Origin of the sequence: Hallerella porci, assembly GCF_003148885.1 — a bacterium.
Taxonomy (GTDB): Bacteria; Fibrobacterota; Fibrobacteria; order Fibrobacterales; family Fibrobacteraceae; genus Hallerella; species Hallerella porci.
In genome coordinates this window covers 288,358-346,028 of record NZ_QGHD01000001.1, presented here as the reverse complement: position 1 = coordinate 346,028, position 57,671 = coordinate 288,358, and the positions used below count along the sequence as shown (strand labels likewise).

The window sequence follows — 57,671 nt, the reverse complement described above, 5'->3', positions numbered from 1 at the left end:
AGCACCGTGCGATACGCATAAAATGTGTCCAATTTTACTTTTTTAGAAAGTTCATTCGCGTACAAAACCGCATCGTAAAAAGTCACATCGACAACAGGCTTATTCGAATCCGCTGCCGAAAATTTTTCGCCCATGAGTTCCGCATATTCGCGCTCTGTAACTTCGTGTTCGCCGACATAAAAATCGTAAGTAAATTTCGCCGTTAAATGCATTGATTCGAGTTGAACCGAATCGCCCGTCGCTTTTAATCGCGCAAGCCCTTCAAACGCATCCGAAATGTCATCGGCATCCGAAGCTTCATTCGCACAAGAAATGAGAAAAAAGAAAATCGAAAGAAGTAAAAAACGCATAAAGAAAATTTAGAAAATTCGCTCTGCAAATTCTTCTTTATTTTGCCGAAATTGTCTTATCCCAAATCGTGTAAGCGTCGTCACGATAAACGTTTTTCCAATCAGATTTTTTTTGCATCGCCGAATCTAAATTTTTCCAGAGAGAAATATAACGAGTCGGCATCAACGCTCGATAAATTTGCAAAGAATCTGCTGCGACAAAAAATGCCTCTGGATTTTTTGCAAAGTTCAAATAATTCGCCATAAACGTGGAATCTTTTAAAATAAATCTTCCGTCGGCAAATGTTTTTTGTGCGGGAATTTTCCACGAAATATAACCGCCCGAACGATCGTCATTGAATAAATTTTGATTCGGTAAAAGCGGATGATTTTGCAAATAAATTACCGCATTCATCGGAACGCGTTCTTGTGAAATCGCTTGGAAATTTTTTCCTTCAAAATAAGCGGGAAGACTGCGCAAAAAACTGCCCGCAGAAAAAGACAAAATTAAAATGGCAAAAATAAAAATGACATTTCCAAATTCCGCTTTTTTCTGCGGAAAAATCTTCAAAAAAATTTTTCGCAAAAGCAAAATGAACGAAGGATTCCAAAGAATAAGAAGAACAAATGGGAAAAAGAAAATTGTCAAATTGCGTTCCGCAAAAACCGCGAGAAATGCTGCGATAAGAAGCCAAGCGATTCGCCAAATTTCCATCGAACATTTTTTTTTCAAAATAAAAAACGCAGCAATTCCCACGAGCAAAAGAAGTGTCGCCATCGAAGCGGTATTTTCATGCAACAAAAGAAGAGTTGAAGGCGCACGATTTTCCGCAATTTCAAGCGCAAAAATTTGCGATGCCGCAGAACCTCCCATCAAACGATCGAGAAGTCCGAACGGATAAGCGAACAAATAATTCCCTTGAAAATGCCACAGCGGAACGGAGAAAAGAATGACTAAAAAACAGGATGAAAAAATTTTCGATTTCTTCGTCATTCGATTCCAACTTAAAAATATCGCCATCGCCGAAAGCCCACAACTCAAAGGGAAAAGTCCTTGCGTCCGAATCCAAATCCATTGTGTAAAAAGTAAAATCGCCGCAGACAAAAAATATTTTTTAGAAATCGGCGGCAAAAGTTGCGGAAGCAAATTCCAAAAAATGCCGAGGAATAAAAGCGAAAGAAAAATCGGGCGACATTCCAACGCATAACGAAAAATAAATGCGCACAAAACAGCGAGCGAAAATTCAAAAAGTCGAATTTTTCTTTTGCACGGAAGCACCCAAAGAAAAGCGACAATTCCCCAAGCAACTGATTTCAAAAGAACTAATCCAAAAGCCCCCGCCACCGAATGAACCGCATAAACAATCCACTGAAAAAAGAGATGCACATTGATCCACGGCGTCCGCGAAGGCGTCCAACAAAACGGATCTTTTTCGGCTAAGCCGTTTTCGAAAAAATCGCGGGCACTCGCCAAATGCCACCAAATATCGGAATCTGTCAGCGGAAAAAACGCAAACGCAGCGACGAAAAAAGCAAATAAAATTTTAAACGGAAAATGCACCGCAGTTCATTCCGCAATTATTTGCGCTCGTCCAATTTGCGCAGAGCAATGCGACGATTATCGCGGATTTTCGGATACGCAGGGAAAAATTCAGCCGCGACTTTATACCAAGCGAGAGCCGCTTGCGGATCCGATTCCAATTTGGCGTTACCTAAATTGAACGCGACAATTCCCAAGAATTGATTGCGATATAATGCTTTTTGCATTGCGGCATCCCAACTGCCCGCGGCATATTTTTTTCGATATTCTTCGTGCGAATAATTAAAGCCTTCGCGATTGGGCTCGAAATTTCTGCCGTTCACCGAAAAATACATATGCCCCGGAATGAGATACGCTTGCGCCTGAATACCGCGCACTTCGGCGAGCATTAGCGCTAACCACGAAACGCCCACGCAGCCTGTATTTTTTTCTTCTAAAATTTTCGTTGGCAAAATGAGTTCGGGAGTTTGCGCGTGATCTGCGCCCGCAAACTTTAATTGCCAATGCTCCCAGAAAAGCGATTTCACTGCAGAAATCGTATCGTGAGAAATCGCAAGAACGCTGTCGTAATAAGCGAGTCCTTCTTTCCACGTTTCATTGGATTCGAAACATTGCGGTTCTAAATTTGCAAAGGTGCAAGCCGCTTCGACGAGAGATTTTTCTTTTTTGCTCGGCGTTAACGCTTGAAACGCAATAATAATCGACATCAAGCAGGCCGAAAAAAGTAAAATCGGTTTAACAAGAGATCTAGAAAACATCCCACTCCAATGGCGATTGCCAGAAGTCGCGTAAAGTCATCATATAGATAACAAGACATTTTGATTGTAACGATTTTTTGTCCTTCACCATTCGGTGACGAACTCCGGGTCCTCCGCCCCAACTTGTCATCACTTGCACATCCAAACCCAACGCAAAAGCGAGAAGCGATCCGGGACCGCCTGATTTTCCATCGACGGATTCAAAGACACCGGTGAACGAATCGCCCATCAAAAGAATCGGACTATTTTTTCCGCCCGAATACGGTTTTGCGTCTCGGTAAATTTTTTTCACTTCTAAAGTTTCGGGAGAAAATGCGGACTGTTCCGCCGTCGGTAATTGCTGAATCAAATCGCCTTCGCGAAGAATTGTCGTATCGCGCATTTCGAGAACGCCAGGAGTTGCGCCGCTTTCTGCATACCACGCATACGAAGCAATTTTTTGCGCGAGTTCTTCGAGGGCGGCAAGTTCTGCAGCGAGAGCCCAATGCGTATCAAATTTTTGGAAGGAATAATGCGCTTCATCATCGCCCGCTTTTGCAGAACGAAGCGCCGGATAAATATCGAGCACATCAATTCCTGCGGCGAGTAATTGGCGAATAAAATCTCGGCCAGCGACATCGACGCAAAGTTCCGGAGAAGTTCCCGCAATTAAACGTTCCGCATAAATCGATTCTTTCGTCGGAACAGGAACAACGAGGAATTGAATTTCTAAAGAATCCAAGAACTGCTTCAATTCAAGCAATCGCGGAAGCGGATTATGAAGCGAATCTTGCGCCGAAAAATCTTTTGCTAAAAGCGAATTCGCATCGCGGCGAAACCAAAGCATTCCGTTTGCGTTCCACGCATTTTGTTCGGGCGGAAGCGAATCCAAAACCGCAGACAATTTCTGCTTAAAGTTTTCGGTTTCTGCATTTTCCGGGCAAACGTCTTCGAGAGATTCTAACGCTTGATTTCTCCACGAAGAATCGAGGTCGCGTTTCCGAATCCATTCTTTTTCGACGCTTTCATTGGCTGCCGATTCTGAAACAGCATTTCGGAATGCGGGCACATCAAAAGCGACCCACATCGGCGTTCCCATCGGATTTCCGCGCATCACCGAAAACGGCGGCGTTCCATTCCAAATTTTTCCAGGAGTATGCACTTCTAAATCGGTATTATAAGTCGGATACAAATACGCAGCGAGAGTTTTCGCCCAATCCAAAGCCGCTTCTAAATTCAAAGTTTCAGCGGTATAAGTTTGATAAATTTGCACTTCTTTTGCAGACGGTTTCTGCTTTAACTCGGCCCAAAACGGAGAAATTCCCGTCCACGGACGCGGTTCAATTTTTAACCACCAACTGCCATTTTCTGCATTTTTCGCCCAGTATAATTTTTCCACTTTCTGAAAATCTGCGAAAACATTTTGCTGATTCCATTTTTCGCTTTCAATTTTTCGGATGATAATCGCGAGAGAATCCCCCGCTCCTTTGGCGTAAAGATATTTGGTAAACGGTTCCCAAGCGAGCGGTTCTAAATTTTTCAAAAATTCCGGTTCGGTTTCCGAAAAATTTTCGAGCATCGAAAACGGATATTCCGAAATTCTCACCGTTAATTTTTTCGCATTTTCGGGCAATTCCATTTTCCCGGCATCGCGAATCGGATTTTTATAATAAGCAGCAAAATCGAGAGCCGATAAAGTCGGAAGCGCTGCGGAATCTTTCACCGCCACATGGCGCACTTCACTAGACGGCGCAACAGAATCGACGGAAAAAGGAATCGTATTCGTATTTGTATTCGACGCGACAATTTGTGGCGTTTCCGCATTTTGTGACTTCGAAACGACCGTTGAAGAGGACTGCGAAGCGCAGCCGATAAAAAGCAGAAAAAGGGCGATAAAGCTAAGAAATTTCACTCTCTAAATTTAGAAAGTTTTGCACTATTTTTTGCAAGATTCCGCGAGAATTTGTTTCTCTTCTTCGGCCCACTTTTCAAAGTCATTACTTAAAAGTTTCGCACGCACTTCTTGCATTAAATGCAAATAAAAATGCAAATTATGAATCGCCGAAAGAGTCCAACCGAGAGGCTCTTTCGTTTTGAAAAGATGGCGCAGATACGCGCGGCTGTAATTTTTGCAACAATAACAATCGCAATCGGGATCGAGCGGCAAATCAAAATCCGAAGCAAAACATTCATTTTTATACCGCAACACGCCGCGACTCGTATAAGCCAAACCATCTTGAGCGTGCTTCGCCGGCAAAATACAATCGCACATATCGACGCCGCGAGAAATGAGCTCGAGCAAATTCCACGGCGTCCCCACTCCCATCACATAACGGGCGCGATTTTTCGGCAAATAATCCGTGCAAAAGTCCGCGATGCGATACATAAGTTCTGCGGGTTCACCGACAGAAAGCCCGCCCATCGCATAGCCGTCGGGCGCAATTTTTATCAATGCTTCAATCGATTTTTTGCGCAGTTCCAAATGCATGCCGCCTTGAACAATCCCGAAAAAATATTGCGGATAACCGAGAATCGGCGGATTTTCATCAAGCCATTTTTTAGCGCGACGCGTCCAATTTAATGTATAACGCAGCGAAGTTTCCGCTTCTTCAAAAGTGCTCGGATACGGCGTACATTCGTCAAAAGCCATGATGATGTCGGCTCCGATTTCGCGTTCAGCAAGCATGACGCTTTCGGGGGTAAAAAGATGCCGCGATCCATCGAGATGACTTTGAAAATGCACGCCTTCGTCGGAAATTTTTCGAAATTGCTTTAAGCTCCAAACTTGAAATCCGCCGCTATCCGTAAGCATCGGACCATTCCAGCCCATAAATTTTTGAACGCCGCCCGCCGAAAATATCTGCTTCGTCCCCGGCCGCAAATAAAGATGATAAGTATTCGCCAAAATAATTTCGGCCGACATTTCCCGCAAATCGCGGACAGAAATTCCTTTCACCGTCGCATTCGTCCCCACCGGCATAAAAACGGGAGTGTGCACATCGCCATGCGCCGTATGAATGCAACCAAGCCGCGCTTTTGACCTTTCCGAAGTTTGAATCAATTCAAAAAACACGAGAGTAAATTAGAAATTAGGGATGAGCTCAAAGATCTCATTTTTTTCCCGTGTAACGCTGCATGGACATCTCAAAAGGGTTTTGAACATCTCGCGCAACGCTGCATGGACACTTCAAAAGGGTTTTGAACATCTCGTGCAACGCTGCAAGAACCCTTCAAAAGGGGTTTGAACATTTCGTGCAACACTGCATGGACACTTCAAATGGGTTTTGATGATTCCGTGCAACACTGCATGGGCACTTCAAAAGGGTTTTGAACATTCCTGCAACACTGCATAGACACTTCAAAAGGATTTTGAGCCATTCGCATCGACTCGATGAGGCTTTTTCATGCGCTGATGACGGAGCACCGCGAAGCGGTGCCATTCCTCATTTAAAACAGGTTGGGCGCTTGCCTTTTGGCTTCTTCCAAAGAAACCGTTGCAACCGTGGCTTTGTTTTGCGAATTATCATGCCGCAGAGATTCTTGCGCCGCATAAAGTTCATTCAAAAAGTCTTTGCGCTTTTTCGGATTCATCCAACGTTCCATTAAACTAGCGCTCGATCCCGCATCGCGAGAATAGATGACAGGGGCATCGGATTCCGGAGCGATTTTAACGGCGGTGTGAATTGCCGAAGCGGCTGCCCCGCCGACCATTAACGGTGTTTTCAATCCTTCGGCTTTGAATGTTTTCGCGACATTGACCATTTCATCGAGACTCGGCGTAATCAGTCCCGAAAGTCCCACCATATCGGGCTTATACTTTCTCACCGCTTCGACGATTTTTTCACACGGAACCATCACGCCTAAATCGATCACTTCGTAATTGTTACAGGCGAGAACAACGCCGACGATATTTTTTCCGATATCGTGCACATCGCCTTTCACCGTCGCCATCACAATTTTTCCGGCGCTTGCGCTTTCGCCTTCTTTTTTGCTCGCTTGAATATACGGCATCAAATGCGCAACAGCGCGCTTCATCACGCGTGCGCTTTTCACCACCTGCGGCAAGAACATTTTTCCTTCGCCAAAAAGAGTTCCGACTTCGTTCATCCCGGCCATCAAAGGACCTTCGATGATTTGCACCGGTTCTGCGATTTGCGTGCGCAATTCTTCGACATCGGCTTCGATAAATTCTTCGATGCCTTTGACCATTGCGTGCTTAATGCGATTTTCAACGGAATCATTACGCCAAGCGAGAATGTCTGCGTTCGCATTTCCGGCGAGTTTACGATTTTTCACCGTTTCTGCATACGCGAGAAGTTTATCGGTCGCGTCTTCGTTGCGATTAAAAATCAAATCTTCGATTAAATGCCGTTCTTCTTCGGGAATATCTTCGTAAACAGGAAGAACGCCCGCGTTGACAATGCCAAAATCCATTCCCGCTTTGCCTGCATGATAAAGGAAGCAAGAATGCATACTTTCGCGGATAGAATTATTTCCTTTAAATGCGAAACTCAAATTGCTCACGCCGCCGACAAGATGGGCTAGCGGTAAATTTTCTTTCACATAGCGACAAGTTTCAATGTAATCCTTCGCATAATCGGCGTGCTCTGCCATGCCCGTTCCGATGGTCAAAATATTCGGGTCAAATAAAATATCTTCGGTCGGGAAATCGAGTTTATCGACGAGCAAACGATACATCCGCGTACACACTTCGCGCTTGCGTTCAAAACTCGTCGCTTGTCCTTTTTCGTCAAAAGCCATGCAGACAACGGCAAAGCCGTGACGGCGAATTTGTTCTGCTCGATAGAGGAATTTTTCTTCGCCCTCTTTTAAGCTAATCGAATTGACAATGCCTTTGCCTTGGACACATTCCATGCCCGCGACCAAAACATTCCAACGCGAGCTGTCAATCATAATCGGGCAACGCGCCACGTTCGGTTCCGACATCAAAAGATTCAAAAAATGAATCATCGTTTTTTCGGAATCGATCATGCCATCGTCCAAGTTGACGTCGATGACTTGTGCGCCGCTTTCCGCTTGCATCACACCGATGTTCACGGCTTCTGTGAAATTTCCTTCGCGGATTAAATTCGCAAATTTCCGCGAGCCCGCGATATTCAAACGTTCGCCGATGTTGACGAAACGGCTGTCCGGAGCGACTTCCAAACTTTCCAAGCCCGAAAGCAGAATGTGACCGGATTTCTTAGGAATTTTCCGCGGCGGTTTTCCTTTTAAGATTTCTGCAAAATGCCGAATGTGATCCGGAGTCGTTCCGCAGCAACCGCCGACGATATTCACCAGGCCTTCTTCGGCGTAGCGCAAAACCCATTCGCCCATCATCTCGGGAGTATCATCGTAACCGCCGAATTGATTCGGAAGTCCAGCATTCGGGTGCACCGAAACGCGGAAGGGTGCGTTTCCCACATCGCGCAAATGCGGAATCATATCTTTTGCACCGAGAGCGCAGTTAAAGCCAATGCTAAAAAGCGGATAACTTGAAAGCGAATTCAAAAATGCCTTCGCCGTTTGCCCCGAAAGAATACGTCCCGACGCATCGGTAATCGTTCCCGAGACCATAATCGGATACATTTCGTGGCGTTCATCGCAGATTTCTTGAATCGCATACAATGCCGCTTTCGCATTTAATGTATCGAAAACCGTTTCGACGAGAAGAATATCGGCACCACCGTCCAAAAGTCCGTTCGCCGAAATTTTATACGAAGCGACGAGTTCGCGGAAAGTGACTGCGCGGACAGCGGGATCGGTCACATCGGGGCTAATGCTCGCCGTCTTCGAAGTCGGTCCAATCGAGCCTGCGACAAAGCGACGCCGCGGTTCTTTTCCCGCTGCTAAATCTTCTTCTCGTTTCACCGCAATGGCGCGCTTCGCGACTTCGGCGCTCGCCTTCGCCATCGCGTAAGCAAAGTCTTCTAATTTATATTCCTTCTGCCCAATCGGAGATGCGCCAAAGGAATTCGTTTCGATAATATCAGCGCCCGCATTTAAATATTCATGATGCACCCATTCTACTTTATCCGGACTCGTGAGCGAAAGCACATCGTTATCGCCCTTCAATTCGATTTCGGAATCGAGAAATTGCTTTCCGCGGAAATCCGCTTCGGTAAGCTTCAACCGTTGAAGCATTGTACCAAAACCGCCGTCCAAAATCAGAATGCGTTCTTCGGATGCGGCGAGCAAGTCTTTATACGAGTTGGAAAGCGGCAAATTCATCGTAGTCTCACAAAAAGAAAGGGTGAATTAAAGTTTATGCATATTTTTAAATATTTGCATAAATTATAATAATTTTTGCGTCCGCTGACAAGGATTTTTCTTCGTATTATTTTTTATGCAACCGAAATCTTTCCGAAAGCATCTAAATAATAGAATGAACGAAAAAGAGATTCTCAAAAGACTCCAAAAAGGAGATGTTAGCGCTCTCAAAGCGGTCTGGGAAATGCACAGTTCCCATGTTTTGAATCTCGCTTTCCGCATTCTTTTGGATAGAGACAGCGCCGAAGATATTTTGATGGATGTCTTCGTGCAAATTCCCGAAGCCATTCATTCCTTTCACGGAAATTCTGCGCTTTCGACTTGGCTTTATATGCTTACAAAAAACGCGTGCCTCATGAAACTACGCAAAGAAAAAGCGCATTTAAGAATTGAAGAAACGCGCCATTTCGAAATCCGCGAAACCGCTTTTGGAAAACGCGAAGAAACCGAAGAAATTCTCACGCAGAATGCTCTTTCTTGCGGACTTTCCATTTTAACTCCCGAACAGCGAAGCCTCCTTTGGCTAAAAGATGCCGAAGGCTTTGACATGAAAACGTTGTGCGAAATTTTTAACGCTCCCGAAGGCACCTTAAAATCCAAGCTTTCGCGAGCGCGCGCCCAAGTCCGCGAATTTTTAAAAAAGGAGAAATCCTATGCAAGAAGAAATTGATTTTTCAAAGCTCACGCGCTTAACGCCGCGGAAAGATTCGTGGGACAAAGTTCTCGCCCGCATTCAAGAAAAGCAAGAAAGTAAACGTTTTCTGCTTTTCCGCAAACTTTCGTCCGCAGCCATCGCCGCAAGCATTTTGCTCGTCGCCGGCGCATGCTTTATCGGTATGGGTTCGTCGAATTCTTCCTTTGAATCAGAATTTCAAACCGAATCTTACTCGTGGTTTTCTTCTTTAGGTTCAGGAGAATCCGTGAGCACATTTGCCACCGCCTTTGACAATTACTATCCCACAGGAGAATAAGAATGAATAAATTCAAAATTTTCTGGTGTTCTGGAATCATTCTTGCCGCTGCCGCAGGATTTTTCGCCGGTTCCGCAGTTTTTCGCCACGAACAGAAAATACAAAAAAATTGGGAAAGCGATGAAATTCATCCCGGCGATGAATTTCGCCATTTCAAAAAACCGACGCATTTCGAATTCAAGCAAAAAATGGACAGTGCGCTCGGCCTTTCGAAAACGCAGCAAATTCAGCTCGATTCCAACGGTCGCACCTGCGATTCCTTGCGCCGCGAGATGAAAAAAAGCATACGCAACGCCGAAATGCGCTTACACGATATTTTAGAAGCCGATTCCGTAAGCGAAGCGGATTTATTATCGGTGCGCGCAGAACTTTTGCTTCTCAACGAAAAAAGATTGGATCAACGCATCGCGGACATTCGCTTTTTCAAGAGCGTTCTCACCCATGAACAAGCGGAAAAATTCAAATCTTTCGGTAAGAAATTTGAAAAAATGAAGAAATTTTCCGATAAAATGCCGCATCCAAACGATGAACCGCCACCATTCCCAAGTGAGCGTCATCACAATGGCGAAGGTCCTCTCCCGCCGCCACCAAATTCAAATTTTCACCATCCGGAAATGGATTGATAAAATTTGAAAATTAAAAGTTCTTTGCAACATTTTTTTTTCAAATACCCCTTTCCTACCGCAAAAAAATTTGTTATATTATAGGTGTAATTGATTTCCTCCATACCCCAAACAGGTGTAGGTCTCTTCGGAGGCCTACACTTGTTTTAAACGGTTTTTTGAAATTTTTCTTTGAAATTTTTCATTTCGCAATTCCCATTTTTCAATTTCTCTTTGCAAAAAAAAAAACACGCTGCGTGAACAGCGTGCCTTTCAAATTTCTTCGTAAAATTCAGCGATCTAGAATGGAATAGAAGAAAACGCTCAATTTATCTGCAATCGTTTTGATGCTGTACTTTTCTAAGAGATCTGCGACTTTCTGCGGGTTATATTCAAAGCGCCCCGCAAGGACATCGTCTAAGACATCCAAATAACCTTGCACATTATCTGCGGGAGTGACCAACGGACAAACGCCTTCAAAAATTTCTTTGAGCGCAGTCGTTCCGGCGCAAACGACAGGAGTTCCGCACGCAATCGCTTCGAGAGGTGGAAGCCCAAAACCTTCGTAGAAAGAAGGCATCACAAACAAATCCGCATGGCGATAAAATTCGCGGAGCATCGGCGCTGCGAGATTGGAAAAGTGAAACACATTTTGCAATTCGCGTTTTTCCACTTGATAATTGATATCGCGAGTCATCTTGCCGATGCGCACAAACGCGATATCGGAACGCTCTTTTGCCATATCCAAAAAGGTGCCGATATTTTTTCGCGGTTCAGGAAGGCTCACATTCAATACGAGCGCACGAAATCCCCGAATCCCTAAATCTGCGCAGAAAGAATCCCGCTTTGCTCGGTAAAGCATCCTATCGGTTTGCAAATGATAATAGAGCGCATTGAGCGGAAGTCCTGTCACCGCATTCGGTCGCCCTGCGATGCCGTAATATTTTTCCGCTTCGCCTTTGGAATAGCGCGAATTGTAAACGAAGCCATCGGCCTTTGCGGTCGGCTTTGCATAAAATTGCGAAATCAATTTGAATTTTAAACTAAACGGATAAAGAGTTTCGGCAAATGTATCGTGAATTAACACAACCGTTTTCGCTTCGGGACAAGCTTTTTTGGCGACAGGAACCAAAAATCCAATTTCGGGACGAATGAAAAAAATAATCGTCGGATTTAATTTTTTGAGCGATTCGGCAAGCGGCGCTTTGAATTTGAAAAATCCCGAATAAAGAGAATTCGCCCAAAGAGATTCGCTTTTAAGGCCGCGTTCTTCGGGAAGAGCGGCGTCATCATTCGGAAAATACTTCGGCGTTTTTAACCAAAGAATACTGACATCAAAATCGGCAAAAAGTGTGCGTTCCAAATCAAGAGCCAATCTTCCGAAACTAGTTCTTGAATTTTTATCGCAGACAATGACAACTTTCTTCTTCGGTATCATACAAGTTAATTTACAATTTTCCGGCGAAAGAAAGTTTGAAAAATTGCTTCATTTATCTTAAAAACACAATGGAAGCATTCGCAATTCCTGCAAACATTCGATTTTGCGTGGATAAAAAAACGGCTAATTTCTATTTTATGCAAAATGAAACCTCGGATTTTTGCCGCGCTCGCAACTTATAACGGAGAACGTTTCCTTCCGGAAATGCTTCGTTCGCTTTGCCAAGTGACGCGTCCGCTCAATAGAATTATCGCTATCGATGATGCGTCTTCGGATGCGACGGTTTCGATTTTAGAAAGCTTTCAAGAGAAACTTCCGCTGCAAATAATTCGCCGTAAAAAAAATGGCGGTCATCGCATCGCCTTTTCCGATGCGTTTCACGAAATTCAGCAAACCGCATCGCCCGAAGATTTCGTTGCCATTCTCGATCAAGATGACATTTGCATTCCCGAAAAATTTTCGCTTTTAGAAAATGCGCTTGAAGAAAATCCTGCGGCGACTCTCGCCTTCGGCGACGCTTGCGTCATCGATGAAAACGGAAAACAAATCGCTTCATCGTGGCGTAAACTCGCGGGCATTTCTTCCCACATTTCTACGATTTCAAGACTTTGCGGAACCAATAATGTCAACGGTTGTTTGTCGCTTTTTCGCGCTTCGCTTCTTCCCAAAATTTTACCGATTCCCGATTGGATTCCCGTTTACGACGAATGGATTTCACTTTGCGCGGCGAAGTCGGGAAATATTTTAGCGATTGAAAATCCCGTTTTAAATTATCGTTTGCACGGGAAAAATTCCATCGGGCTCGGACCGCAAATTGCGATGTCGCAATCGTTAAAAATTAACATTCGCGTTTCCAACGGACTTTTGCAATCGGCAAAACTTTTAACGCTGACTCCCGAAGAAATTGCATTCGTTTCGGAATACAAAAATTTTTTAGAACGCAGTCTTTCGCACTCGTGCAATTTTCATTGGATTCCTTGGCTTTGGAAAAATCAATGCGAACTTTATCCCGGTTGCAGCGCTTCGCGCCGTTTGAAAAAAATTTTCGGCGCTAGTTTAGGATTTCCATTTTGCAAACGTTTCCTCGGAAAAAATTAACGCAGGATTTGAACGATGAAAATTGGAATTGATGTAAAACTTTTGCGGTCCAATTCTGCGGGCATTAAAGTCTATTTGGAAAGTCTGTTAACGGAACTTCAAAAAATAGATACTGAAAACGAATACATTCTTTTTTCGCCATCGCCTGTTTCTTATAAACTTTTTGCTAAAAATTTTTCGTATCGCATTTTACCGACGCGACTTCCCGGAATTCTTTGGCAGCAATATGAATTGCCGCATTTTGTAAAAGCCGAAAACATTCAAGTTTTTTGGGGTCCGGAGCAAACGATTTTTTTGAAAAAATTACGTGGCGTTCGAAAAGTGCTCACCGTCCACGATTTCGTTTACCGTCGATTTCCGAAGACGATGGAACGCAGCGTGCGTTTGATTACCGCGTATTTCGGCACGCGCTCTATTCGAAAGTCCGATGCGATTGTCTGCGTTTCAAATTTTACGGCGCAAGAATTGAAAACGCTTTATCCGTCCATTCAAGCGGAAAAAATCCGAGTGATTTCAAACGGAATTGCGGAAGAAAATACTCGCACTGAATTTTCGAAAAAAGAAGATTTTCTTTTTTTCTCGGGCAGTTTAGAGCCGCGAAAAAATTTGCAAACTCTCTTAACCGCTTTAGAAATTCTCGCGAAAAAAAATATTCGTCCGCAATTAAAAATCGCAGGTCCCGCCGGTTGGAAAAATCAAAAATTTTTAGACCAACTGAAAAATTCGCCCATTCAAAATTCCGTTGAAATTCTCGGTTTTGTAAGCCCGCAGAAATTGTGTGAACTTTATCAAACTTGTCGCGGATTTGTCTTCCCCACTTTATACGAAGGCTTTGGATTGCCCGCATTAGAAGCGCTTCAAAACGGTGCACGCGTTTTAGTTTCGTCGCATTCACCGATGCAAGATTTTTTAGGCCCTCTCGGCATTTATTTTGATCCGCATCGAACCGAAAGTTTAGCAACTGCCATTGAAAATTTTTGGATGCATCCCGAAAAAGCTTCTTACACAAAAGAAGAAAATGAAAAACGCCTGCAAATTTTAAAACAATTTTCGTGGGAAAATTCTGCGCAAAAATTAAAATCTCTTTTTGAAAATCTCGGGGAGAATTCTCGGTGAAAACGCTGATTATTTTAGTCACTTATAACGGGTTTGCGCTGACAAAAAATTGTCTTCAAAAACTTTCTCTTTTGCCCGATGAAAATTGGAAAATCGTCATCGCAGACAATCAAAGCGCAGACGGAACTCCCGAAAAAATTCGAAAAGAATTTCCGCAAGTAACCGTTTACGAACTCGGCGAAAATCGCGGATTTGGTTTTGCAAATAATGAAGCATTTCGCAAAAGTTTTGCAAAAGAAAATTTTGATTTCGTTTGCTTTCTCAATAACGATACCATTCCTTCGCCCGAAACTCTTTTGCGCTTAACAAAAGACTTGGAAGAATCTTCGCAAAAAATAATCGCAGCGCCACTTGTTAAAAATCAAGACGGCTCATTGCAGCGCACCGATTACCGTTTTATTTCGGCTTGGGAATTTTGGACGAACGCTTTTCGGAGCGTCGCTTCTGCCGATGTCGTCTTGCACGGAAAAACAAAGCCGCTCGGAAATTCCGAGTTACTGACCAATGATTGGGTGAATGCAGTCTGCTGGATGATGCCCGCAAAAGCTTTCCAAGAAATCGGCATGTTTGACGAAAAAATTTTCATGTATTACGAAGATCAAGATTTCGCTTTCCGCGCCAAAAAATGCGGCTATATTTTCGTCATCGATCCAAATGCAATTCTCATTCATTTGGGCGGCGGTTCTGCCAAAAGTTCTTTTTCGCGAAGCATTCAACACGATTCTTCGCAGCTTTATTTTTACGGAAAACATTTCGGTTTCCGCGGAAAAATTCTTTCGCATTCTTTCCGCGCTCTCCGCAGTTTTTTACGCATTCTTTTCCAACTTCCCCGCTGTATTTTTTCTAAATCTTCGCGGGAAAATGTTTCTCTGCACTCAAAACTTTTCCTTTTTGCCTTGGGAATTTTCCCGTTCAAAAAATGATGAAACGCATTCTTCTTTCGCTTTTTCTCGGCGCTGAATTTTTGTTTGCGACTCTTCCGGGTCACATCGGATTCGGCGATTCTTCTACATATTTCCGCGTCCGCGGAACTCTCGGCGATTCGCTTTCGGTTTCGCGATTTGACAATACAGAACAAGATGACAAGCATAAAGAAAACAGTTTGTTTGTCGAGCTTTATGTCAACGGAAAAATTATGCAAAATTTGAGTTTCCGCGCGAAAGCTCGTGTCACAAGCGATAAAACTTCGCGGACTTATACCGATCCCGGATACAATCCGTACAACGGAATTCCGTTTAATGTGCAAAGCGATAATTCGAGGACTTGGGATTATTTTACAGCGACGACCGAATATAAAATTGGAAATGTCGGACGCATTATGGGCGGCGTTGATTATCTCGAATGGGGACCTGCCCGCCGCAATAAATTAACTCTTAAAGGCGACTTAACGCATTATCTTCCTTGGATGGATACGACCGATCACATTTCGCTCCCCGCGCCGACGCCTTATCTCGGTTACGAATTTACGATTGGACCGTTAACTTATACGCAATACGCTGGAAAACTTTATCACGATAAACACAAAGACAAATATTTTCATGCGCATCGTTTAAATCTTTCTCTCCCTGCAAACATTGACTTTGGCATTAGCGAAACTTTGATTTACGGTTCTACCGTGGAACGCGCCGGTTCAAATCCGAATGAAGATGCCGACAGTACAAATCGCAGTTTTCAATGGCTTTACGCCGCACCTTTTGTGCCGTATATTTTTGCGCAACATTACACCGGCGATTTAGAAAATACCGGACTCAGTTTTGATGTCAGCGTGAAGACAATTCCGAAGTGGGAATTTTACGCCGAAATGCTTTGGGACGATATGAAAAAAGTGACGACGATGTTCGATGATTCTTGGTGGGGAAATAAATGGGCGGCAAGCGTTGGCATCGCGACCGATAACCGCAAAATCGGTCCCCTTCTCGTTTCGTATAATTCGGAATTTACTTGGATTGAACCGTGGGTTTATACGCATCACAAAGGCGCCGGTTACACTTACACGCATTACGGGCAATATTTCGGTTCAGAACTCGGTCCGAATTCGCGGGAATTTTTCACCGAAGTCAAAGCCGCTTATCAAGCGATTGAAGTTTCTTTCTTCGCATCAAATGTGGCGAAAGATTCTGCATTCGGCAGTAATGTTTACGACATTCACACGCCATACGATCGCACGGACCGCGATTTTCTCGCAAAAGAAACCACGATTCGTTACCGCGAATTCGGCTTCGGCATTAAAATGCAACCGACTGAATGGCTGTGGGCAAATTTTTCGCAGAGTTTTTATACCGGTGATTATGAAGGTTACCGTATGAGCGGAAGCGCCGGAGTCACGTGGTAAAATGAAATTTTGCACCAAAAATGCGAGTTCATTTTCAGCGGATTTCTTTTCAGTTTTCAATTCTAATTATATTGTAATTATCTTATGACTTTTGACGAAATTCAAACTTACGCAGAAACGCTAGCGAAAAAAGCCCGCGTCGCTTCTGCAAAAATTCGCACTCTTTCTGCCGATGTTCGTAATCATGCTTTGCAGCAAGTCGCCAAAGCGCTCCGCGCCTCCGAAGCAGAAATTCTCCAAGCAAATTCCTTGGACATCGAAAATAACAAAGCGACTCTTTCGGCAGCGAAACTAGATCGTTTGACGTTGAACCATGACCGCATTTTAGCGATGGCGAAAGGCGTCGAAGAAATCGCCTCTTTCCCCGATCCGCTGAACCGCGTTTTGGAATCGCGAAAGCTCGAAAACGGCGTTGCCATTTCCCGCGTTTCGGTTCCGCTCGGCTGCGTTTTCTTTATCTACGAAAGTCGCCCGAATGTAACGATCGACGGTGCTGCGCTCTGTTTTAAATCAGGCAATGCAGTCGTTTTACGCGGCGGAAAAGAATCCATTCATTCGTCAAAAATTCTCGCTAAAATTTTCCGCAGTGCAATCGCATCTTGTGGCGTGGACGCTGACGCGGTGCAGTTGGTCGAAGAAACCGATCATGCTGTCGTCACCGCTCTTCTCAAGCAGCGGGATTATTTGGATTTGGTCATTCCTCGCGGCGGAGAAAATTTAATCCGCGCAGTCGTCGAACAAAGTTCTATTCCCGTCATCAAACATTTCAACGGAATCTGCCACGTTTACGTGGACAAATCCGCCGACATTGCGATGGCAACGAAAATTGTGGAGAACGCAAAAACGCAGCGCTGCGGCACTTGCAATACCATGGAAACTTTGCTTCTCGACAAAAATCTTTCGGACGAATCGATTGAAAAAATTCTCGCTCCGCTTCGTCAAAAAAATGTGGAAATGTTCGGCGATAAAGAAACCGCTCTTCGCATTTCGGGCATTCAAGATATCGGCGACGCAAGCAATTATCATCACGAATATCTCGCTTTAAAATGCAGCGTAAAAATTGTGGACGGCGTTCAAGCTGCCTGCGAACACATCGAAAAATATTCCAGCCGACACACCGAAGCGATTGTCGCAAATGATCCACAAGCGCAAACTTATTTTTTGAACAATGTGGATTCGTCAAGCGTTATGGTGAACGCAAGTACGCGTCTTGCCGACGGTGGCGTTTACGGGCTCGGTGCAGAAGTGGGAATTTCTACCGATAAAATTCACGCTCGCGGTCCGATGGGCGTCGAAAGCCTTTGCACTTACAAATGGATTTTGCTCGGCGACGGACAAATCCGAACCTAAAACAATCCGTATGGAGGAAACATGAAAAATCAATGGAATGGCATCTTCGCCATTTTCGCACTCACCTTTGCCCTCTTCACCGCCTGCGATAATAGTTCGTCTGCATGCGAGAACGATTCGGCACACGGCAATTTCATTTCTCAAAATTTTGATTACATCATCAAGCATCCGATTATTGAAATTTCCGATACCGGCGCCGTTAATCGCGCGCAGATTTTTAATTTCTCACCATTTTAACCATTTTTTTCAAAAAGGATTTTTATGAATTTTGAAGAAATTTTAAGCGAAGTAAAATTCGAAGTCAAATTTGGCGACGAAATGCTTGCGCCCGCAATTGTTCAAGACGCCGACAAGCACGATGTTTTAATGCTTGCTTGGATGAATCAAGAAGCGCTTCGCCGCACCGTCGAATGTGGCGAAATGGTTTTCTGGAGCCGGAGCCGCAAAGAATATTGGCACAAAGGCGACACGAGCGGAAACGTGATGACCGTTGTCGAATGGGCAGCAGATTGCGATTCGGACGCTCTCCTTTTTAAAGTGCGCATGCACGGTCCGCAAGTCGCTTGCCACACAGGAGCGCGCAGCTGCTTCTTTAAAAAATGTGAAAAATAAAACCCATAGGAGAAAAAATGAAAAAACAACTTTTACTCATCGCATTCATCGCTTTCGGTTTAATCGCCTGCGATAATTCATCTTCTGCTTCCGATGACAATGGCGGTCGAAAAGCCGGCGATAATTCATTGGAATTAAAAATTCCCATCGTCGCTTGGGGCGAAGAAGACGGCTACCCCTATTACCAAACTTTTGAACCGTTCTGCTACCGCGATGAAGATGACGGGACGATGATCTGGTACGATGATACCTTGACCGCCAGAGGCGAAGACTATAAAGACTACATTTTCCCAAAATATTTCTACTTGATTTACAAAGACACATTATGTACCTCCTTTGAAGGCGGTGATTTAGAAGATTATCATGATTACTCCTATTCTGTAATGACTGGAAATAATGCCACTATTTTTGGGTAATGGAAAATGGAACCATTCCAATATGAAGAAGGAGAACAACGGAGTATTAGTTTAATTGCTGATGTAAAATTCATTTATACTCAAGATACTTTATACCAATATGGAACTCCGTTTGAGGATTTTTCAAGTTTAATCAAAAACCCTTTTCTAATCGATATGACCATCGGTTATTTAGAAAGCGCCATGCTAAAAGGTCAAGTTCCAAATCAATACACCAATCGATATGGATTTGATTCGGAAAATGCCTCTGTGACTTCGGCGAATTCATTTAAATTAAACTTGTTGGCGGATACCGTTTCTGTTTCTATGAATATCACACTTATCTCAACTGAAGAAACCTCTTCTTCAATCAATGTAACTAATGAAAATAAGACCTGCAATTTAACTGTAACAGAAAAATCGCTAACCAAGGAAACTTGCAAGGAACAGGAAGACCTTTATGGCGATTACGATGATGTCTTCAAGATGACAATGAATTACGACGAAGCAACTCCTTGCTTACAAGAAATGCTTGCGAAAACGATTGCAGCTTCCATGCAAGAAAACTCCATACTTTATAAGAAAGCGGCAGAGGAAAGAAAAAGCTTCCATTCGTATTTCCGCCAAATGCTAAAACGCAAACGCTAAAATGATGAAACTTGTAGCCTTATTTTTGTGTGCTTTATGCACTTTGAGTTTTGCAGAAAATCATTTAGAAAATTTAGATGAACTGCATAAACTGGGAAGCACTTACTATGCCTACCCCACTCCAAATGTAAAATACACAAAAGCACCCAAAGGCTACAAGCCTTTTTATATAAGCCATTACGGTCGTCACGGCAGCCGATTTCATTATAGCGCAGACGATTACATTTATTTATACAAGACATTGGCGAAAGCCGATTCTTTAAATCAACTGAGCGAATTAGGAAAATCTTTATTCAAACGCATCAAATCATTTTATGAATATGCAGCGAATCGTGCGGGCGATTTAACGCAACTTGGAGTCAAGCAGCACCAAGAAATTGCAAAACGCATGATTAAAAATTTCCCCGAAATTTTCAAAGATAGCGCACAAATCGAAGCCTATTCGAGCACATCCATTCGCTGCGTTTTAAGTATGGCATCTTTTTTAGAAGAATTGCGCGCACAAAAACCAAAGATTAAAATTCATCAAGAATCAAGCAAATATTTAATGCGTTTTATATGTCCACTCGAATTTTCAAAAATCATTAACGAAACTAACACGCAGTCTTGGCAAAAAGAAAATGAAAAGCTTTACAGCCACGTAAACCCCAGCCGTTTAATCCATTTGATTTTTAAAGATTCCCTTTATGTCCAAGAAAATCTTGATGCGGGAAATTTTTATTCAAAACTTTTTGAAATTACAAATAGCCTGCAAAATGTCCCCGAAATACAAACCGAATTATATGATTTGTGGACATACGATGAACTTTTTGCCAAATGGAAAGCTCAAAATGCTTGGTGGTATAATACTCTTGCAAGTAGCCCGCTTTCAAATGCGAAAGGCTTAGAAAACGCAAAACCTCTTTTACAAGATATTTTAACAAAAGCCGATTTGATTCTCAATGATTCTAAAAAAAATAAAGACCATGTAAAAGTCACTTTGCGATTTGGACACGATACCGTTATTTTGCCCTTTGCAGCTCTTTTGCAATTAGAAAATGCAAATGTGAAAACTTCTGATATGGAAAATTTGCACCTTGTGTGGAAAGACTACGAAATTAGCCCGATGGCAGCCAACTTTCAATTTATTTTTTATCAATCAAATCAAAAAGATTCCCCTATTTTAGTAAAACTTTTGCATAACGAAATCGAGCAAAATTTACCCATCGAATGCGACAAATTAAAGCACAAATTTTGCCCCGAAAAGCCATACGTTTTATACGATGATTTCAAAAATTTTTATTCCAACATTTTAGCAAAGTAAGGCTTTAAATTGAATTCAGATATTTTAAAAAATATCGCAGAATATAAATTCGAACATGTTTTATTAGCGGTTTCAGGCGGACTGGATTCTATCTGCTTAGCACATTACTTTATCACAAATCAAAAAAATTTTGGAATTAAAAAATTAGCCATCGCTCACATTCATCATGGGCTTCGAAAATCAGCAGACCGCGATGCGGAATTTGTCAAAAATTTTGCGGATAAATTTCACGTTCCATTTTTCATCCGTTACTTAGACGGAAAGGCGTTAACCGAAAACGGTTCTGTCGAAGAAAATGCGCGACTCGCCCGCTATCAAGAGTTGCATGAAATTGCAGAACTTTCCAGCGTCCGCGCCGACGCCATTTTTACTGCGCATCACGCAAACGATCAAGCCGAAACCGTTTTAATGCGAATTTTGCGCGGTTCTTCTTGGAAAGGTCTTCGCGGCATTTCCCGCATTCGCGACGATTATGTGATTCGTCCTTTTTTGCAAATTTCCAAATCGGAATTAGAAATTTATGCGAAAAAAAATCATCTCGATTTTGTAACGGATGAAACGAATGCCGACATTTCTTTTGCACGAAATTTTTTGCGAAACGCACTAATTCCTGCGCTAAAACCCGATATGCTTCAGCTTTCTCGGGTAAGTCATCTCGCTTCGAATCTTTACGCGAAAATTCTTCGAGAAGCCGATGCGACGATTTCTCCATTCATTCTTTCAAAAAAACTTTGGCCGTTTTCCGCACGCTTTTCGCCATTTGAAAAAACTCTCGCGATTCATTCTTGCGCTTGGGAAAAACTTTCCCACAAAAGTCCCGCAGGCGCTGCCGAAATTTTCCGCATTTGGTTAACTGCCCGCGGATTTGACTTTCCCGCTTCTCTTTCTTTTTCTTCGAATTTAATTTCGCGCGATGGAAATTTTCTCTTTGAAAAATCCCGCGGCATTTTTTGGTTTTGCCAAAATCCGAAAAAAGAAATCGCACCATTTCCGTTCGGAAGCCGCCCGAAAAAAGACGGCGATATCATTATTCTTAAAAATCGTCCGCCGAGAAAACTCGTCAAATACATGGCAGAACTCGGGATTCCCGAATTTGTCCGCGACGCAATTCCTTGTATTTTAAGCGGTGAAAGCATTGTAAAACTCGGCGAATAAAAGTTTTCGTCGCCCGCAATTTGTATTTTTGCGTTGCATATTTAAAGGATTGAAATGAGTAATAAGTCTAAGACTCCTTCTGCGTTTCACAATCGGAACTTTTTTCTGATTGCAACGATGCTTTTGATGGTTTTGTTCTTTATGCGCCTTTACGATGGCGAAGAAGCTAAAGACTTAACCCGCACAGAATTTTTGGCGATGATGAATGATCCGACAAGCGAGATCAAAAGTCTAAAATTGCAACAAACTCGTGACGGCATTGCGATTGAAGGCTCGCGTGCGATGAACGAAGATGAAATTGCGCAAGAACAAAGTAAACGCAGTTTCCTTTCGCGTTTTGCCCGCAGCAGTTCCACGCCGGCAAATACAGTTCTCTTTACGAGCCACGTTCTTTCGCTCACCAATGAACAAATCGATGGTTGGGAAGAAAGTAAACATTTAAAAATTCGAGTTCTTCACGAAACGACGAGTTGGGTCGATCGCATTTTTGCCTTCCTCCCCGCCATTCTTCTCATCGGATTTTTCTGGTACATGATGGCGCGTCAAACCGGCGGCGGAAAAGGTCCCGGCGGAATGTTCTCCTTTGGCAAAAGCCGTGCGCGTCAGTTGAACGAAAGCGGCAAAACGAAGACGACTTTCAAAGATGTCGCCGGCTGCGATGAAGCGAAAGCGGATTTGGAAGAAATTGTGCAATTCTTGAAAGACCCGAAAAAATACGACGCTCTCGGCGGACGTATTCCGAAGGGCGCTCTTCTCGTCGGTCCTCCGGGCACAGGTAAAACTTTACTTGCCCGCGCTGTTGCAGGCGAAGCCGGTGTGCCGTTCTTCAGCATGTCGGGCTCGGATTTTGTCGAAATGTTTGTCGGCGTGGGCGCTGCCCGCGTACGCGATCTCTTTGAAATGGGAAAGAAAAATGCCCCGTGCATTCTCTTCATCGATGAAATTGATGCGGTCGGTCGTCAACGTGGCGCAGGTCTCGGCGGCGGTCACGATGAACGCGAACAAACTTTGAACCAACTTCTCGTCGAAATGGACGGCTTCTCGGCCAATGCTGGCGTGATCTTAATCGCAGCGACGAACCGCCCCGATGTTTTGGATAAAGCGCTTTTGCGTCCGGGTCGTTTTGACCGTCAAATCACCGTTGGACTTCCTGACTTAGTCGGTCGCGAAGCCATTTTGAAAGTGCATTTGAACAAGCGTAAAATGCCTCTGGCAAGCGATGTCAACATTAAAGATATCGCTAAAGGAACTCCGGGACTCGCCGGCGCAGAACTCGAAAATTTAATCAACGAAGCAGCACTTCTCGCCGCTCGCTTTGGCAACAAAAAAGTGACAAAGCAAGACTTTGAAGAAGCCCGCGATAAGCTTGCGATGGGCGCTGAACACCGCACCCTTCTTATGTCCGACGAAGAAAAGCGTCACACCGCTTTCCACGAAGCGGGTCACGCTCTTATGACTCTTCTTTGTCCGCATTCCGATCCGCTGCATAAGATTACGATTATTCCGCGCGGACGCGCTCTCGGCGTTACGATGTCGCTTCCGGAAAGCGATCGCGTTTCTCTTTCGAAGGAAAGCGCCGAAGAAAACATCATGATTCTTATGTCGGGACGCTTGGCAGAAATGATTTGCTTCAATCATCAAAGCACCGGAGCGTCGAACGATATCGCCCGCGCTACCGAACTCGCCCGCAAAATGGTGACGGAATGGGGCTTCGATGATGAAATCGGTCCTCTTTGCTACAGCCGTAACGATGGCGAAATTTTCCTCGGCCGAGAAATCAGCCGCCCGAAGGAAATGTCCGAAAAGATGGCCGAAGCAATCGACGGAGCGATCAATAGTTTGGTGAAACGCCTCGCCGAAAAAGCGAAGCAGCTTCTTATCGAAAACCGCGAAAAGCTCGACATTTTAGGAAACGCCCTCGTCGAATACGAAGTCTTGGATCGCGATGAAGTGGATCGCGTTCTCGCTGGCGAAAAATTAGAAGACTCGAAAAAGAGCCGCACTTACCGCTTCCAAGAAGAATTGAGCAAGAAGCGCGAACAAGAAAAGAAAGACGAAGAACCGCCTCCTGATCCGGGTCGTCCTGCGCCTATTCCGCCGGAAACGAATCCGCTTCCGACAGACCCCAATGTCAAAGGAGAAAATGCGTAATGGCTTTTGCTGATTATTTGAAGAATTGTCAAGCGAATGCGTGGAATGTCTGCGGAACTGTCATTTCGGGAAATCCTGTTCCCGCGGTGATGGGAATTGTGAACGTTACCCCCGACAGTTTTTTTGACGGCGGCACGCACAATACATTAGACGCAGCGTTTCAACATGCGCAGAAACTTTTGGACGAAGGCGCAACGATTATCGACATCGGCGGTGAAAGTTCCCGTCCGGGAGCCGCTCACGTTTCCGCTGCCGAAGAAATTGACCGCGTCGTTCCCTTGGTGAAAAAGCTCGTCCCGCTTCTTTCGACTCGGAACTTTACAATTTCAATCGACACCGTCAAATCCGAAGTGGCGCGCGAAAGCATGAAGGCCGGCGCCCATATCATCAACGACATCAGCGCTTTGGAATTTGACCCCGCGATGGCAAAGACAATCGCCGAAACACATGCGGCGAGCGTTCTCAATCACATGCGCGGAAACTTTGGCACGATGCAGCAAGATTTCAAACCCTACAGCGATGTGGTGAAAGAAGTCCGCGAAAGCCTTTTGCATTCTGCACAAAAACTCATCGATTTAGGCGTTGACCCGAAGACGATTTGCCTCGATCCGGGAATTGGATTCGGAAAAGATTTGCAAAACAATTTGGATTTAATCGCTAACGTCGAAGCATTCCTCGAAACCGGATTCCCCGTTCTCTATGGAATGTCTCGCAAATCTTATATCGGAAAAACGCCGGGATTAGAAAAAAGCGACCGTTTGATTCCGACTGTCGTCTCGGGAATTTTTACCGCTCTCGCTGGCACGACTGTCATCCGCGTTCACGATGTGAAAGAAGCGGTTGAATCGATGCTTCTTTTGAAGGCTTTCCGCCATGCATCTCTTTAAACTATTCGGCGTTATCGACGTTCGCTTTGCCGACATTCTCGATATCTTTTTGATTTCGATTGTCGCCTATTATGTGTTCTTGCTTTTCCGCGGAACACGTGCGGTGCAAATGTTTGTCGGCGGCGGTCTTTTACTTATCGGATGGTTTCTTGCACAGTGGTGGGAGCTTCACACCGTCGTTTGGTTGTTGAGCAATTTAGCAACCCTCGGCATTATCGCAGTCGTGATTCTTTTTCAGCCCGAAATTCGCGGCGCATTAACGCGCATCGGACAATCCGTTGCGAATATGAATTTGCGGACTCTTTTCTTTCATCAGAGTGGCCTGAATCAAGTTGCCGAAGAAATCGGCACCGCGGTGCAGGATTTAGCGAAGAATCAATTTGGTGCGTTAATCGTTTTAGAAAATCGAGTCGGTCTTCGCAATTATGCGGACACCGGAGAATATTTAAACGCTCGGATTAGTTCTCGCCTTCTCCGCGCCCTTTTCTTCCCGAATTCCGCGCTTCACGATGGAGCCGTGATTTTGAACAGCCGAAGCATTGTCGCCGCCGGATGCATTCTCCCGCTCCCCGCGATTACAACGGAACAAGATACAAGTTACGGCATGCGCCACCGCGCCGCTAAAGCGCTCGCCGCCGAAAGCGATGCCTTAGTCATCGTCGTTTCCGAAGAAACCGGCTACATTTCTATCGCCTACCGCACAACTCTTCGGCGCAAACTCAGCGTCAAAGAAGTTGAAGAAGAAATTAAACGTCATTGGCGCGGACTCTTTGACGAATCCGAATCTCAAAAATAATTCACCTTTTCGAGTTTTTTATGCAACCAAAAATCGATGAACGCAAACAACAAAGAAAACGCAAGTATCATCTGACTCTTCTCATTTTGATGATTCTTCTTTTGGCAGCATTGTTCGTGGTGCAGTGCCAACTTTCGAGTATGAAGGCCGATTTACAAGCTGAACGCGATGCCGCTCTCGATAGCATCGCTGCTTATGAAAAGCACCGCGCCGATAGCTTAAAAAATTACAACGATAGTTTAGCAGTCGCCCTCGCCGCCGATAGCCTCGCCCGCTATAATGATAGCATTGCTGCGTATAATGATAGCGTCGCCAATGCGAATAAAAAAACGGTATCGCCCGAAGAACTCGCCCGCGAAAAAGCTCGCCGCGATAGCATCGAAGCGCGGAACCGCGAAATCCGAGACAGCATCGCCCGCGAAAAGAAAGCGTTAGAAGATAGTCTCAAAGCGCACGCCAAAGCCGTAGCCGATAGCATTGAAGCGTATAATAACCGCGATTCCATTCCGCCGCAAGCGACAATTCTCCCGCCCGAAGGCCGTTACTACGAACCGATTCAACTCAAAGTCAAATGCGATGAATACAAATGCAAAACATTCTATTCTATCGGTGACACGTCAAATATTCAAGAACTCACCGCTGCGGTAAGCTATAATAAAACCGGCGACGTTTATTATTTCGCCGAAGATTCTGCGGGAAACCGCACCGCTTGGCAAAAAGTCCATTACGATATGGCGAGCGATAATGTCTGCGGAACAAATGCCTACCCCGTTCCTGTAAACGGCAAAACTATCTGCGTCGATGCTTACGAATATCCGAATAAACCGGGCGAAATTGTCAAAGATATGGTTTCACACGATCAAGCGGTGCAACTCTGCGAACAAGCGGGAAAACGTCTTTGTTACTTTGACGAATGGTCTGCAGCCTGCAAAGGAAAAGACGGCACCAAATATTCTTACGGCAATTCTTATCGCCAATCGAAATGCAACACGAGTTCCAAAGCCGCCAAACGCGCCGGCCGCAAAGAAGCTTGCCGCAGTTGGTACGGCATGTATGATATGAACGGCAATTTGTGGGAATGGACCGCTACCCCCGCGAGCGCCCCGAACCGATTCCTCGTCGCCGGCGGTGCCTGGGACACGCATAACGAAAGCCAATGCACTAGCACCAAATACAGTTTCTATCCGCAAAATCAATACAACTTCGTTGGATTCCGCTGCTGTAAAAACGCAGATTAAATTAGAAGTGAGGAATTAGGAATGTTAAGGAGGCTTCACTGCGCCATTTCATTCTTAATCCCTAATGAACTCCACGTGCACGTGTTCATTTTTCCCGCCTTGACTTTCCCATAAAACCAAGAAGCGTTTGCCTAGGGACTTTCTAATGTTTTCGACGAGAATAGCCCGCTTATTTTGCGGCACATCGTTGATGCGAAAATCAAGCGCTAAATTCAGATAATGTTTCGAGTAACGCGAATGCGAACCGAAATCGTTTGCACTCGTAACAGTCGGACGATACATATCGCCTAGGAGGCGGTGATATTCATAGACCACAGAAAGCCCCGCCGAATCCATCACGCTTTCTAATTTTCCTGTGTAAACGCCGGGCTTTAAATTCACCCGTTTGATAAACAGCCGATGCACATCTTCGGAATTCCATTCCGCCCACGCAAAAACGCAAAGACAAAACAAAATGATGACTGAAAATCGCATAGCCTTTCAAAAATAGTTTTTTCCAAATCGGATTTTTCTATTTTAAGGGCATTGGAGATTTCTATGAAAAAACTACTCGCCCTCTCAGCTCTTATTTCATTATGCTTCATCGCTTGCAAAGAAACGGAACAAGCAAAACCGGTTTTCACCGGACATTGGCTCGGCGAAGACGATATGGTTTTTGAAGTTTTCCAAACGAATCCGGGCGAAAACAATTACACAATTCGCAATATCAACGGCGATTTGCAAGCTCACATCGAAGGCGACACTCTTCTCACCGGAACGAATTCTCTTGATATGCCGTTTTATATGCGCGTGAAAGGTGACTCGGCATTTTATCAATTCGGCCCAATTATTTCGACTTACTCCCGCATCGATGCCGCAAAATACGAAGAAATTTTCAAGGGTTTGACTCCTGCGATTGTTCCCGATACCATTAAATAATTCCCTCCAAATTTGTTTCTTTTTCATTTTTTCCATTCGGAGAAAATGCAGAAAATTTCCGGAAAATTCCGGAAATTTCTATTTTTAAATTATGATGAAACTCAAAATTGCAAAACATGTGGCAGATTCTGCCGAAGCCCATGCTCTCTTCTTTGTCAAAAAAGCCGTCCAATTTTCTTCTGTTTTAAGCGAAGAAGCCGAGCTTCAAGTCGCAAAAGTTCTTGAAGAAATGAGTAATGGCGTTTCCGAAGATTTGGATATCGTCGAAATTGACGGACACAAAACCATTTTTGTGAACGCAGCCAAAGAATGCGGTCTCAATTCTTTAGATTTGCTCCGCATGGCGGGTTATCGTTTAGGACTTCGCGCAAAACAAAAGCACTATAAAACGGTAAAGCTTTTGCTCGCCGACGCTGCCGATGAACAATTCAAAGCCATTCTTCACGGTCTTTATTACAGCGATTACAGTTTTAAAAAATACAAGAGCAATCCGAAGATCGATTTTTGCGTTACCTTTGAAATTGAAGCCGATGCGCGCACCAAAGATTTTGAAAAAATCGCTGCCGAAGTCGCTGTGGAACAGCATTACATTGGCCTCTGCAAAAATTTGGTCAACACAACGGGAAGCGATTTAAATCCCGAAGCATTTGCCAAGTTAGCGATTCAAGAAGCGCACCGCGTTCCGGGACTTTCAATTACCATTCTCAATCCGCGCATTTTAGCGAAAGACGGATTCAACGGCCTTTTGACCGTCGGTGCGGGCAGCCGTTTTGAACCTTGCATGGTCAAGCTCACTTACAATCCGAAAGATGCGGTAAGCGATAAGCATTTAGCGCTCGTCGGAAAAGGTCTCACTTTTGATACCGGCGGAATTTCTTTAAAACCCGCGAAGGGCATGAAAGAAATGCAGAGCGATATGAGCGGAGCCGCTGCCGTTCTTTCGGCGATTTGTGCCGCTGCCGAATTAAAAATTCCTCTGAAAATTTCGGCGTATCTTTGCTTAGCTGAAAACCGCATCGGTTCGGGCGCAGTCCTTCCGGGCGATATTTTCAAAGCGAAAAACGGAAAGACCGTTATGGTAGACAACACCGATGCCGAAGGCCGCCTCGTTCTTTCGGACGGACTTTGCGCTGCTGTCGAAAATGGCGCAACTCACGTCATCGATTTGGCAACGTTAACGGGAGCGATGGTCCGCGCACTCGGTCCTTACATTACCGGTTACTTTACCAATAGCGATGAACTCGTAGACCTCGTTAAAAACGCTTCTGCTAACGCTTGTGAAAAATTCTGGCAAATGCCTTTGGATTCGGAATACGCTAATGAGCTCAAAGATTACTTTGCGGATCTTTCGAATATCGGAAAAAGCGCAGGCGCAATTCTCGCGGCCCTTTTCCTCAAAGAATTTATTCCAGACGATGTCAAATGGTCGCATTGGGATATTGCTGGAACCGCTTTCACAGAACGTCCGTGGAAATATACGCGCTACGGGGCAACCGGTATCGGCGTCCAAACTCTCCTCGGAATAATGCGGGAAATGAGCGAGGAAAAAGAACCTTCTGAAAAAGACGAAGAAGCGTAAATTTTTTCGCAGAAATTTTCTCTTTTTTCAAACGAGTAAAATGAAAGCCCCGGCTTCGCCGGGGTTTTTGCAGTTTTCTTTGCGAATTTCGCAGTTACTCGCCGAGGCAAGAATCGAGCTTCGCAATAATTTCTTTTTTATCCATGTGTTGTCCGATAAAGACCAAACGAATTTCGCGGTCGCCGTATTTTTCGTCCCACATCGCTTTGACTTCGGGATCTTCTTCGAGAGCGCGTTCTTGTTCGCCTTTATTTAACGAAGCAATCCAACGGCCGAGGCAACGAGCGCTAGCGTCTTTTCCCGCTTGCTCAAAAATGTAAGAGTAAGTGCGGTCATCGTCAAACCAAAGAATTCCCTTTGCTCGAATAATGCTATTCGGATAATTGTCGAGAAATTCTTCCATCTTTTCGCGGTTAAACGGACGACGTGCTTTGTAAACAAATGTGCCGATGCCGTATTCTTCTGATTCGCCCTCTTCCTCTTCTTCGGGATTATTGAGCTGCTGAATCCACATCGCCGACGACGAAACTTTATTAAAGTCAAAAAGCTTCGTATCCAAAATATCTTTGATTTCCACTTTGCCAAAATTCGTTTCAATCATTTTGGCTTCGGGCTGTAAGGCGCGCACAACCGCTTTCACATGCTTCAATTCTTCTGCCGAGATGCTATCGACTTTGTTGAGCACAATCGTGTTGCAGAATTCAATCTGCTGCACCAAAAGACTTGCAATATCTTCTTCGTCCATATTTTCGTCGAGAAGTTTTTCGCCGCCCGAAAATTCTGTTGCAAGGCGCATCACATCGACAACCGAAATAATTCCGTCCAAATGACACGGCAGCGGTTTTCCGTCGCGGCTCTTAAGCTTCGAACCCATAAGCGTAATCGTTTGCGCAATCGGAAGCGGTTCGCAAATTCCGCTCGCTTCGATAAGAATGTAATCGAATTTTCCTTGTTCCAAAATCTGCGCAATTTGTTCGAGCAAATCCGTTTTGAGAGTGCAGCAAATACACCCGTTCGAAAGCGGCACGACAGAATCTTTCTGCTGAATGTTGCCGCCTTTTTCAATAAGAGTTTGGTCGATGTTCACTTCGCCGATATCGTTGACAATCACCGCGACTTTATAACCTTGCTGATTATTCAAGACGTGATTTAAAAGGGTGGTTTTGCCAGCGCCAAGATAGCCTGCGAGAAGTGTAATAGGAACCGATTTCATAAGAATCTCCTTAATTCAATTTTTTACTCAAATTCGTAATCCGAAGCGGTAAAATTTCTGCGGGATTTTTCGTGTCGCATTTTTCTGCTTCGCCGAGAGTTTTTGCAAAAACCTTTTGGAAACTTTCGAGAGAAAGTTCTGGAATTTTTGCTTTTAATAAATGCCGATTTGCCATCGAATCCGTGTAAGCTTCGAGCGGAACCGCGTGATAATTCCCCACTTCTTGTTGCGTCACCGAAGCGTCAAATGTCGCCTGCGCAATTTCAAATTGAGAAATTTCTCCCGTCTGAATTTTTCGCACGCTGAATTTCGCGACGCCGCCGAGATTCGTTTCAATTTGCTGCTGATTCGAAATGAAATTGCCGAGCGACCAATAAACGAGCGCAGAATTTCCCGCTTTCGTCGTGTAAATGCCAAAGGGTTCAATCACATGCGGATGCGCACACACGAGAATATCTGCGCCCGCGTCAATTGCCGTTTCCGCTTGCGCCATCGCTTCTTTCGTCGGAAGTTCGGTATATTCCGTTCCGAAATGCATAAACGCAATCGTCACGTCGCCATGCGCTTCGGCTTTTTCTACTTGCGCTTTCCACGCGCCCGCAGAATCCAAAAGATCGACGAGATACGGACGATTTGCGGGGAGTTTTTGCCCGTTTAATCCATACGTAAAATTCACGAATGCAAAACGGATTCCATTTTTTTCTAAGACAAAAACCGAATCGCGTTCGGCTTCGGTTGCATGAATGCCGAGAGCTGTCGCCGGTTGATTTTTCCAAAATGCAATCGTATAATCGACAGCGCTTGCGCCTCGGTCAATTGTATGATTCGTCGCATGCGTAATCAAATCAAATCCCGCATTCGCTTCGGCGATTCCCACTTCTTCGGGAGAACCGAAACTCGGATACGATGCGTAGCCTTCGCTCCGCGGCACAAAAACGGTTTCTTGATTGACCGCCGCAATATCCGCCGATTGGATTTCTTCTTTCCACGGCGCAAAGACATAATCAAAATTGCATTTTAACGAATCTTCTTTACACGCTTTGAAAAGCGGCGTATGAAAAAGCACATCGCCAATTGCGAAAAAAGAAACGGTCGAAGTATCCGAGAGAATCGGCGCCTTTTCCGCTTCTATTTTGGGGGAAGAATCCGCCGATAAATTTTGCGAAGAATCTTTTGGAGCGGGAATTTCTGCGGGCAAATCTATTGCCGCTTGATTTTTTGGCGTTCCACTGCAGGCGACAAATGCCAACGTGAAAAAGAACGAAGCCAGAGTTAAATTCCAAATCACAAATTGACGTTTTTTCATCAAACAGCAATGTAGAAAATTGAGCACGGCTTCGTCGCTATGCAGAAATTAACTTAACGAAGTTTCTTGGAATTTTAAGCTCGGATAATTTTTCATCGCGAGGCTTAAACGATATTCGTTCGGGAAAAGGCAAACGTTGCGTTCTTCTTTATCGCGCATGCAATCGATGCCGTTTTCGTCGACGAATTTATCGACATCGGCTGCGGGGCCGACAATCCAACGCACGCCGTAAGAAGGAATGCGATCGAGAGAAACGTCTGCGCCATATTCCGAAAGCAAGCGGAATTTGAGCACGTCAAATTGCAATTCCCCGACGACGCCGATGACGGGAACCGCCGACTTAAACGGTTGATAAAGTTGCGTTGCACCTTCTTCAGTAAGTTCTTTCAAACCCTTGGCGAGTTGCTTTGATTTTAACGGATTGAGAAGAGTGACGCGGGCAAAAAATTCGGGCGCAAAATCTGGAATTCCCGAAAAATTCATCTTTTCGCCTTTCGTTAGCGTATCGCCGATATGGAAAAGTCCGGGATCGTTAATGCCCACAATGTCGCCCGCCCAAGCGGTATCGATGACTTCTTTATCTTTGGCGAGGAATGCCGTCGGCGCCGCTAAGCGCACTTCTCTTCCCGAGCGCACGTGGAATACTTTATCGCCGCGTTGAAATTCGCCCGAGCAAATGCGGAGAAACGCCGTTCTATCGCGGTGCTTCGGGTCCATATTCGCTTGAATTTTGAAAACGAATCCGCTAAAATCCGGTTCGTCCGGGCTCACGGTGCGCTTATCGGTTTCGCGCGGCATCGGAGCTGGCGCAAGACTTGCGAAAGCGTTTAAAAGTTGGCGCACGCCGAAATTATTCACCGCACTACCAAAGAATACCGGACACATTTCCCCTTTTAAGAAAAGTTCATGGTCAAATGGATCCATGCCGCCGGTGACGATATCGTATTCTTCGCGGAATTGCTTCACCCAATTTTCGCCGCAAAGTTCGACGAGTTTCGGATCATCCGGACCCGACATCGGGAGAATTTCTTGGTGTCCCGATTTTTCATCGTAAACGTTAAAAGTATTTTCCGCAATCGAATAGACGCCTTTGAAAAGTTTTCCGACGCCAATCGGAAGAGTAAACGGAATCGCTTTGATTTTTAAAACGGATTCAATTTGATCGAGCAAATCGAGAACTGGGCGCCCATCCAAATCCATTTTATTGATGAATGTGATAATCGGCGTGTGCCGCATCCGACAAACTTCCATGAGTTTAATCGTTTGCTTTTCGACGCCGTTCACGCTATCGATTAAAACGAGAGCCGAATCGACGGCGGTTAAAGCGCGGTAAGTGTCTTCGCAGAAATCTTGGTGCCCCGGTGTATCGACGAGGTTAAACCAACAACCTTCAAATGGGAAATTTAACACCGAACTCGAAACCGAAATGCCGCGGTCTTGTTCGATTTTCATCCAGTCGCTCACCGTATAACTGCGATTTGCCTTGGCGCGGACATGGCCTGCTTCGCGGATAACTTTTCCGAACCACAAAAACTTTTCGGTAATCGTTGTTTTACCGGCGTCCGGATGGCTGACTATAGCAAAGGTGCGACGTTTCGCGATTTCTGGATGGGTAGACAAAATAAGCCTCGTTCGTTGACGAGGCCAAATATAGAATAAATTAAATAGGAAACGAAAAAAGGAATTAGCCCGCGTGACGCTCTAAATCGAGAATCATCGATTGCAAAGTTTCTTCGACTGAAGAACGAAAATCGCCCGAGCCTAAGCTGCAACTTTTTACCGCATGCGATGCATCTGTTCCTTGGATAATGCGAATCACCGGAAAGCCGCCTTCCATAGAAAAAAGAACCGAATAACCCATCTTCAGCAATTTATCGAGAAGATCGCGCATAAATGAAGACTCCTTGAAAGAGTGAAACATGAAAAATTTTCCCCAAAAACGGGGCGCAAGGTCAAAAGTAAATTTTTTTGCGAAGAAAAGCAAGAAATTTGACGCATTTCCTCGTCAATTTAAACGACAGCGGTAAATAAAACCAAGTCGTCAATTCCCGTGTTCACAATTTTATGCTGCGAACCTTTGGGGCAAATATGACAGCAGCCCGGCGAAAGAATTTCTTCGACGCCATCGACATAAGCTTTGCCCGTTCCCGAAATCACATAATTGATATCATTTCCTTTCTGTTCGTGCAATCCGATGGAACCATAAGGATGAATCCGAACGATAACAAATTTTCCTTCGGGTGCATCAAAAACCTGCGCAGACATTTCACCCGATCCGTGATTCATTCCTGGACCGCGCATTTCCGGAATCTGCCGAAAATCGATTAGCATAAAACCTCCAAGCTGTTTTACCGTAATATAATTCCTTTGTGCGAAATGCGGAGATATTTTTCTCTGCCCAAATAATTCCCGCTTAGACGGAATTTATTTTTTCTATTATTTGGCGCGAAATGCAAGAAAACAAATCTCTGCACAATGCTCTTCGCCAAGTTCGTCTTCATGCGGGTAAAGTTCGCCTTTGCGGCTTTTCTGTTTCGGGACTTGCCACTTATCTGCAACTGCCAGAACTTGATTTCTGCGTCGATATGGGAGAATGCCCCGTTTCGGCGATCGGCATCAATCACGTTTTTTTGACTCACGCACACGGTGATCACAGCCGTTGTTTAATGCGCCATCACAGTCTCCGCCGGATGATGGGAGTCGAACGCCCCTCGGTCTATTACATTCCGAAAGATTTGGTCAAAAGCGCCGAAGAATGGATTCATTCCGAAGCGATGTTCGAAGGCGTCCCCGAAGCGCGATTTAAACTGCCGAAAATTGTTCCGATGGAAGCGGGCGAAAAAGTGACTCTCGCCTATCGCAAAGATTTAATGCTCGAAGCTTTTCCGGTGAAGCACGCTCAAGTCGGGAAACATTTTCTCCCATCGATGGGCGTCACCCTTTACAATCACAAGAACAAACTCAAAGAAGAATTTCTCGGGCTTGAACCTGCCGAAATTATCAAACTCCGCGCGGACGGTGTAAACATTACCCGCGAAGTTTTTGATCCGCTCATCACTTTTATGGGCGATAGCCTCGGCGAAAATTTGAACGATCCCGCATTAAACGCGATTTGGGATTCCGAAGTTTTGGTTTCGGAATGCACTTTCGTCGATGACGACGAAGAAGAAATGGCGCAGAAAAAAGGGCACACGCATATTTCTGCGATTGTGAATGCGCTTAACGCCCACAAAGAAACGATGAAATGCAAATTCATCGTGCTCAATCATTTTTCGATGAAATATTCCGCTGAACATATTTTGGAATCGATTCAAAATAAAATTCCCGAAGAATTCCGCGAAAAAATCATCGCATTTATTTAAGGTGAACATGAACGAAGAATTGCAAACTCCAGAACAAATCACAGAAACTTCTCCGAAGAAAGAAGTCGTCGTTCCCGAATTTTTCCGCGATTTAAACCGCGACAAAGAATATCCTTGCATGTGGCATTTTGTTCACCGGCATATTCCGGGGACGCGGAAGCCGATTCAAACTCCCGATAATCAACCCGACAAGCATCCGCTCGATTGGAAAGAAATTTTTCCAAATCATCAAGGACATATCGAAATTGAAATCGGTTCGGGCAAAGGCGGATTCCTCGTCGAATACGGAAAAAAGCATCCGGAGATTTTCATTCTCGGAAGCGAATGGGATTTGACTTGGGCGCGTTACGCCGCTAGCCGCGAAATGCGAAATCATTTAGACGAAAATACCGCGATGCTCCGCGGCGATGTCTTTTACTTTTTGCGCGACCGCGTTCAAAGCAATACCGTTGACGCATTCCACATGTATTTTCCGGATCCGTGGCCAAAAGAACGCCACCATAAGAACCGCCTTCTCCGCGATGAATTTTTGACGGAAGTGGCCCGCGTTCTCAAACCGGGAAAACGCCTTTTCTACTGGGGCACCGACCACAAAGAATATAACGAAGTCGCCCTCGAAACTTTTGATCGCTTTCCGAGCGCAAAAGTCATCGTGCGAAATACAGCCTCCCCAACCGAAGGCATTATGACGAATTTTGAAAAAAAGTATCGGGAAGAAGGCCGCCCGATCTATCGTAGTATCATTGAATTTGACAAGGCCGAATAGAAACGGAAATTATGCTGAAACAGCTCTCCATCCGTAATTTTGCATTGATTCAAGAAAGTAGCGTTCCTTTTGGAACGGGATTTTCGGCAATTACCGGGGAAACCGGCGCCGGAAAATCGGTTTTTATGAATTCTCTTCGCGCAGTCGTCGGCGGAAAAGTTTCGCAAGCGATGATTCGCAGCGGAGAATCCAAAGCGACTGTCGAAGCGACTTTCGACATTTCGACAAACGAAGAAGCGAAGCGCATTTTAGCGTCGCAAGAAATCGATGCCGATGACGAAGTCGTGATTCAGCGAGAAATTCTCGCCGGCGGAAAATCCCGCGCCCGCGTCAACGGAACTGTGGTCAACCACGCGACTCTCGAAGAACTCGGTGAAACTTTGGTGCAAATGCACGGGCAAAGCGATCAACTTTTGCTTCGCGATTTGCGGACACAGTTGAATTTGCTCGACGAATATGCGGAAACGAAAAATGAAATCGCCGCGTATGCAAAGAAATTTTCCGAGTGGACTGCGCTCAAAGAATCGTTAAAAAAGACCGAAGAAAACGCCCGCAATTTAGCGGAACAAAAAGAGTTTCTTTCTTTTCAAAAGAACGAACTTGAAAAAGCATCTCTCCGCGCGGGCGAAGAAGCAGAACTCGAAGAAAAAACAGAATCCGCTTCCAAATTCGAAGCGAAAATGCACGCGGTTCAAGAATTGCGGAATACTTTTGACGGCGAGCGCGGACTCATGGCGCAGCTTCAAACCTTCCAATCGAAAACGCGACAATTTGCGTCAAAACTCCCCGAGATGGAAGAATGGCTCAAGCATTTGGGCGATGCATACGATGCGCTTTCTTACATCGAAGAATCTCTTCAAAAAGTGGAAAATTCCGCGGACATAGATCCCGTTGCCCTTGACCGCGCCAACTCTCGCCTCGCACAAATTCAGCGGTTAAAACGCAAATACCGCACCGACGAAGCGGGACTTATCGCACTCCTCGCCAAGCGCAAACAAGAATTGGAAAGCCTCGAAAATTTAGACGCCGACCTCGCAGAAATTCAAAAAAATATTCGTAAAGCCGAAGAAAGTTTACGCGAACTCGCCGATAAATTAAGCGAGAAACGGAAAGCGGCCAAAGAAACTCTCGACAAAAAAGTCGAAGAAGTGCTGCATTCACTCGGGATGCCCAAAGCGCAATTTGTAACCGCCATTTCGGAAGAAGCGTTTTCGCAAACCGGAAAAGACCGCATCGAATTTTGCATTGCGCCGAACTTTGGCGAAGGCCAAAAACCGCTCCGCATCGCCGTTTCGGGCGGTGAACTTTCTCGCGTTCTCTTGGCTTTCAAATCGGTGATGGCCGAAAAAGACCGCGTCCCCGTTTTGGTTTTTGACGAAGTCGATTCGGGAATTAGCGGCGAAGTCGGAAATAATGTCGGCGATGCCTTAAAAAATATCGGACGCTTTCATCAAGTGCTTGCGATTACGCATTTGCAGCAAGTCGCCTGCCGCGCGACCTCACATCTTGCCGTCGAAAAGCACGAAAATGGCGAAGGCCGTACTGTTTCGAATGTGAAATTGCTATCATATTCCGAGAGAATCGTGGAAATTGCGCGCATGCTCGGAGATGCAAAATCCGAAACATCGCTCGCCCACGCCAAAGAATTGTTAGAGGATGCCCATGCCACTTAGAGAAAAACTGAAAAACATCCGGATGCGAGGACGCGTTTGGAGAATTTTCCGTGCCGCTTTATTCGTGCCGCTAATCGCTTCCATTTGGACAGAACACAGCTACTGCGCTGCGATGCTCACCGCAATTGTAATGATTATTACATGGCTTAGCAGTTGGCAGCTCCGCGCCCAAGAACTCGAAGAACCTTATTATCAATTATGGCTTAACGTCATCGAAGGCGTTCTCTCGGTCACCGTGATGTCGAGTATTCTCGTCCGCAATTATATTAAAGATTCGGATTTTGAAATTTTACTCGCCGTCGGATGCGGCTGTTTACTCATTCGTTTGATTGCGCATTCGCTATTTTCTCTCAGCGTTCTCCGCGAAGGGAAAAAGCTTCCCGGTCGTCATGTTTGGTCAAAAATCGCAGCGATTTCGATTAACATTACGATGCTCGTTTACATTTTAAATCTCGATCGTTTTCAGCAGATTTGCGTCGTCGCAAGCATTCTTTTAATGGGCGCCTCTTCAGCGTCTTACCTTTATTGGTTTTACCGCGACCCCGCCCACAGAAAGCCGCTTTCCATTGCAAGCCAGCTGACGATGACGCGCATTGTGCTCACGCCATTTTTCCTTTGGGTATTCTTTTACGACAACGATTTGAATTATACGAATAATCATCTCGTTTTCAAAGTTCTCGCTTTGGTCATGGTCTTGGGCTTTATGCTCACCGATTATTTGGATGGTCATCTCGCCCGCAAATGGGGCGAAGTTTCGACACTCGGCAAATACTTGGATCCGTTCAGCGATAAAATTTCGAACATGACGATTTTCATGTGCTTTATCGCGACCGGTTATGCGCCCGTTTGGATGGTCGCCATCATCTACTTCCGCGAAGCAAGCGTTGAAACTCTCCGCACTTTAGCAGCCGCCGAAGGCTTGATTATGCCTGCGCGCCGCAGCGGAAAATGGAAAACCGCGCTACAAGGAATTGGCATCGTTGCAATTCTCGTCGGCGCATTAGATCCGATTCAACAAATCGAAGGCTTCAAATCCGTTTGGGAAATTTTCCCGACAATTGTGATGGGAGTCATTACCGCAATCACACTCGGGAGCGGCATCGATTACTTTGTATCGTCGCAGCATATTCTAAAAAAATACGTCTAAACGGCGAAATTTTCGCAGTTCCCCTTGCCAAGTAAATTCAAAATTACTATATATGGTGCTGTACTGGAAACGGTACACACCTCGACGCGGGGTGGAGCAGTTGGTAGCTCGTTGGGCTCATAACCCAAAGGTCGCAGCGTTCAAGTCCTGCCCCCGCTACTAAAAAGACTCGGATAAAATCCGGGTCTTTTTTTGTGGAAGGAATTCCGAATTTAGGCAATTATTTTACATTTTTAAGAAAAAGCTGTTTTTTTATTACATTTATAAAAATTTTGGAGTCAACATGAAATCCTTAAAATTCGCCCTTTTTCTAGCTTTTGCCTTTTCCTTTGTCGCCTGCTCCACCCCGACCGTTTCGGTCAGCAATTCGGAAGACGAATCCAGTTCGTCCCGAAAAATTACTTCGTCCAATTCGTTAAAAAGTTCCTCTTCTGCAGAAATTCAAATCTCTAGCAGCGAAAACTCAAATGAAAAATCTAGCTCTTCCCCAAAAATTGATTCCTCCAATTCGTTAAAAAGTTCCTCTTCCGCAGAAATTCAAATTTCTAGCAGCGCAACTTTGATTTATCAAGCCGTTCAAGAATCCGGCATTTATACGACGAAAGATTCCGTCGCCGCTTATCTTTGCAAATTCGATAAATTGCCCAGCAATTATATTAACAAATCCGAAGGTCAATTACTTTATATCGAAACGACTGGGAAAAAATTTTCAAAGTGGAATTTTAATCCATGGACAACCTTCCACAAAATGATCGGCGGCGACATTTTCACCAACCGCGAAAAACTTCTCCCGACCGCATTCGATTACCGCGAAGCCGATACCGATTACTACGCGCAAAATCGCGGCACAAACCGCTTAGTTTATTCCGAAAATTGCAACATTTACTTTACGAGCGACCATTACGAAACTTTCACCAAAATGGAATTTGAAAAATAACGCAAACAGTTCGATTGACAATCAAGACAAAATGAAAAATCTAACCGCGAATGCGGTTATTTTTTTATGGAAAAATTAAAATGAAATATCTTTGACACTAAATTCAAAACGCGCGATTTCGCCGCGCATTTCTGCGGTTTTGCTTAAAATTTTTTGACTTTTCTACGAAAGCCTCGCCTGATGATTTCGTCCCTACGGCAACATTTTGAAAACATTTAACGATTTTACAGCAAAAATCATTGCAAAATAAATTTCAAAATTTTTAGACAAATCTTTTTTTTTTCTTATATTACAAAATGCCCGCGCAAGCGGCATGAAACGTCCGTTTCGATAGGCAGTAAAGTGCTCTGGTTACCGCCTACAACCCCTTGGAGCAAAACCGAATAGGTAAAACAATGAAAAAGAAAATCGCTTACAAGAAGCCTCAGATGATTGCAAAGAACAACCCGACCGGCAGCTTCGCCGCTGGTTGCCCTGTGGAAGATTATGGCGCTGAATTCGTGTGCCGTAAGTGCGATCGCGCTCAGTAATCATTAACGAGAAGGATATGCCCCTGTTAAGGGGTATGTCCTTTTTCATTTTTTTATAAAGGAAATACTATGCCAAAGAATCCCTATTTTGAATTGTCCGACAAAATAAAAAGCAATCCTAACTATTCCCTAACTTCTAAAGACCAAGAAGTTTTGCAAAAGGCAAAGAGTGAGTATGACATTTTGGGCAAGTTGCTCGAAATAGCCAAACAGGTTAAAGATTAAAAAATAATCCCCTTTGGGATTTCTCCTTTTTTAGCATTTAGAGATTTTTATGCAGCTAGAAACATTTTCATTCACAATGCAAAAGTCCGTTGCATACCAGTACAGTCAAGCATTTTCACTCAGCGATGCTCTTCAAAAACTTGCCTCAGTTCAAAAAGAAGGCATCTATTTTCGCGGCCAAGCCGAAAGCACTTGGAAAATTTATTCTTCGATGCAACGCGAATGGATAGAAAAAGAATTGCACCATCGTTTTGGCTCGTACCAGAATTTTGCAGAGGCTTTGTTAAATTACGCCTATGCAAACTATCAGCCGATTCTTAAGAATTATTGCAAACTAATCACCGATATCAGCATTTTCAGCACTCTTCAACATTATGGAGCGCCAACGCCTTTTATTGATTGGACTTCGGATTATCTAGTTGCTTTATATTTTGCTTCGTTAGGCAATGATTTCTGCCATAGGAAAATTTCAGACGAAATTGAATCGTTCTTTTCAATTTATTGGGTGGAAAAGGGACGAGGGGCTGAAACACCGGAAAATGATTTAACAGATATCAATCGTACCTTAGAAGATGCAAATGCTCAACTTGAACAAATAAGAGAAGATTGGGGCAGTGTTCCTGGATCAGATTTAAAGTCTGCAACGCAATATAAAACTTGGGGAAATCTTCCTATCATTTTAATGAGACATGGTGAAGACAAATTAATGCATATTGAAAATCGTCGGTCAAATTTACAATCTGGACTTTTTATTTACAGCAGTGATCCTTTAAATTCGTTGGACAAGCGCTTTTCTTCAAGCGCAAAAAGTCTTGCAGAACTTCCAGAAACTGATGATTTGATTTTACCCAAAATTCACTGTCTCGATATTCACAAATCCGTTTTGCCGCAATTAAAAGCCTACTTATCTAGTCGCAGTTATACAACAGAAACTCTTGGTTTATCTACAGACGATTGGGGCAAAAAACTATACACCAAATTTTTATCCGAACCCCATTCCTAATACTTACTTTAAAGGAGACACTCATGTATTACCGTTTATCTCGCGATGCCTTTGTTCGCTCCATTGGCGACTACGGCTACATTTATAGCCAGCTGACAAAGCACGACCGCACTTACACCGAATCGGGCAAGGCGTTTTTGCTTACCCTTTCGCGCGAGCCTCAAAGTTTAGAGAGTTTGTGCAAAAAAGCGTGCTTTCGAAGATGTGTCGCCTGCGGATATTCAAAACGACATGCGCGAATTTCTGGATTCGCTTGCGCAAGACCGCTACTTGATTGCAGCGGAATCAGCAGAACTTTGTGCGCAACAGGATACGCATTTTTCGTATAGCGAAAATCCGAAAACGCTCTTTACCTACAACGCGCAGCAAAATCCTGACGACCAGAAAACATACGGCGATACGCAAGAAGTCTTAGGACAGGAATACATTCAGAATCCCGCAGTTCACGCGTGCCAAATCGAAACGACAAACCGCTGCAACGAGCGCTGCATCCACTGCTACATTCCGCACAAATTCAAGAATGTGATTTTGCCTTACGAAGTGATTGAAAACATTTTGGAACAGCTTCACGAATTGGGAACGCTGAACTTGACGCTTTCGGGCGGTGAATTCTTTTGCCACCCCGATGCCGAAAAGATTTTGCGCAAGGCGCGCGAGCTCGATTTTTCGTTCAATGAGCTTTCGAACATTACGCTTTTGACGCCGCACATGATCGAGGTTTTAAAAGAAACGAACCCGAGCATGATCCAAACTTCGCTTTACAGCGTTTACCCCGAAGAGCACGACCACATTACGCAGCTCCCGGGCAGCTGTGAAAAGACAAAGGCTTCGATCGACGCTTTGATTGCCGCGAGCTTGCCGGTGCAAATCAGCTGCCCCGTAATGCACACAAACTACAAAACGTACAAGGATGTTTTAAAATTTGCCTACGACAGGAATTGCAAGGCGCAAACCGACTTCGTGATGATGGCGCGCTACGACTTTACAACGGACAACCTTAGCGAACGCCTGACGATGGAAGAAACCGAGGAACTGCTCAAGGAAATCATCCAGTTCGACAAGGATTACCTGGATTTTACCGACACGCCGGTGCCGCCCATGAGCCGCGAAGAATGGGGCAAGCAAAAATTCTGCGGCGTGGGGCTCGACAACTTGTGCATCGCTTCGGATGGTATCGTTTATCCGTGCTCGGGCTGGCAAGGCATGCCGTGCGGCAACGTGCGCGAGCAGCCAATCAAGGACATTTGGGAAAAGTCGCCACAGTTAAACAAACTGCGCGCATTAACCAAGTCGGCCATCCCGCAATGTTACGATTGCGAAGACAGGCAATTCTGCGCGCCTTGCCTCGTGCGAAACTTTAACGAATCCGCGGGCGACTACTTGAAGGTCGCACCGCATTTCTGCAAGGCATCGCATTTAAACCGAAAACTCGTCGAAGAAGCGAAAGCGAAAATGCGAGCTCCCAAATAAATTCACAAACTCCGGTTCTAACAAAATCGGAGTTTTCTTTTATGATTTTTGATTCACATGTTCACTTTGGGCAGTACTTTGACGACTATTACACGCCGCCGCGAATCTTGCGCACGCTCAAGCTTGCAGGCATCCGTCATTTTGCGTATTCTTCAACGTCGGCGGTCGTGTGTGACGACCCCGCATTTTTAAAGGAAGAGCGCACCGCGATGCACGAGCTTTCGAACGGGCGCGCGCACGCACTGCTTTGGATAACGCACTCGATGCTAGAAAATTCAAAGGACTTGTCGCTTTATTTGGACAAACGAATTTGCGGTTTCAAAGTCCACGGCGTCTCTGAAAAGTGGGAGCCCTTTGGCAAAGCCTTGCAGCGAGTTTTTTGCATTGCGCAGGAGCGAAAAATTCCAATTCTATTGCACACGGGCGAATACGACCAATGTTTTGCGGGCGCGTACCAAAAAATCTGCGAATCCTTTATCAATGTTCCTGTAATACTAGCGCATGGCCGCCCGCTAGACCAGACCATTTTCATGCTCAAAAATTGTCCGAACGCTTTCGTGGATACCGCATTTATGCCGCTCATGCATTTAAAAATTTTAATTGAACTCGGATTCTCAAATCGTATTTTATTTGGCACAGACACGCCGATCCCCGGCCGCCATTTAAAAAGTTCCCTCCCCCGCCACTTACGTTCCCGCATTCACTCTTCGAAAAAAATTGCGGGCGAAAACTGGAGGCAAATCGCATGGGAAAACGCGGTGAAAGTGTTTTTAGAAAAATGAATTATTGCTTGTGCAATTCGAGAGCAACAGCGTCGTCGAGTTTAACCGAAGCGATGCGAGAAATGCCTGTAATTTTGGCAATTGCTGAAATTGGATGACGCTGTTTGATGAGCTTGAAAGCCAGCATCCATTCTTCTTCAGTGTGTTTCTTATACATAAAAACCCCGGAAGTTGAGTCCAACTTTCGGGGTTCACATCAATCGCGGGTGTTTTTCTGCTACAAATTTTCGCTTACTTGTAAAGCGGATGCTTTTTGCAAAGTTCCACGATTTCTTGGCGAATGGACTTGAGCGCTTCGTCGTTATCCTTATTCTGAATCGTGCGATCCATAATGTCGGCAACGGTGCGAGAATCGTTTTCGTCAAAGCCACGAGTGGTAATAGCAGCGGTGCCCACGCGGAGTCCGGACGGATCCATCGGCTTACGCGGATCGAACGGAATCGTTGAACGGCTCGTCGAAATGCCCACTTTTTCGAGGGCAACTTCGGCTTCTTTACCCGAAACATTCTTCGAAGTCATATCGATAACGACCAAGTGGTTATCGGTACCATCCGAAATAATCTTGTAACCGCGCTTCATCAATTCATCGGCCATCGCCTGCATATTCTTGATGACATTCTTTGCGTAGGTCTGGAATTCTGGCTTAAGAGCTTCGCCAAATGCCACCGCCTTGCCTGCGGTAATGTGATCGTGCGGACCACCTTGCATTCCCGGGAAGACGCCCTTGTCGATTTCTTTCGGAAGAGAAACTTCTTTGAGTTCGCCCTTCACCATTTTCTTAATCATCTTGTCTTTGCACATGATGATAGCAGAACGCGGACCTCGGAGAGTCTTGTGCGTTGTCGTTGTGACGATATCGAAGTAAGGAATCGGAGATTCGATTGCCTTGCCCGCGATAAGACCTGCGATGTGAGAAATATCAGCCATCGTGAGAGCGCCGACTTCGTCTGCGATTTCTTTGAAGCGCTTCCAATCGAGGTTGCGGCTATAAGCCGAGAAGCCAGCGAGAATCATCTTCGGCTTTTCGCGGAGAGCGATTTCGCGGACCTTATCCATATCGATGCGACCGGTTTCTTTATCGACTTCGTATTGAACAAAGTTGTAAAGCATGCCGGAGAAATTCACCGGATGACCGTGAGAAAGATGTCCACCATGGTCGAGCTTTAAGCCGAGAACCTTGTCGCCCGGTTTGAGCACTGCGAAATAAACCGCAGCATTTGCCGGCGAACCCGAAAGCGGTTGCACGTTCACGTGATCGCAACCGAAAAGTTCTTTGCAGCGATCGATAGCAATCTTTTCAATTTTATCGATGACTTGGTTACCGCCGTAGTAACGCTTACCGATATAGCCTTCGCTATACTTGTTGGTAAGGACAGAACCCATGGCTTCCATTACCGCTTTAGAGGTGTAGTTTTCGGAAGCGATGAGTTCGATTCCGTATTCCTGGCGTTCTGCTTCTTCCTGAATCAGGTCGTAGATTGCCGGATCTTCTTGCTGCAAAGTCATCATAATTGTGAACTCCTTGAAAAGGGTGCTCCAAACATAGAAATTTCTTGTCCATTCAACGGGCGAAATGCAAAAAGTGTGTGCGGTGATCGATTACGATTTGCATCCAATAATTGCCCCGCGGAAAATTCACTGTCTGAAGCCAATGAAAAGTTCCCGCCGAAACGCTTTCGGTTTTGGCAAAGACGACTTGTCCAAGCGGATTCATCACCCGCAAATTCACAAAGCCCGCCGGAAGCATTAGCGTTAAATTTTTAGCATCAAAGGCAAACGATTTCGTTTTCCCAAAATTTTTGAGCGCAGTCGTCGTATCGGTTTTCGTCGTATCCGTTTTTCCATTTTCCACTTTTGCCGCTTCGCAGCCGGTGCGGTAAACTCCCGCTATGTCAAATGCAATCATATCGATGTTTGGGCCACCGTCATTTGTCGTCGAAGAAATTTTCATTTCAAAATCTAATGCATCGACCCAAACATTTTCGATGTAAGTCGTGTCCCATTTATCCCACGAACCTGTCGGCGGAAATTGCACATCGTAAATTCCATTATCGATTTGAATTTTCATATCGCGATTGGAATTTCCTGCGAACGCATAACGAATCATCACGCGCGCATTCGATGCGGATTGGTCTGATGTAATTTTGTAAGTCGCAGTACTCGTCGCATTATTTGCAATGTTGAAAAATCCTGCGCCTGTAAATCCTTCGTGATTTGAATCCGTTGTGCCCTCGCCCATTTCGGGAAAAGACATATCGATTGGCGAAGGCCACTTGGCATCGGCAATTCCTGCGAAGCAAATTTTCGAATCAAACGAAGACGAAGATTCTACACTTGAACTAGAACTGGAAATTTCTGAAGAAGAACTTTTTGGAATTTCAATTTCTTCCTTGTCGTGAGGAATCGTTTTACAAGCGGCGCCGCCTTGAAACATCGCGGTATAAGTCACATTGCGCGCTTTCGTTTTAAAGCCGTAATAAATTTTTTCTTTCGAAATTTCGTTGCAATCGTCATCGACCCACTTTTCAAAAACTTCTGCATTCGGCGTTACGCGAAGAGTCATCGGCGATTCCGCGGGCAAATTTTGCGCTTGCGTAATCAAGCCCGAATAATTATTCAAATTCGTTTGAATCGTAATCGTGTAACGTTTCTTCATCGATGCCACCAAATTTGTCAAAGCGGATTTTGCATTCGACGATAAATTTGCATTCGTTAAATTCGATTCCAATTCTTCGCAAATCATTTGAGCGTGTCCTAAAGAACCCATTTCTTGAAAATGCGTCGTGCCATCGTTTACGCCATCAGGATAATTCGGATACTCGCCCGCTTTGAGCGTTTTAAATAAATAGCGCGAAACATAATCGGCGTTATACGAATTGTAGGCGTTATACGATTTCATCGTCAAATCGACAAAAGGAATTTTTTTCTCTTTTGAAATATTTTGCATCACGCCGTGAACATTATATTCCGTAAAAATATTTCGCTTTCCCGTATTCATATTCATCGGCGACACAAGCACAGGAATTGCGCCCCATGCGAATGCCGAATCGACATATTGATTTAAATAATACGGCAACGAATCGATGGGAACTTCGCGCGCTTTGCTTCCAAAATAGCGGTCATTGTGCCCGAATTGCACAAAAATAAAATCGCCTTTTTTCACCGAATTTTTTAATGCAGCAAGTCGTCCTTCTTGAATGAAAGTTTTTGAGCTTCGCCCGCCGATTGCGACATTGTTGATTTTTACGCGAGACGCGTCAAAGAAATATTCCAAAACTTGTCCCCAACCCGTTTGCGGATACGCAGAACCTTTGTAATTGCAAACAGTCGAGTCGCCGATAATATGAATTGTCACCGCCGTTTCATCGGAAACGACTTGTAACGCAAACAGCGAAAAAATGAGCGCTAAAATTTTTTTCATATTTATCCTTTTAATTCACATTTGCAAAATTGAAATTCTTGCGCACATTTCCGTTTTGAATCACAATGTGGAAAAGTCCATTTTGCTTGATGTTTACACGCAGTTCATTTTCGAGATTTGCCAAAGAATTTGTTGTAAAATTCGAAATCAATTTTCCGTTCAAATCAAAAACTTTCACTTTTGCATTTTGATTTTGAAGACGTAAATTTTTCAAAGTGTGAATCGCCGTTTTAGAAGAATCTACAGCAGTTGTATCCACCTTTGTCGTGTCTTTTTTTTCGCAGTCAATTCCTACGCGGCAAACTCCTTCGATGCTAAATCCAAAGGCGTCGATATTTGGGCCGCCATCATCGGAAAGCGAAATCATTTTAATTTCATTTTCGCCGTGTAACAAATCCAAATTAAAATACACCGTATCCCAAGTTGTCCAATTTGCCGTCGGTTTAAATTCCACATTGTAATCGTGATCCAAATAAATATTCAAATCGCGATTTGTTTTGCCTCCGTTTGCATAAATCACCGCCATCGTCACGCGCGCCGCCGTCGGAAATTTCATCGTGAAACTCGCGAAAGAATTTTTTTCATTATTAAAATTTCAAAAGCCTTCGCCTGTAAAACCCGCGTTATTATTTTCCGAAAATCCATTTCCCGAATCGGGCTTATGCGCATCAAAAAATTTCGCCATTTTCTTGCTGATAATTTTTTCACTCGTGTCCGTTTGGATAATCGGATCGTCCACTTGAACTCCTTGCAATTTCTTCGGTGTTCCGGTTGGGAAATTCGTCAAAGCCGCTCCATTTCCTGTATATTTCTTCGGCGTTCCGCCTTCGTAAACCGCGGTAAATTTCGTCGATTGTTTTCCCATTTTAAAAGTGTAAATCAAATTGGATTGAACCGTTTTTTCAGAATTTCCGCTCACTTTATTTCCGTTACCATCATACCAACCTAAAAACTTTTTCCCCGCTTTCGGCGTCGTTTTCAAAGTCACTTGAATACCTTCGGGATAATAGCTGCTTACAGTCGTCGCCGAATCCGCACCTTCTGGCGAAACTTCGACATCGACTTGATACATTTTCGCCATATAATCGCCGAGTTTTTTCACTTGCGGATTTGCATGCACACGCATTTGTTCTGTCGTAATGCGCCCAAAGGCAATCGCCCCATTTTGCTGCAAATGAAGATTGTCGCTATTTCCATTGGTGTAATTGGAATATTCGCCGGCATCCAGAACCATATTCAAATAATGAAGCGCATAATATTGCCCCACCGAAAGCAAATAATTTCTCGAAAGAGTATCCATATCGATCATCGGAACATTCAATCTTTCGGCAAGTTCACGCACGAGCCTCGGATATTGATGATACGATTCGTAAATGGAATCATTCGGTCTAAAATCAGAACGGCGAACCGGAGAAATTAAAATGGGAATGGCATTTTTCGCTTTCGATTCTTCGACCATTTTCGTGATGTATTTTTTGAAAACGGAATCTTGCGAAATGCCATCTTCTTTGCCGTAATTTCTGTCGTTAATTCCAAATTGAATAACCACATAATCGCCCGCTTTGATTTCATTTGCAACGCCTAGCCAATTATTTTTGTAATAAGTATTGGCAGCGGTTCCGCCTGCGCCGCGGTTCGCAACCGTCACCAGATTCGCATTAAAGAAATAGCCGAAATTTTGTCCGATGCCTTGCTTCGGATAAGCGGATTCACGCCAATCTTGCATGGTCGAATCGCCGCACATATAAATCGTGACTTTGGCAAAAACGCCCACAGCAAAAAACATCGACAAAATCACAGCGCTTTGCCAAAGCTTTCCCAAAAATCCCAGCATAAAAAGCTCCGATTATTTCACAATCATTTTCGAATTGGCGATGCGCTTTGAATTGAGAGAAACATTCACCATGTAAATTCCCGAAGGCAAAGTTTCTTGATTCAAGTTCAGAACATTTTCGCCGATAGAAACAGACGTCGAAATTCTTTGCACTAAATTTCCGCGCATATCGTAAATCGAAATTTTTGCGAATCCCGCTTCGGATGTAGTTAATAGTCCAAGATTCGGATTAAACGAAGAAATTTTCGCAATCGAAGAATGAATCGCCGTCGTCGATTTTTTTGCTTTTGAAATTCCTTCGACATTAAATGCAAAACCGCAGATATTCGGGCCGCCATCCTTTGTCAACGATTCAAAAGTCAAATCCAATTCACCCTTTGCGATTTCAAATTCCACATACGCCGTATCCCAAGTGTCCCAACCGGTCGGAGGGAACGCAATCGTGTAATTTTTATCGTTTGCTTTCACAGTCATATCGCGATTTGCCGTGCCGCCGTTGGCATAGACGACCGCTAAAGTCACGAGAGTATCTTTTTCGGATTTTAATTTATATGTCGCAAATGAACCCAATTCATTCGCAAAATTCCAGTAACCATTTTCACCGATAAATCCCGCGTGATCTTTTTCGATAAATCCAACGCTTGCGGTATCGGGCGAAGTCGCATCAAAAACATTTTTCAATTCAAAAGGTTGGATGGGATTTTCCGGTTTCTCTTCGACAAATCCGACGACAGAAATTTCGGGCTGCGTCAAATTTTTCACCCGATCCGGTAAGTAATAACCTAAATGCGGCGGCTGATTATACGCGGTATTTTGCCAAGCGATGCTTAAGCGATAAACGTGATCGTGCATTAACGTGTAAACGCGATGTTCCGTGGTATAAGGCGTTTCAAAAATCGTAATCGTCGACGGATCAGAACTCGAACGCACAATCAATTCTTCGCGCCAGTCGCCCAAAATATCGGCAACCAAACAAGGATTTGCTTTGGTCGAATTATTTAATGTCGAACCATTCACGTTATAAAAACTGAAAAGTCTATCGATTCGTTGCGCTTGAATATTCCACTTGTCAATTTTTCCGCCAGAGCCACCGCTTCCTGTAGCATCGAGCAATTCGTCGTAAACATCGCCATCAAAATAAATGCGGAAATTGATAGACGGCTTTGTCGAACTAATGAGTTTTCCGCTCACATTATAAATGCCCGCACCCGCAGCACTCCACATTTCATAACCGCGAGTCGAATCAATATCGGCAGCAAGACCGCGTCCATTATCAACGCCATCGCCCGATTGTAAAGTTCCCCAAATCACATTTCCGTCGGGGCCGCGTAATTCATCCGCATATTTTGAATTTTTTTCTTCGTGAACATCCCAAAATTCAAGGCCTGGTTTATCGGGGTCTAAATCGCCCAAATGCGCAGCGTCGCCGTGTCCAAATCCTGTGCGGTAAAGAAGTTTACCTTCGTGATCAATTGCCGAAGAGCCAAATACAATTTCATCGTAACCGTCATTGTTAATATCGCCCACGGTAATGTTGTGATTTCCTTCGCCGTATGCGCCTTGTTCAGGAGTATCGGACTTATGCAACCAACGGAGCTTCAAATCTTTTCCGTCAAAATCGTAAGCCACCACATACGATGCCGTATAATAGCCGCGCACAAAAATCGCACTCGGGTACACGCCATCTAAATAAGCGGTCGCTGCAATGTAACGTTCAGAGCGGTTGCCGTAATTATCGCCCCAGTTGCCTGCGCCCCCTTTACTTTGCTTTTGAATACTGCGCGGCGGCTGATAATCCACCGTCGAAATCGCAGCACCATCGCTTCCCCGGAAAGCGGTTAAATATTCGTGGCCTTCTAAAATCGTTCCTCCAGAACTGCGATAATCTTTGCTTTTATCGCCGATTACTTTTCCTGTGCCATCGATTGTACCGTCCGCGGTTTTCACCAAAACTTCTGCTTTGCCGTCGCCGTCATAATCGTAAACTTGGAATTGCGTATAATGTGCGCCTGCGCGAATGTTTACTCCCAAATCAATTCGCCACAATTTTTTCCCGCTTAATTTATAGGCGTCTAAATACACATTTCCCGTATAACCCGTTTGCGAATTATCGTGCGAATTGGACGGATCCCATTTTAAAATGAGTTCGAGTTCGCCGTCGCCATCTAAATCGCCCGTGCTCATATCGTTTGCGGTATAAGTGCAAGTCGTGCCATCGGGCATTGTCAAATCTTTGGGCACATCGACTTTCAAAGTTTTATACGGGAAGGTAACTTTGGAACCTTTGTCGTAATAGCCTTCGTCAAAAACGAGAGTTTGCTTTTCTTTTTTCCCTTCGAGCCCATCAATAATCGGGGCAATTTCGTAAACCGATTCCGCTTTTCCGTCTTTATCGAGATAACTTGTCGGCGCATTTTTTTCAATCGTCGCAATTTTTATTCCATCGCGGTAAAGAGCAAAGCTCGCCGTCGGCGCATCCGTTCCGAGCAAACGAAAACTCACGAGCATTCCATTTCCGACATTTGCCGAAACGAGCCCGCGATTCAAATTTTCCATCAAAGGAGCAGCAAAGGTTGGCGTCGAAAGTCCAAAACAAAGTACAGCACTGCACACGCCAAAAGCCGCTTTTTTACCAAATCCAATCCGCATAAAAAGTCTCCTTTTGAAGTAAAATAATTCGGAAAAGGCAAAAAAGTCTTCCTAAAAAATTAAGTGTAGTCTAGAGACAACGAAGGACCAACCCCGAAACTTTTTCTGTAAATAGTCCGCAGCGTTGCATGAATACCTCAAAACCCTTTTGAACTATCCGTGCTGAGTTGCATGAATACTTCAAAACCCTTTTGAACTGTCTATGCAGAGTTGCATGAATACTTCAAAACCCTTTTGAACTGTCTATGCAGAGTTGCATGAATACTTCAAAACCCTTTTGAACTGTCTATGCAGAGTTGCACGAATACTTCAAAACCCTTTTGAACTGTCCGTGCTGAGTTGCATGAATACCTCAAACCCTTTTGAACTGTCCGTGCTGAGTTGCATGAAGAGTTCAAAAGCAATTTGAATGCTTGCCGCAGCGTTGCATAGACGAATTTGACATGTTAACGGTGTTCTATTCCTAATTCTTCATTAACGTCGGCCACTTTTTCTTCGGATTCTGATTCGCGTAGCTCGCTTTAATCCATGCGGCGGAGCGCGTGACTCGGCTGACGTGCAATTCGTCGATGACGCCTTCGAAATGGTGAGTGACAATATCGCTCGGATCGTCTGCGGGGTAAATCAATTTGCCGATGACAAATAAACTGTCCGTAATTCGCGGGGTGCTATTTTTCCCTTGCCGCGGGGAATCGGTGACGAGCGAATCGTTCACATACATCGCTGTCGAAGAATCGCCTTGGGCGATGGTGATAAAAGTCCACTCATTCACCGTGACCGAAGAATCCGTGTACCAATTCCGGACGGAAACCGCCGTCGAATCTCCCGTCAAATCCGAATATGCTTCGTAAAGCCAAATGCCCGAAGGCGGCGTCGAAGCCGAAGATAAATACATGAGATGATAATTCGATGCGCCCTTTCCAAAGACGACGCGCGAACGCTCTTTGCTATCTAAACGCACCCACACCGAGAAAGTCCGCTGCGCATGCGTGTCAAAATCCAAATCGCCGGTGCGCGAATTCGGAATCGTGACCGAGCCCGATTTGCCGTCGTAATAGAAAGCGCTTCCAACTGCAGCATCTTCTGAAACCGTGACTTTTTCGGGAACGCCGCGGAAACGGTTTCCGGTCGCATCGCGGACAGAATCTTTCCCTTCGTCAAAATGCCACGCTGCAATAAATCCATCCGAGAAAATGCGGTCCGTCGAATCGGCAAAAGAAGTTTTCGCATCTTCGGCAAAATGCAACGAAAGCGTATCGGTCGCTTTGGCGCGGAGCCGCGGAATGCGCGTCCAGAATGTGAAATTTTTTCCGTCGGAATACGATAAATCGAGCGGTAATGTGTCGCCGCAGAGAATTGCCGACCACGAGCCCGAAACTTTTTGCAGAATTTTGGCGTCGAAATCATTCGAATCCAAGCGGAGAGTTAACGGGAAATTTTTCAAATCTTCGGAAAGCCCGATTTCTTTGGGAGTTAACGCAAAAGAAAATTCAAGCGCAACTTTTTCGGGGTCGATTTGAATCGTTGAATCGGCGATAATTTTGACGCCTTTATCGAGAGAAAGCGAATAACCGTTATCCGCGACAAAAATAAAGGGCGAAAGCGAATCGGCAGGGAGAGAATCAACGAAAATATTCCCCATTTCGACGATGACTTGGCGAAGAATTGTCGTCCCGGGCACATAAACGTAGCCCGTTGTGCCGTCTTCAAATCCGTGCGCTCCGAGCCGCACGCCGCCGACATTTTCCAAAATGCCTTCGACTTTGAGAACGCTCGAATCTAAAGTCGAAGCTAAACCCATCTGCAAAAATTTCTTGCCGGAAATCGGATCGTTTGCTTCTAACGAAAATCCTTCGGCGGGAACATTTTCAAAGGCAAATTGCCCGAGAGAATCCGATTCCGAAGTCCACGCGGCATTTAAAACTTCATCATCTGCCGCCGAATAATTTTTGGGAACTAATTGCACTTTGACTTTGGCTGCGGGAGTTCCATCGGCAAAATGTAAAATGCCTGCGATTTCTGGATTCCCCGATTCAGCGCTATTTCCGAGAGATGTGCGATTGTCCGAGCATCCTGTGCCCGCTACGATTAAAATTGAAATCAAAAGCGTTAACGCAAACGCCGACGCAAGCCATTTTTCGCACAATTTCTGCATATTCCCATTCACCACAAATTAAATATACATTCCGAGTTTTGAAAAAAGTGAAAAAAGAACGCGGAGCGTTGTCCAAAGACAATGCCCCGCAAAAAGGGGATTTTTCAGCGATTTTCGTTTATTTGCTTACCCAATGCGTTAACACCATAATATCGGACGGGCGAATTCCCGGAATCCGTGATGCGCTTCCGACGGTGAGCGGTTTCGCTTTGGCTAAACGCTGACGGCTTTCGATGGAAAGCGCGGTGATTTGCGAATAATCCGTATCCGGCGAAAGTTTAATGCGGTCCATTTTCTTTTCGTGTTCAATTTCTTTGGCTTGACGCGCAAAAAATCCCGCATACGCTTCTTCGGCGTAAAGATTCCAAATGTCGCGGCGAATGAGTTTTGCTTCGGGCAAAAATTTGCGGAAGAATTCTTCGGGGTCGACTTTCGGGCGGCGTAAAACCGTATTCATACGCACGGATTCGTGCACAGGCGCTTCGCCAAAAGTTTCGAGGAACGGATTGATTTCGGAAGCGGTAATGGTCGTTTCCGCTAAAAATTTTTGTACCCGCTCCATTTCTGTTTTGCGATTTGTCCAAGCGAGATAATCCGCATCATCGATCATACCGATTTTGCGCGCGCGTTCTTTTAAACGAGAATCCGCATTGTCCGAACGCAAGAAGAGACGATATTCCGCGCGGCTCGTAAACATCCGATACGGTTCATCGAGAAGGAAATGCGAAAGGTCATCGGCCATGACGCCGATGTAACTTTCCGAACGCCCGAGAATAAAGGGTTCTGCATTTTGCGTTTTGAGCGCCGCGTTAATTCCCGCGACAATTCCCTGCCCCGCAGCTTCTTCGTATCCGCTTGTCCCGCAGACTTGTCCCGCAAAATAAAGCCCCGAAATTTCTTTGCATTCAAATGTCGGATAAAGTTGCGTTGCGTCAATGCTATCGTATTCAACCGCATAACCGATTTGCATCACCTTCGCATGCGAAAGTCCGGGAATCGTGTGCAAAGCGGCGAGCTGAATATCCGCCGGGAGACTGGAACTGAAGCCGTTCAAATAAATTCGCGAAACATCTTTCGTTTCGGGTTCCATAAAAAGTTGATGGCCGTCTTTGTCGCCGAAGCGATTGATTTTGTCTTCGATACTCGGACAATACCGCGGGCCCTTTCCTTGAATGCGTCCCGTAAACATCGGGCTGTCTTTAAATCCCGAGCGCAGAATGTCGTGCGTTTTGAGATTTGTCCGCGTAATCCAGCAGCAGTTTCCGTTATCAATCGGATGATTGTGACGGTCGCTCATCGGCCACGGATCTTTATCGCCCGGCTGTTCTTCGCATTCGTTAAAATCGATTGACGAAGGATCGATGCGGCTCGGCGTTCCCGTTTTTAAACGGCGCAAGCGCAGACCATTTTCGGCGATGGATTTCGAAAGCGCATCCGCGCTCGGTTCGCCCACTCGCCCGCCGATACTTGTCGCAAGTCCCGTGAACATTTTCGAAGCCAAAAAAGTGCCGCTCGTAATGACGAGAGTTTTCGTTTCGTAGCGGTCACCATTTAACAAAGTCAATTCGAAATTTCCATTCGGGAGGCGATTGAATGCGGCGAGTTCCCCTTGAATCAAATGTAAACCGCGGCAGTTTTCAAGAGTTTCTCGGGCGATTAAACTGTATTGTTTAAGATCGCATTGTGCGCGCGGTCCCCAGACTGCGGGACCTTTACTTTGATTCAACATGCGAAATTGAATGCCCGCTTTGTCGGTCAAAATTCCCATGAGCCCGCCGAGAGCATCGATGTCGCGGACGATTTGACCTTTGCTCACGCCGCCCACGGCGGGGTTGCAAGACATCCGTCCGATGGCATTTAAATCCATCGTGAGCATTGCGGTTTTTACGCCGATTTTCCACGCCGCATGCGACGCTTCAATTCCTGCGTGACCGCCGCCGATTACCACCACATCAAAGACATCTAAAATCGCACTCATCTTGAGAACTCCATTCTTCATCCGACTTTTTGACGAAAGCGGGTGATTTTTCAGCGCCAAATTTAGAAAATCCCTTGCCAATTTTTTTCAACTTGTTTATTTTTGGAGCATGCAAAACGTAAAGAGCATCAATCGTTGGTGGTGGCGGACTTAACCTTAGTCCGGTTTTTTGCGTTGTGTTCGTTTTTATGCAAACCTTCCGGACTTTTTCGGGAGGTTTTTCGTTTTTAAACCCAAAGGATGTACTATGTACAGCACAAATGGATTCTTCAATCACTTCGGCGGCAAGTATGTTGCCGAAATTCTCCGACGTCCGCTCGATGAACTCGAAGCTGCGTTCAAACATTTCATGAGTTCGCAAGAATTTTTGGACGAACTCCACGAAATTCAGCGCGATTACATCGGCCGCGAAACGCCGCTTCTTTTTGCGCCGAAAGCGACAGAACTTTTGGGCGGTGCAAAAATTTATATCAAGCTTGAAGGCTTAGCAAATACCGGCGCGCATAAAATCAATAACGCAATCGGTCAAGTGCTTTTGGCAAAACACATGGGCAAAAAGCGCATCATCGCCGAAACAGGCGCAGGGCAACACGGACTTGCAACCGCTGCCGCTTGCGCAAAACTCGGCATGGACTGCACCGTTTATATGGGCGAAGTCGATGTGCGCCGTCAACAGCCCAATGTCGCTGCGATGGAAACTTACGGAGCCAAAGTTTGTGCGGTCACGAGCGGTGCGCGCACTCTCAAAGACGCTGTCAACGAAGCGATGCGCGATTGGGCAGCTCATCCCGATGATACGCATTACGTTCTCGGTTCAGCACTTGGTCCTGCTCCCTTCCCCGATATCGTTCGCACATTCCAATCGGTCATCGGAAACGAAGTCAAGCGTCAATGCGCCGAACGTAAAATTGAAATCGGTGCGATGGTCGCTTGTGTCGGCGGCGGTTCCAATTCCATCGGATTTTTCAGCCCATTTATCGATGAAAAATCTCCGCGTTTAATCGGAGCCGAAGCGGGCGGAATCGGTCCGAATATCGGCGAAAATGCGAGCCGCATGACCGGAAACGCAAGCCGCGAAGGCATTGTGCAAGGTTACAAGAGCCGTTTCCTTTTGGACGAAGACGGACAATCTCTCCCGACGCGTTCGATTAGCGCGGGACTCGATTACATGGGAATTGGCCCGCAGCTCGCTGCCCTCGGCGAAAGCGGACGCGTCGAATTTATGAGCATCCTCGACAAAGAAGCTCTCGAAGCCGTTCAATTCTTCGCAAAAAATGAAGGCGTTCTCTTCGCCCTCGAAAGCGCTCACGCCGGAGCTGCTGCGATGAAAATTGCAAAACAAGTTCCGAAGGATAAAGCGGTCATCATCAACATGAGCGGCCGCGGCGATAAAGATATCTTTATCACCAGTCCGGTTTTCCGCCCGAAAGAATGGAAAGCTTTCCTCGAAAGCGAACTCGAAAGATTGAACGAAGAAAAAGATATTCATCAAGCGAAGCTCATGGGAGGAAACAAGTAATGTCGAAAATCAAATTGATGAGTCATCTCGTCGCAGGCTACCCGACCGATGAAATCGCTTTTACAGTCGCTTCGGCGATGGTAAAAGGCGGCGCAGATATTCTCGAAGTGCAACTCGCTTTTAGCGATCCTTCAGCAGATGGACCAGCCATTCAAGGCGCTTGCACCGAAGTTCTTTCGCGCAGTTACCGCGTCAAAGACGGATTCCATTTTATCGCAAAACTCCGCAAAGCTTTT

Annotated in this window: 53 protein-coding genes and 1 tRNA gene (2 of these 54 only partly in view); 33 read left to right on the top strand and 21 right to left on the bottom strand. The window is 45.0% G+C overall.

Annotation, left to right across the window (positions count from 1 at the left end):
- From B0H50_RS01455 to metH, 6 genes are all read right to left on the bottom strand, one after another.
- Positions 1-350: the 5' end (the start) of a TIGR02171 family lipoprotein gene (locus B0H50_RS01455; protein WP_109587127.1), read on the bottom strand. It extends 2,290 nt beyond the left edge of the window; the window shows 350 of its 2,640 coding nt (coding positions 1-350); its start codon is at positions 348-350; the stop codon falls past the left edge of the window.
- Between the two features lie 37 nt (positions 351-387).
- Complete coding sequence (locus tag B0H50_RS01450; protein WP_106198119.1) at positions 388-1,890, bottom strand: hypothetical protein; 1,503 nt, start codon at positions 1,888-1,890, stop codon at positions 388-390.
- A 17-nt stretch (positions 1,891-1,907) separates the two neighbouring features.
- Positions 1,908-2,576 carry a hypothetical protein gene (locus tag B0H50_RS01445; protein WP_146193652.1) on the bottom strand — a complete coding sequence of 223 codons (669 nt, stop codon included), beginning with the start codon at positions 2,574-2,576 and terminating at the stop codon, positions 1,908-1,910.
- 40 nt (positions 2,577-2,616) lie between these two features.
- Positions 2,617-4,518 (bottom strand): alginate O-acetyltransferase AlgX-related protein, encoded by a 1,902-nt coding sequence (locus B0H50_RS01440; protein WP_109587125.1) that lies wholly within the window; start codon positions 4,516-4,518, stop codon positions 2,617-2,619.
- Positions 4,519-4,542: 24 nt separating this feature from the next.
- Positions 4,543-5,679 (bottom strand): tRNA guanosine(34) transglycosylase Tgt, encoded by a 1,137-nt coding sequence (tgt, locus tag B0H50_RS01435; protein ID WP_109587124.1) that lies wholly within the window; start codon positions 5,677-5,679, stop codon positions 4,543-4,545.
- Positions 5,680-6,053: 374 nt separating this feature from the next.
- Positions 6,054-8,837, bottom strand: a complete 2,784-nt coding sequence (gene metH, locus B0H50_RS01430) for a methionine synthase (RefSeq protein ID WP_109587123.1) — start codon at positions 8,835-8,837, stop codon at positions 6,054-6,056.
- A gap of 154 nt (positions 8,838-8,991) precedes the next feature.
- Here metH and B0H50_RS01425 point away from each other — a divergent pair, with 154 nt between their 5' ends.
- From B0H50_RS01425 to B0H50_RS01415, 3 genes are read left to right on the top strand one after another with little or no spacing between them, the layout of a single operon-like run.
- Positions 8,992-9,546, top strand: coding sequence for an RNA polymerase sigma factor (locus tag B0H50_RS01425; RefSeq protein WP_106198158.1), 555 nt, complete (start codon positions 8,992-8,994; stop codon positions 9,544-9,546).
- Positions 9,530-9,847 (top strand): hypothetical protein, encoded by a 318-nt coding sequence (locus B0H50_RS01420; RefSeq protein ID WP_106198114.1) that lies wholly within the window; start codon positions 9,530-9,532, stop codon positions 9,845-9,847. Before B0H50_RS01425 ends, B0H50_RS01420 begins: the two co-directional genes overlap by 17 nt.
- Before the next feature lie 2 nt (positions 9,848-9,849).
- On the top strand, positions 9,850-10,470 hold the full coding sequence (locus tag B0H50_RS01415) for a hypothetical protein (protein ID WP_109587122.1): 621 nt from the start codon (positions 9,850-9,852) through the stop codon (positions 10,468-10,470).
- A gap of 271 nt (positions 10,471-10,741) precedes the next feature.
- Here the strand turns inward: B0H50_RS01415 and B0H50_RS01410 are convergent, their stop codons facing one another.
- On the bottom strand, positions 10,742-11,887 hold the full coding sequence (locus tag B0H50_RS01410) for a glycosyltransferase (RefSeq protein WP_106198112.1): 1,146 nt from the start codon (positions 11,885-11,887) through the stop codon (positions 10,742-10,744).
- Positions 11,888-12,031: 144 nt separating this feature from the next.
- Here B0H50_RS01410 and B0H50_RS01405 point away from each other — a divergent pair, with 144 nt between their 5' ends.
- The 15 genes from B0H50_RS01405 (at position 12,032) to B0H50_RS01335 (ending at position 26,968) form a co-directional block, all read left to right on the top strand.
- The gene (locus B0H50_RS01405; protein ID WP_106198111.1) at positions 12,032-12,985 is read left to right on the top strand and encodes a glycosyltransferase; all 954 of its coding nucleotides are present in this window, start codon (positions 12,032-12,034) and stop codon (positions 12,983-12,985) included.
- Positions 12,986-13,000: 15 nt separating this feature from the next.
- The gene (locus B0H50_RS01400) at positions 13,001-14,101 is read left to right on the top strand and encodes a glycosyltransferase family 4 protein (protein WP_109587121.1); all 1,101 of its coding nucleotides are present in this window, start codon (positions 13,001-13,003) and stop codon (positions 14,099-14,101) included.
- Positions 14,098-15,024 carry a glycosyltransferase family 2 protein gene (locus B0H50_RS01395; RefSeq protein WP_106198109.1) on the top strand — a complete coding sequence of 309 codons (927 nt, stop codon included), beginning with the start codon at positions 14,098-14,100 and terminating at the stop codon, positions 15,022-15,024. Before B0H50_RS01400 ends, B0H50_RS01395 begins: the two co-directional genes overlap by 4 nt.
- Positions 15,021-16,433, top strand: a complete 1,413-nt coding sequence (locus B0H50_RS01390) for a hypothetical protein (protein WP_146193651.1) — start codon at positions 15,021-15,023, stop codon at positions 16,431-16,433. Before B0H50_RS01395 ends, B0H50_RS01390 begins: the two co-directional genes overlap by 4 nt.
- An 84-nt stretch (positions 16,434-16,517) precedes the next feature.
- Positions 16,518-17,783: a glutamate-5-semialdehyde dehydrogenase gene (locus B0H50_RS01385; RefSeq protein WP_106198107.1), complete on the top strand. Its 1,266-nt coding sequence runs from the start codon at positions 16,518-16,520 to the stop codon at positions 17,781-17,783.
- Positions 17,784-17,804: 21 nt separating this feature from the next.
- Positions 17,805-18,020 (top strand): hypothetical protein, encoded by a 216-nt coding sequence (locus tag B0H50_RS01380; RefSeq protein ID WP_106198106.1) that lies wholly within the window; start codon positions 17,805-17,807, stop codon positions 18,018-18,020.
- 24 nt (positions 18,021-18,044) lie between these two features.
- Positions 18,045-18,395, top strand: coding sequence for a phosphoribosyl-AMP cyclohydrolase (gene hisI, locus B0H50_RS01375; RefSeq protein ID WP_106198105.1), 351 nt, complete (start codon positions 18,045-18,047; stop codon positions 18,393-18,395).
- Between the two features lie 17 nt (positions 18,396-18,412).
- Positions 18,413-18,811, top strand: a complete 399-nt coding sequence (locus tag B0H50_RS01370; RefSeq protein ID WP_106198104.1) for a hypothetical protein — start codon at positions 18,413-18,415, stop codon at positions 18,809-18,811.
- 6 nt (positions 18,812-18,817) lie between these two features.
- Positions 18,818-19,438: a hypothetical protein gene (locus tag B0H50_RS01365; RefSeq protein ID WP_106198103.1), complete on the top strand. Its 621-nt coding sequence runs from the start codon at positions 18,818-18,820 to the stop codon at positions 19,436-19,438.
- A gap of 1 nt (position 19,439) precedes the next feature.
- Entirely contained in the window at positions 19,440-20,741 is a 1,302-nt protein-coding gene (locus B0H50_RS01360) for a histidine-type phosphatase (protein WP_106198102.1), read from the top strand.
- 9 nt (positions 20,742-20,750) lie between these two features.
- The gene (gene tilS, locus B0H50_RS01355; protein ID WP_109587119.1) at positions 20,751-21,896 is read left to right on the top strand and encodes a tRNA lysidine(34) synthetase TilS; all 1,146 of its coding nucleotides are present in this window, start codon (positions 20,751-20,753) and stop codon (positions 21,894-21,896) included.
- A gap of 117 nt (positions 21,897-22,013) precedes the next feature.
- Positions 22,014-24,047 (top strand): ATP-dependent zinc metalloprotease FtsH, encoded by a 2,034-nt coding sequence (gene ftsH, locus B0H50_RS01350; protein ID WP_106198100.1) that lies wholly within the window; start codon positions 22,014-22,016, stop codon positions 24,045-24,047.
- On the top strand, positions 24,047-24,934 hold the full coding sequence (gene folP / locus B0H50_RS01345; protein WP_106198099.1) for a dihydropteroate synthase: 888 nt from the start codon (positions 24,047-24,049) through the stop codon (positions 24,932-24,934). Before ftsH ends, folP begins: the two co-directional genes overlap by 1 nt.
- Positions 24,921-25,730 (top strand): diadenylate cyclase CdaA, encoded by an 810-nt coding sequence (gene cdaA, locus B0H50_RS01340; protein ID WP_106198098.1) that lies wholly within the window; start codon positions 24,921-24,923, stop codon positions 25,728-25,730. The genes folP and cdaA overlap by 14 nt, the downstream gene beginning before the upstream one ends.
- A 20-nt stretch (positions 25,731-25,750) precedes the next feature.
- Entirely contained in the window at positions 25,751-26,968 is a 1,218-nt protein-coding gene (locus B0H50_RS01335) for an SUMF1/EgtB/PvdO family nonheme iron enzyme (protein ID WP_106198097.1), read from the top strand.
- Between the two features lie 54 nt (positions 26,969-27,022).
- Here B0H50_RS01335 and B0H50_RS01330 read toward each other — a convergent pair whose 3' ends face one another.
- Entirely contained in the window at positions 27,023-27,442 is a 420-nt protein-coding gene (locus tag B0H50_RS01330) for a hypothetical protein (protein ID WP_106198096.1), read from the bottom strand.
- Positions 27,443-27,505: 63 nt separating this feature from the next.
- Here B0H50_RS01330 and B0H50_RS01325 point away from each other — a divergent pair, with 63 nt between their 5' ends.
- Positions 27,506-27,886, top strand: coding sequence for a hypothetical protein (locus tag B0H50_RS01325; protein WP_109587118.1), 381 nt, complete (start codon positions 27,506-27,508; stop codon positions 27,884-27,886).
- A 91-nt stretch (positions 27,887-27,977) separates the two neighbouring features.
- On the top strand, positions 27,978-29,465 hold the full coding sequence (locus B0H50_RS01320; RefSeq protein WP_233244455.1) for a leucyl aminopeptidase family protein: 1,488 nt from the start codon (positions 27,978-27,980) through the stop codon (positions 29,463-29,465).
- A gap of 94 nt (positions 29,466-29,559) precedes the next feature.
- Here B0H50_RS01320 and B0H50_RS01315 read toward each other — a convergent pair whose 3' ends face one another.
- The 5 genes from B0H50_RS01315 to B0H50_RS01295 form a co-directional block, all read right to left on the bottom strand.
- Entirely contained in the window at positions 29,560-30,678 is a 1,119-nt protein-coding gene (locus tag B0H50_RS01315) for a CobW family GTP-binding protein (RefSeq protein WP_109587117.1), read from the bottom strand.
- Positions 30,679-30,688: 10 nt separating this feature from the next.
- Positions 30,689-31,984, bottom strand: coding sequence for a CapA family protein (locus tag B0H50_RS01310; RefSeq protein WP_106198093.1), 1,296 nt, complete (start codon positions 31,982-31,984; stop codon positions 30,689-30,691).
- Positions 31,985-32,032: 48 nt separating this feature from the next.
- Entirely contained in the window at positions 32,033-33,607 is a 1,575-nt protein-coding gene (locus B0H50_RS01305) for a peptide chain release factor 3 (protein ID WP_407717312.1), read from the bottom strand.
- Positions 33,608-33,668: 61 nt separating this feature from the next.
- Positions 33,669-33,875 (bottom strand): hypothetical protein, encoded by a 207-nt coding sequence (locus B0H50_RS01300; protein ID WP_106198156.1) that lies wholly within the window; start codon positions 33,873-33,875, stop codon positions 33,669-33,671.
- Between the two features lie 119 nt (positions 33,876-33,994).
- Positions 33,995-34,315: a cupin domain-containing protein gene (locus B0H50_RS01295; RefSeq protein WP_106198091.1), complete on the bottom strand. Its 321-nt coding sequence runs from the start codon at positions 34,313-34,315 to the stop codon at positions 33,995-33,997.
- A 119-nt stretch (positions 34,316-34,434) separates the two neighbouring features.
- On the opposite strand from B0H50_RS01295, the gene B0H50_RS01290 reads away from it, so the two are divergent.
- From B0H50_RS01290 to B0H50_RS01250, 11 genes are all read left to right on the top strand, one after another.
- Complete coding sequence (locus B0H50_RS01290; RefSeq protein ID WP_106198090.1) at positions 34,435-35,346, top strand: MBL fold metallo-hydrolase; 912 nt, start codon at positions 34,435-34,437, stop codon at positions 35,344-35,346.
- 7 nt (positions 35,347-35,353) lie between these two features.
- Positions 35,354-36,112, top strand: coding sequence for a tRNA (guanine(46)-N(7))-methyltransferase TrmB (gene trmB / locus B0H50_RS01285; RefSeq protein ID WP_109587116.1), 759 nt, complete (start codon positions 35,354-35,356; stop codon positions 36,110-36,112).
- Positions 36,113-36,123: 11 nt separating this feature from the next.
- Positions 36,124-37,785, top strand: coding sequence for a DNA repair protein RecN (gene recN / locus B0H50_RS01280; protein WP_106198088.1), 1,662 nt, complete (start codon positions 36,124-36,126; stop codon positions 37,783-37,785).
- A complete protein-coding gene (gene pgsA / locus B0H50_RS01275) occupies positions 37,775-38,932 on the top strand; it encodes a CDP-diacylglycerol--glycerol-3-phosphate 3-phosphatidyltransferase (protein ID WP_106198087.1) in 1,158 nt (385 codons plus the stop codon). Before recN ends, pgsA begins: the two co-directional genes overlap by 11 nt.
- A gap of 85 nt (positions 38,933-39,017) precedes the next feature.
- Positions 39,018-39,091: transfer RNA gene (locus B0H50_RS01270), tRNA-Met, on the top strand.
- Between the two features lie 124 nt (positions 39,092-39,215).
- A complete protein-coding gene (locus B0H50_RS01265; protein WP_106198086.1) occupies positions 39,216-39,869 on the top strand; it encodes a ribonuclease domain-containing protein in 654 nt (217 codons plus the stop codon).
- A 395-nt stretch (positions 39,870-40,264) separates the two neighbouring features.
- A complete protein-coding gene (locus tag B0H50_RS13770) occupies positions 40,265-40,399 on the top strand; it encodes a hypothetical protein (RefSeq protein ID WP_269843919.1) in 135 nt (44 codons plus the stop codon).
- A 69-nt stretch (positions 40,400-40,468) separates the two neighbouring features.
- Positions 40,469-40,624, top strand: a complete 156-nt coding sequence (locus tag B0H50_RS13245; RefSeq protein WP_158256440.1) for a hypothetical protein — start codon at positions 40,469-40,471, stop codon at positions 40,622-40,624.
- Between the two features lie 76 nt (positions 40,625-40,700).
- Complete coding sequence (locus tag B0H50_RS01260; RefSeq protein WP_158275868.1) at positions 40,701-41,627, top strand: FRG domain-containing protein; 927 nt, start codon at positions 40,701-40,703, stop codon at positions 41,625-41,627.
- 231 nt (positions 41,628-41,858) lie between these two features.
- Positions 41,859-43,097 carry a radical SAM/SPASM domain-containing protein gene (locus tag B0H50_RS01255; protein WP_146193650.1) on the top strand — a complete coding sequence of 413 codons (1,239 nt, stop codon included), beginning with the start codon at positions 41,859-41,861 and terminating at the stop codon, positions 43,095-43,097.
- A gap of 41 nt (positions 43,098-43,138) precedes the next feature.
- Positions 43,139-43,879 carry an amidohydrolase family protein gene (locus B0H50_RS01250; protein ID WP_106198083.1) on the top strand — a complete coding sequence of 247 codons (741 nt, stop codon included), beginning with the start codon at positions 43,139-43,141 and terminating at the stop codon, positions 43,877-43,879.
- 1 nt (position 43,880) lies between these two features.
- Here B0H50_RS01250 and B0H50_RS01245 read toward each other — a convergent pair whose 3' ends face one another.
- The 8 genes from B0H50_RS01245 to mnmG form a co-directional block, all read right to left on the bottom strand.
- A complete protein-coding gene (locus B0H50_RS01245) occupies positions 43,881-44,036 on the bottom strand; it encodes a helix-turn-helix domain-containing protein (protein WP_109587113.1) in 156 nt (51 codons plus the stop codon).
- A 74-nt stretch (positions 44,037-44,110) separates the two neighbouring features.
- The gene (locus tag B0H50_RS01240; RefSeq protein WP_106198082.1) at positions 44,111-45,388 is read right to left on the bottom strand and encodes a serine hydroxymethyltransferase; all 1,278 of its coding nucleotides are present in this window, start codon (positions 45,386-45,388) and stop codon (positions 44,111-44,113) included.
- A gap of 52 nt (positions 45,389-45,440) precedes the next feature.
- Positions 45,441-47,300, bottom strand: a complete 1,860-nt coding sequence (locus B0H50_RS01235) for an SGNH/GDSL hydrolase family protein (protein WP_106198081.1) — start codon at positions 47,298-47,300, stop codon at positions 45,441-45,443.
- A 10-nt stretch (positions 47,301-47,310) separates the two neighbouring features.
- On the bottom strand, positions 47,311-47,856 hold the full coding sequence (locus tag B0H50_RS01230; RefSeq protein WP_109587112.1) for a carbohydrate-binding protein: 546 nt from the start codon (positions 47,854-47,856) through the stop codon (positions 47,311-47,313).
- 39 nt (positions 47,857-47,895) lie between these two features.
- On the bottom strand, positions 47,896-49,134 hold the full coding sequence (locus B0H50_RS01225; RefSeq protein ID WP_109587111.1) for an SGNH/GDSL hydrolase family protein: 1,239 nt from the start codon (positions 49,132-49,134) through the stop codon (positions 47,896-47,898).
- Positions 49,135-49,146: 12 nt separating this feature from the next.
- Positions 49,147-51,783: a rhamnogalacturonan lyase family protein gene (locus tag B0H50_RS01220; RefSeq protein ID WP_158275867.1), complete on the bottom strand. Its 2,637-nt coding sequence runs from the start codon at positions 51,781-51,783 to the stop codon at positions 49,147-49,149.
- Between the two features lie 463 nt (positions 51,784-52,246).
- Positions 52,247-53,953, bottom strand: coding sequence for a LamG domain-containing protein (locus B0H50_RS01215; protein WP_146129142.1), 1,707 nt, complete (start codon positions 53,951-53,953; stop codon positions 52,247-52,249).
- Positions 53,954-54,056: 103 nt separating this feature from the next.
- Complete coding sequence (gene mnmG / locus B0H50_RS01210) at positions 54,057-55,976, bottom strand: tRNA uridine-5-carboxymethylaminomethyl(34) synthesis enzyme MnmG (protein WP_233244454.1); 1,920 nt, start codon at positions 55,974-55,976, stop codon at positions 54,057-54,059.
- 187 nt (positions 55,977-56,163) lie between these two features.
- Here mnmG and trpB point away from each other — a divergent pair, with 187 nt between their 5' ends.
- Together trpB and trpA are read left to right on the top strand one after the other, a co-directional pair.
- Complete coding sequence (gene trpB / locus B0H50_RS01205) at positions 56,164-57,435, top strand: tryptophan synthase subunit beta (protein WP_109587110.1); 1,272 nt, start codon at positions 56,164-56,166, stop codon at positions 57,433-57,435.
- Positions 57,435-57,671: the 5' portion of a tryptophan synthase subunit alpha gene (gene trpA, locus B0H50_RS01200; protein WP_173315730.1), read on the top strand. The gene runs 516 nt beyond the window's last position; the window shows 237 of its 753 coding nt (coding positions 1-237); it begins with the start codon at positions 57,435-57,437; its stop codon lies beyond the right edge, outside the window. The genes trpB and trpA overlap by 1 nt, the downstream gene beginning before the upstream one ends.

Coding starts and splice junctions, on each gene's coding strand:
- B0H50_RS01445 (WP_146193652.1), bottom strand. CDS start 2,576: ATGTCGATTATTATTGCGTTTCAAGCGTTAACGCCGAGCAAAAAAGAA.
- metH (WP_109587123.1), bottom strand. CDS start 8,837: ATGAATTTGCCGCTTTCCAACTCGTATAAAGACTTGCTCGCCGCATCC.
- B0H50_RS01425 (WP_106198158.1), top strand. CDS start 8,992: ATGAACGAAAAAGAGATTCTCAAAAGACTCCAAAAAGGAGATGTTAGC.
- B0H50_RS01420 (WP_106198114.1), top strand. CDS start 9,530: ATGCAAGAAGAAATTGATTTTTCAAAGCTCACGCGCTTAACGCCGCGG.
- B0H50_RS01415 (WP_109587122.1), top strand. CDS start 9,850: ATGAATAAATTCAAAATTTTCTGGTGTTCTGGAATCATTCTTGCCGCT.
- B0H50_RS01410 (WP_106198112.1), bottom strand. CDS start 11,887: ATGATACCGAAGAAGAAAGTTGTCATTGTCTGCGATAAAAATTCAAGA.
- B0H50_RS01405 (WP_106198111.1), top strand. CDS start 12,032: ATGAAACCTCGGATTTTTGCCGCGCTCGCAACTTATAACGGAGAACGT.
- B0H50_RS01400 (WP_109587121.1), top strand. CDS start 13,001: ATGAAAATTGGAATTGATGTAAAACTTTTGCGGTCCAATTCTGCGGGC.
- B0H50_RS01390 (WP_146193651.1), top strand. CDS start 15,021: ATGATGAAACGCATTCTTCTTTCGCTTTTTCTCGGCGCTGAATTTTTG.
- B0H50_RS01385 (WP_106198107.1), top strand. CDS start 16,518: ATGACTTTTGACGAAATTCAAACTTACGCAGAAACGCTAGCGAAAAAA.
- B0H50_RS01380 (WP_106198106.1), top strand. CDS start 17,805: ATGAAAAATCAATGGAATGGCATCTTCGCCATTTTCGCACTCACCTTT.
- hisI (WP_106198105.1), top strand. CDS start 18,045: ATGAATTTTGAAGAAATTTTAAGCGAAGTAAAATTCGAAGTCAAATTT.
- B0H50_RS01370 (WP_106198104.1), top strand. CDS start 18,413: ATGAAAAAACAACTTTTACTCATCGCATTCATCGCTTTCGGTTTAATC.
- B0H50_RS01365 (WP_106198103.1), top strand. CDS start 18,818: ATGGAACCATTCCAATATGAAGAAGGAGAACAACGGAGTATTAGTTTA.
- B0H50_RS01360 (WP_106198102.1), top strand. CDS start 19,440: ATGATGAAACTTGTAGCCTTATTTTTGTGTGCTTTATGCACTTTGAGT.
- ftsH (WP_106198100.1), top strand. CDS start 22,014: ATGCTTTTGATGGTTTTGTTCTTTATGCGCCTTTACGATGGCGAAGAA.
- folP (WP_106198099.1), top strand. CDS start 24,047: ATGGCTTTTGCTGATTATTTGAAGAATTGTCAAGCGAATGCGTGGAAT.
- cdaA (WP_106198098.1), top strand. CDS start 24,921: ATGCATCTCTTTAAACTATTCGGCGTTATCGACGTTCGCTTTGCCGAC.
- B0H50_RS01335 (WP_106198097.1), top strand. CDS start 25,751: ATGCAACCAAAAATCGATGAACGCAAACAACAAAGAAAACGCAAGTAT.
- B0H50_RS01330 (WP_106198096.1), bottom strand. CDS start 27,442: ATGCGATTTTCAGTCATCATTTTGTTTTGTCTTTGCGTTTTTGCGTGG.
- B0H50_RS01325 (WP_109587118.1), top strand. CDS start 27,506: ATGAAAAAACTACTCGCCCTCTCAGCTCTTATTTCATTATGCTTCATC.
- B0H50_RS01320 (WP_233244455.1), top strand. CDS start 27,978: ATGATGAAACTCAAAATTGCAAAACATGTGGCAGATTCTGCCGAAGCC.
- B0H50_RS01315 (WP_109587117.1), bottom strand. CDS start 30,678: ATGAAATCGGTTCCTATTACACTTCTCGCAGGCTATCTTGGCGCTGGC.
- B0H50_RS01310 (WP_106198093.1), bottom strand. CDS start 31,984: ATGAAAAAACGTCAATTTGTGATTTGGAATTTAACTCTGGCTTCGTTC.
- B0H50_RS01300 (WP_106198156.1), bottom strand. CDS start 33,875: ATGCGCGATCTTCTCGATAAATTGCTGAAGATGGGTTATTCGGTTCTT.
- B0H50_RS01295 (WP_106198091.1), bottom strand. CDS start 34,315: ATGCTAATCGATTTTCGGCAGATTCCGGAAATGCGCGGTCCAGGAATG.
- B0H50_RS01290 (WP_106198090.1), top strand. CDS start 34,435: ATGCAAGAAAACAAATCTCTGCACAATGCTCTTCGCCAAGTTCGTCTT.
- trmB (WP_109587116.1), top strand. CDS start 35,354: ATGAACGAAGAATTGCAAACTCCAGAACAAATCACAGAAACTTCTCCG.
- recN (WP_106198088.1), top strand. CDS start 36,124: ATGCTGAAACAGCTCTCCATCCGTAATTTTGCATTGATTCAAGAAAGT.
- pgsA (WP_106198087.1), top strand. CDS start 37,775: ATGCCACTTAGAGAAAAACTGAAAAACATCCGGATGCGAGGACGCGTT.
- B0H50_RS01265 (WP_106198086.1), top strand. CDS start 39,216: ATGAAATCCTTAAAATTCGCCCTTTTTCTAGCTTTTGCCTTTTCCTTT.
- B0H50_RS13770 (WP_269843919.1), top strand. CDS start 40,265: ATGAAAAAGAAAATCGCTTACAAGAAGCCTCAGATGATTGCAAAGAAC.
- B0H50_RS13245 (WP_158256440.1), top strand. CDS start 40,469: ATGCCAAAGAATCCCTATTTTGAATTGTCCGACAAAATAAAAAGCAAT.
- B0H50_RS01260 (WP_158275868.1), top strand. CDS start 40,701: ATGCAAAAGTCCGTTGCATACCAGTACAGTCAAGCATTTTCACTCAGC.
- B0H50_RS01255 (WP_146193650.1), top strand. CDS start 41,859: ATGCGCGAATTTCTGGATTCGCTTGCGCAAGACCGCTACTTGATTGCA.
- B0H50_RS01250 (WP_106198083.1), top strand. CDS start 43,139: ATGATTTTTGATTCACATGTTCACTTTGGGCAGTACTTTGACGACTAT.
- B0H50_RS01245 (WP_109587113.1), bottom strand. CDS start 44,036: ATGTATAAGAAACACACTGAAGAAGAATGGATGCTGGCTTTCAAGCTC.
- B0H50_RS01240 (WP_106198082.1), bottom strand. CDS start 45,388: ATGATGACTTTGCAGCAAGAAGATCCGGCAATCTACGACCTGATTCAG.
- B0H50_RS01235 (WP_106198081.1), bottom strand. CDS start 47,300: ATGAAAAAAATTTTAGCGCTCATTTTTTCGCTGTTTGCGTTACAAGTC.
- B0H50_RS01230 (WP_109587112.1), bottom strand. CDS start 47,856: ATGAAATTTCCGACGGCGGCGCGCGTGACGATGGCGGTGATTTATGCA.
- B0H50_RS01225 (WP_109587111.1), bottom strand. CDS start 49,134: ATGCTGGGATTTTTGGGAAAGCTTTGGCAAAGCGCTGTGATTTTGTCG.
- B0H50_RS01220 (WP_158275867.1), bottom strand. CDS start 51,783: ATGCGGATTGGATTTGGTAAAAAAGCGGCTTTTGGCGTGTGCAGTGCT.
- trpB (WP_109587110.1), top strand. CDS start 56,164: ATGTACAGCACAAATGGATTCTTCAATCACTTCGGCGGCAAGTATGTT.